48 protein-coding genes and 2 pseudogenes (2 of these 50 only partly in view) are annotated in these 57,671 nt (G+C 71.3%); 12 read left to right on the top strand and 38 right to left on the bottom strand.

From position 1 onward, the window contains the following. A protein-coding gene (locus EAS64_RS22570; RefSeq protein ID WP_145855776.1) for a hypothetical protein crosses the window boundary here: on the bottom strand, positions 1 to 161 show its 5' portion. The gene continues 22 nt to the left of window position 1, outside the view; only the first 161 of its 183 coding nucleotides appear in the window; it begins with the start codon at positions 159 to 161; its stop codon lies beyond the left edge, outside the window. A 147-nt stretch (positions 162 to 308) separates the two neighbouring features. On the opposite strand from EAS64_RS22570, the gene ppgK reads away from it, so the two are divergent. Next, positions 309 to 1,058, top strand: a complete 750-nt coding sequence (gene ppgK, locus EAS64_RS22565) for a polyphosphate--glucose phosphotransferase (protein ID WP_145855775.1) — start codon at positions 309 to 311, stop codon at positions 1,056 to 1,058. A gap of 99 nt (positions 1,059 to 1,157) precedes the next feature. On the opposite strand, the gene EAS64_RS46820 is transcribed toward ppgK, so the two are convergent. After that, positions 1,158 to 1,895 carry a LysM peptidoglycan-binding domain-containing protein gene (locus EAS64_RS46820; RefSeq protein ID WP_187366101.1) on the bottom strand — a complete coding sequence of 246 codons (738 nt, stop codon included), beginning with the start codon at positions 1,893 to 1,895 and terminating at the stop codon, positions 1,158 to 1,160. Between the two features lie 449 nt (positions 1,896 to 2,344). Here EAS64_RS46820 and EAS64_RS22555 point away from each other — a divergent pair, with 449 nt between their 5' ends. After that, a complete protein-coding gene (locus EAS64_RS22555) occupies positions 2,345 to 2,989 on the top strand; it encodes an FmdB family zinc ribbon protein (RefSeq protein WP_145855771.1) in 645 nt (214 codons plus the stop codon). 134 nt (positions 2,990 to 3,123) lie between these two features. Here the strand turns inward: EAS64_RS22555 and hisF are convergent, their stop codons facing one another. From hisF to EAS64_RS22505, 10 genes are all read right to left on the bottom strand, one after another. After that, a complete protein-coding gene (hisF, locus tag EAS64_RS22550; protein ID WP_145855769.1) occupies positions 3,124 to 3,897 on the bottom strand; it encodes an imidazole glycerol phosphate synthase subunit HisF in 774 nt (257 codons plus the stop codon). Then, a complete protein-coding gene (gene priA, locus EAS64_RS22545; RefSeq protein ID WP_145855767.1) occupies positions 3,894 to 4,619 on the bottom strand; it encodes a bifunctional 1-(5-phosphoribosyl)-5-((5-phosphoribosylamino)methylideneamino)imidazole-4-carboxamide isomerase/phosphoribosylanthranilate isomerase PriA in 726 nt (241 codons plus the stop codon). Before priA ends, hisF begins: the two co-directional genes overlap by 4 nt. Positions 4,620 to 4,883: 264 nt before the next feature. Then, positions 4,884 to 5,513 carry an imidazole glycerol phosphate synthase subunit HisH gene (gene hisH / locus EAS64_RS22540; protein ID WP_145855765.1) on the bottom strand — a complete coding sequence of 210 codons (630 nt, stop codon included), beginning with the start codon at positions 5,511 to 5,513 and terminating at the stop codon, positions 4,884 to 4,886. Between the two features lie 77 nt (positions 5,514 to 5,590). Next, a complete protein-coding gene (hisB, locus tag EAS64_RS22535) occupies positions 5,591 to 6,229 on the bottom strand; it encodes an imidazoleglycerol-phosphate dehydratase HisB (protein WP_145855763.1) in 639 nt (212 codons plus the stop codon). Then, positions 6,226 to 7,308, bottom strand: a complete 1,083-nt coding sequence (locus EAS64_RS22530) for a histidinol-phosphate transaminase (RefSeq protein WP_246115815.1) — start codon at positions 7,306 to 7,308, stop codon at positions 6,226 to 6,228. Before EAS64_RS22530 ends, hisB begins: the two co-directional genes overlap by 4 nt. Then, positions 7,305 to 8,669, bottom strand: a complete 1,365-nt coding sequence (gene hisD, locus EAS64_RS22525; RefSeq protein WP_439333615.1) for a histidinol dehydrogenase — start codon at positions 8,667 to 8,669, stop codon at positions 7,305 to 7,307. The genes EAS64_RS22530 and hisD overlap by 4 nt, the downstream gene beginning before the upstream one ends. 76 nt (positions 8,670 to 8,745) lie before the next feature. Further along, a complete protein-coding gene (locus EAS64_RS46815; protein WP_145855762.1) occupies positions 8,746 to 9,312 on the bottom strand; it encodes a hypothetical protein in 567 nt (188 codons plus the stop codon). Next, positions 9,312 to 9,839 carry a SigE family RNA polymerase sigma factor gene (locus EAS64_RS22515; protein WP_145855760.1) on the bottom strand — a complete coding sequence of 176 codons (528 nt, stop codon included), beginning with the start codon at positions 9,837 to 9,839 and terminating at the stop codon, positions 9,312 to 9,314. The genes EAS64_RS46815 and EAS64_RS22515 overlap by 1 nt, the downstream gene beginning before the upstream one ends. 333 nt (positions 9,840 to 10,172) lie before the next feature. Next, on the bottom strand, positions 10,173 to 10,502 hold the full coding sequence (locus tag EAS64_RS22510) for a hypothetical protein (protein WP_145855758.1): 330 nt from the start codon (positions 10,500 to 10,502) through the stop codon (positions 10,173 to 10,175). An 88-nt stretch (positions 10,503 to 10,590) separates the two neighbouring features. Further along, positions 10,591 to 11,130: a hypothetical protein gene (locus tag EAS64_RS22505; RefSeq protein WP_145855756.1), complete on the bottom strand. Its 540-nt coding sequence runs from the start codon at positions 11,128 to 11,130 to the stop codon at positions 10,591 to 10,593. A 200-nt stretch (positions 11,131 to 11,330) separates the two neighbouring features. On the opposite strand from EAS64_RS22505, the gene EAS64_RS22500 reads away from it, so the two are divergent. Next, the gene (locus EAS64_RS22500; RefSeq protein ID WP_145855754.1) at positions 11,331 to 12,158 is read left to right on the top strand and encodes a hypothetical protein; all 828 of its coding nucleotides are present in this window, start codon (positions 11,331 to 11,333) and stop codon (positions 12,156 to 12,158) included. A 20-nt stretch (positions 12,159 to 12,178) separates the two neighbouring features. Next, positions 12,179 to 13,240, top strand: a complete 1,062-nt coding sequence (locus tag EAS64_RS22495; protein WP_145855752.1) for a hypothetical protein — start codon at positions 12,179 to 12,181, stop codon at positions 13,238 to 13,240. A 17-nt stretch (positions 13,241 to 13,257) separates the two neighbouring features. Here the strand turns inward: EAS64_RS22495 and EAS64_RS22490 are convergent, their stop codons facing one another. The 8 genes from EAS64_RS22490 to EAS64_RS22455 form a co-directional block, all read right to left on the bottom strand. After that, entirely contained in the window at positions 13,258 to 13,689 is a 432-nt protein-coding gene (locus EAS64_RS22490; RefSeq protein ID WP_145855750.1) for a DUF1707 SHOCT-like domain-containing protein, read from the bottom strand. A 9-nt stretch (positions 13,690 to 13,698) separates the two neighbouring features. After that, positions 13,699 to 14,043, bottom strand: a complete 345-nt coding sequence (locus tag EAS64_RS22485) for a heavy metal-binding domain-containing protein (RefSeq protein ID WP_145855748.1) — start codon at positions 14,041 to 14,043, stop codon at positions 13,699 to 13,701. An 83-nt stretch (positions 14,044 to 14,126) separates the two neighbouring features. Next, the gene (locus EAS64_RS46000) at positions 14,127 to 14,528 is read right to left on the bottom strand and encodes a GNAT family N-acetyltransferase (protein WP_246115814.1); all 402 of its coding nucleotides are present in this window, start codon (positions 14,526 to 14,528) and stop codon (positions 14,127 to 14,129) included. 242 nt (positions 14,529 to 14,770) lie between these two features. After that, entirely contained in the window at positions 14,771 to 18,373 is a 3,603-nt protein-coding gene (dnaE, locus tag EAS64_RS22475) for a DNA polymerase III subunit alpha (protein ID WP_145855743.1), read from the bottom strand. A 175-nt stretch (positions 18,374 to 18,548) separates the two neighbouring features. Further along, on the bottom strand, positions 18,549 to 19,067 hold the full coding sequence (locus tag EAS64_RS22470) for a hypothetical protein (RefSeq protein WP_145855741.1): 519 nt from the start codon (positions 19,065 to 19,067) through the stop codon (positions 18,549 to 18,551). Between the two features lie 14 nt (positions 19,068 to 19,081). Further along, entirely contained in the window at positions 19,082 to 19,942 is an 861-nt protein-coding gene (locus tag EAS64_RS22465; RefSeq protein ID WP_145856668.1) for an RluA family pseudouridine synthase, read from the bottom strand. Between the two features lie 71 nt (positions 19,943 to 20,013). Beyond that, complete coding sequence (gene lspA, locus EAS64_RS22460) at positions 20,014 to 20,640, bottom strand: signal peptidase II (protein WP_246115813.1); 627 nt, start codon at positions 20,638 to 20,640, stop codon at positions 20,014 to 20,016. Continuing rightward, positions 20,613 to 21,029: a TraR/DksA family transcriptional regulator gene (locus tag EAS64_RS22455; protein WP_145855739.1), complete on the bottom strand. Its 417-nt coding sequence runs from the start codon at positions 21,027 to 21,029 to the stop codon at positions 20,613 to 20,615. Before EAS64_RS22455 ends, lspA begins: the two co-directional genes overlap by 28 nt. Positions 21,030 to 21,505: 476 nt before the next feature. Here EAS64_RS22455 and ileS point away from each other — a divergent pair, with 476 nt between their 5' ends. Then, positions 21,506 to 24,790 carry an isoleucine--tRNA ligase gene (ileS, locus tag EAS64_RS22450; protein WP_145856664.1) on the top strand — a complete coding sequence of 1,095 codons (3,285 nt, stop codon included), beginning with the start codon at positions 21,506 to 21,508 and terminating at the stop codon, positions 24,788 to 24,790. A gap of 49 nt (positions 24,791 to 24,839) precedes the next feature. On the opposite strand, the gene EAS64_RS22445 is transcribed toward ileS, so the two are convergent. The 10 genes and pseudogenes from EAS64_RS22445 to ftsW form a co-directional block, all read right to left on the bottom strand. After that, on the bottom strand, positions 24,840 to 26,597 hold the full coding sequence (locus EAS64_RS22445; protein WP_145855737.1) for a hypothetical protein: 1,758 nt from the start codon (positions 26,595 to 26,597) through the stop codon (positions 24,840 to 24,842). Between the two features lie 52 nt (positions 26,598 to 26,649). Beyond that, the gene (locus tag EAS64_RS22440; RefSeq protein ID WP_145855735.1) at positions 26,650 to 27,486 is read right to left on the bottom strand and encodes a DivIVA domain-containing protein; all 837 of its coding nucleotides are present in this window, start codon (positions 27,484 to 27,486) and stop codon (positions 26,650 to 26,652) included. 95 nt (positions 27,487 to 27,581) lie between these two features. Further along, a complete protein-coding gene (locus EAS64_RS22435) occupies positions 27,582 to 27,869 on the bottom strand; it encodes a YggT family protein (RefSeq protein ID WP_145855733.1) in 288 nt (95 codons plus the stop codon). A 53-nt stretch (positions 27,870 to 27,922) separates the two neighbouring features. Then, positions 27,923 to 28,402, bottom strand: coding sequence for a cell division protein SepF (locus EAS64_RS22430; protein WP_145855731.1), 480 nt, complete (start codon positions 28,400 to 28,402; stop codon positions 27,923 to 27,925). Between the two features lie 77 nt (positions 28,403 to 28,479). Next, positions 28,480 to 29,262 carry a YggS family pyridoxal phosphate-dependent enzyme gene (locus EAS64_RS22425; RefSeq protein WP_145856662.1) on the bottom strand — a complete coding sequence of 261 codons (783 nt, stop codon included), beginning with the start codon at positions 29,260 to 29,262 and terminating at the stop codon, positions 28,480 to 28,482. Then, positions 29,262 to 30,896 (bottom strand): cell division protein FtsZ, encoded by a 1,635-nt coding sequence (gene ftsZ / locus EAS64_RS22420; protein ID WP_145855729.1) that lies wholly within the window; start codon positions 30,894 to 30,896, stop codon positions 29,262 to 29,264. The genes EAS64_RS22425 and ftsZ overlap by 1 nt, the downstream gene beginning before the upstream one ends. 333 nt (positions 30,897 to 31,229) lie before the next feature. Then, positions 31,230 to 32,102, bottom strand: a complete 873-nt coding sequence (locus EAS64_RS22415; RefSeq protein ID WP_145855727.1) for a cell division protein FtsQ/DivIB — start codon at positions 32,100 to 32,102, stop codon at positions 31,230 to 31,232. Then, positions 32,099 to 33,583 carry a UDP-N-acetylmuramate--L-alanine ligase gene (gene murC / locus EAS64_RS22410; protein ID WP_145855725.1) on the bottom strand — a complete coding sequence of 495 codons (1,485 nt, stop codon included), beginning with the start codon at positions 33,581 to 33,583 and terminating at the stop codon, positions 32,099 to 32,101. The genes EAS64_RS22415 and murC overlap by 4 nt, the downstream gene beginning before the upstream one ends. Positions 33,584 to 34,028: 445 nt before the next feature. Continuing rightward, positions 34,029 to 35,123 (bottom strand): annotated as a pseudogene (murG, locus tag EAS64_RS22405) (undecaprenyldiphospho-muramoylpentapeptide beta-N-acetylglucosaminyltransferase); the annotation flags it as partial. A 52-nt stretch (positions 35,124 to 35,175) separates the two neighbouring features. After that, complete coding sequence (ftsW, locus tag EAS64_RS22400) at positions 35,176 to 36,549, bottom strand: putative lipid II flippase FtsW (RefSeq protein WP_246115812.1); 1,374 nt, start codon at positions 36,547 to 36,549, stop codon at positions 35,176 to 35,178. Between the two features lie 174 nt (positions 36,550 to 36,723). Here ftsW and EAS64_RS22395 point away from each other — a divergent pair, with 174 nt between their 5' ends. Both EAS64_RS22395 and EAS64_RS22390 read left to right on the top strand, forming a co-directional pair. Then, positions 36,724 to 37,686 carry an ATP-binding cassette domain-containing protein gene (locus tag EAS64_RS22395; protein ID WP_145855719.1) on the top strand — a complete coding sequence of 321 codons (963 nt, stop codon included), beginning with the start codon at positions 36,724 to 36,726 and terminating at the stop codon, positions 37,684 to 37,686. Further along, positions 37,683 to 38,450: an ABC transporter permease gene (locus EAS64_RS22390; RefSeq protein WP_145855718.1), complete on the top strand. Its 768-nt coding sequence runs from the start codon at positions 37,683 to 37,685 to the stop codon at positions 38,448 to 38,450. The genes EAS64_RS22395 and EAS64_RS22390 overlap by 4 nt, the downstream gene beginning before the upstream one ends. Before the next feature lie 4 nt (positions 38,451 to 38,454). Here EAS64_RS22390 and EAS64_RS22385 read toward each other — a convergent pair whose 3' ends face one another. Next, a complete protein-coding gene (locus EAS64_RS22385; protein WP_187366100.1) occupies positions 38,455 to 41,697 on the bottom strand; it encodes an ATP-binding protein in 3,243 nt (1,080 codons plus the stop codon). Between EAS64_RS22385 and EAS64_RS43735 the strand changes: the two are divergent. Beyond that, positions 41,609 to 43,106 (top strand): annotated as a pseudogene (locus EAS64_RS43735) (PLP-dependent transferase). The gene EAS64_RS22385 and the pseudogene EAS64_RS43735 overlap by 89 nt on opposite strands. A 116-nt stretch (positions 43,107 to 43,222) precedes the next feature. On the opposite strand, the gene mraY reads toward EAS64_RS43735, so the two are convergent. The 7 genes from mraY to mraZ all read right to left on the bottom strand — a co-directional run bounded on the left by mraY (position 43,223) and on the right by mraZ (position 52,641). Further along, entirely contained in the window at positions 43,223 to 44,278 is a 1,056-nt protein-coding gene (gene mraY, locus EAS64_RS22370; RefSeq protein WP_145855709.1) for a phospho-N-acetylmuramoyl-pentapeptide-transferase, read from the bottom strand. Further along, the gene (locus EAS64_RS22365) at positions 44,275 to 45,708 is read right to left on the bottom strand and encodes a UDP-N-acetylmuramoyl-tripeptide--D-alanyl-D-alanine ligase (RefSeq protein ID WP_145855707.1); all 1,434 of its coding nucleotides are present in this window, start codon (positions 45,706 to 45,708) and stop codon (positions 44,275 to 44,277) included. Before EAS64_RS22365 ends, mraY begins: the two co-directional genes overlap by 4 nt. After that, on the bottom strand, positions 45,705 to 47,309 hold the full coding sequence (locus EAS64_RS22360) for a UDP-N-acetylmuramoyl-L-alanyl-D-glutamate--2,6-diaminopimelate ligase (protein ID WP_246115844.1): 1,605 nt from the start codon (positions 47,307 to 47,309) through the stop codon (positions 45,705 to 45,707). The genes EAS64_RS22365 and EAS64_RS22360 overlap by 4 nt, the downstream gene beginning before the upstream one ends. A gap of 22 nt (positions 47,310 to 47,331) precedes the next feature. Continuing rightward, on the bottom strand, positions 47,332 to 49,362 hold the full coding sequence (locus EAS64_RS22355) for a peptidoglycan D,D-transpeptidase FtsI family protein (RefSeq protein ID WP_145855703.1): 2,031 nt from the start codon (positions 49,360 to 49,362) through the stop codon (positions 47,332 to 47,334). Positions 49,363 to 49,595: 233 nt separating this feature from the next. Continuing rightward, positions 49,596 to 50,702, bottom strand: coding sequence for a cell division protein FtsL (gene ftsL / locus EAS64_RS22350; protein WP_145855701.1), 1,107 nt, complete (start codon positions 50,700 to 50,702; stop codon positions 49,596 to 49,598). Positions 50,703 to 50,796: 94 nt separating this feature from the next. Continuing rightward, the gene (gene rsmH, locus EAS64_RS22345; protein WP_145855699.1) at positions 50,797 to 51,780 is read right to left on the bottom strand and encodes a 16S rRNA (cytosine(1402)-N(4))-methyltransferase RsmH; all 984 of its coding nucleotides are present in this window, start codon (positions 51,778 to 51,780) and stop codon (positions 50,797 to 50,799) included. Between the two features lie 429 nt (positions 51,781 to 52,209). After that, complete coding sequence (gene mraZ / locus EAS64_RS22340; RefSeq protein WP_145855697.1) at positions 52,210 to 52,641, bottom strand: division/cell wall cluster transcriptional repressor MraZ; 432 nt, start codon at positions 52,639 to 52,641, stop codon at positions 52,210 to 52,212. A 448-nt stretch (positions 52,642 to 53,089) separates the two neighbouring features. Between mraZ and EAS64_RS22335 the strand changes: the two genes are divergently transcribed. From EAS64_RS22335 to EAS64_RS22320, 4 genes are all read left to right on the top strand, one after another. Next, the gene (locus EAS64_RS22335) at positions 53,090 to 54,232 is read left to right on the top strand and encodes a YncE family protein (RefSeq protein ID WP_145855695.1); all 1,143 of its coding nucleotides are present in this window, start codon (positions 53,090 to 53,092) and stop codon (positions 54,230 to 54,232) included. Between the two features lie 251 nt (positions 54,233 to 54,483). Then, entirely contained in the window at positions 54,484 to 55,443 is a 960-nt protein-coding gene (locus EAS64_RS22330; RefSeq protein WP_145856660.1) for an AAA family ATPase, read from the top strand. A 13-nt stretch (positions 55,444 to 55,456) separates the two neighbouring features. Then, the gene (locus EAS64_RS22325) at positions 55,457 to 56,785 is read left to right on the top strand and encodes a DUF58 domain-containing protein (RefSeq protein ID WP_145855693.1); all 1,329 of its coding nucleotides are present in this window, start codon (positions 55,457 to 55,459) and stop codon (positions 56,783 to 56,785) included. After that, a protein-coding gene (locus EAS64_RS22320; RefSeq protein WP_145855691.1) for a transglutaminase TgpA family protein crosses the window boundary here: on the top strand, positions 56,778 to 57,671 show its 5' end (the start). The gene runs 1,542 nt beyond the window's last position; only the first 894 of its 2,436 coding nucleotides appear in the window; its start codon is at positions 56,778 to 56,780; the stop codon falls past the right edge of the window. The genes EAS64_RS22325 and EAS64_RS22320 overlap by 8 nt, the downstream gene beginning before the upstream one ends.

Here is a 57,671-nt window from a genome sequence, read left to right as displayed (position 1 = left end):
CCGCCGGACAGGAGCTTGTAGGCCACGTAGCCACCGCCCGCGACAATGGCGAGGAAGGCGATCGTGGTGACGAGCCCGATGAGGAAACTGACTACATGGCCGAGAACGACGAAAAGCACGATCCCGCCGACCACCACAGCGCCGATCTTGAGCCAGCTCATAGCGGCGTCCCCTTTCGTTTGAGGCAACACCGATAATAGTCGGGTTGGCCGCCAAGGGACCGGACGGCAGCACAGGGTCAGGGAAGACTCAGGGAAAACCCTGGGCGAACCGGGGGGCTTTCCTGGTGGAAAGGGAAGACGACACACATGCAGGCATTCGGGATCGACATCGGCGGCACCGGAATCAAGGGCGCGCCGGTTGACCTCGCCACAGGACAGCTCACCGCCCCGAGGAACAAGATCGCCACGCCGCAGCCGGCCACGCCGGACGCGGTCGCGGAGATTGTCCGCCAGGTGACGCAGTCCTTCAACTGGACCGGGCTGGCCGGCGCGACCTTCCCCGGCGTGGTGACGAGCGGCACCGTCCGCACCGCCGCGAACGTCGATAAGTCGTGGATCGACACCGACGCCGCGGCGCTGTTCAGCAAGGCGATCGGCTTCGGCGTGACGGTGCTCAACGACGCCGACGCGGCGGGGATCGCGGAGATGACCTTCGGTGCGGGCGTCGGCGTGAAGGGGTCCGTGCTGATGCTCACCTTCGGCACCGGGGTCGGGTCCGCGCTGTTCACCGACGGGCTACTCGTGCCGAACACCGAGTTCGGCCACATCGAGATCCGGGGGAAGGACGCCGAGAAGCGCGCGTCCGAGCGGGCCAAGGTCGAGCACGAATGGAGCTGGAAGGACTGGACCGAGCGGGTGTCCGAGTACCTACAGCACGTCGAGGCGCTGCTGTCGCCCGATCTGATCATCGTCGGCGGCGGCATCAGCAAGGAGTCGGAGAAGTGGGTGCCGCTGCTGACCGGCATCCGGGCGAAGATCGTGCCCGCCGCCCTGCACAACGACGCGGGCATTGTGGGCGCCGCGATGGCGGCGGCGGGCCTGGCAAAGCACGACTAGGCGCCGGCGGGACATATGGATGTGCCGTTGGGCCGGCAATAGCCGGCCCAACGGCACATTCAGCGTGCGCCCTGGTCCTAGCGCCGGTTAGTTAGCGATCTAGCAGCCGTCGTAGAGGGACCAGTTGGACTGGCCGCCCGCCGCGATGGCGTTGTTGAACACCTGGTTCTGCTCGGCCACGCTCGCGTTGCCGAAGTCCGCCGGGTTGCCGCCGTAGGCGGCCCAGGTGGACGCGCTGAACTGGTACAGGCCGTAGTGGCCGGACGCGTTCATGACCTGGGAGTTGCCGCCTGACTCACGCTGGATGACGCAGGCCTGGAACGAACTGTCGCCCGACGTGCTCACCGTCGACTGCGACGAGGAGCTCTGCGACGGGTAGCTCTGCACTGGCGCCTGCGCCGTCCCCGTGGTGACGTTCGCGGTGGCGACCGGGGCCGGGGCGGCGCCGAGGACCTTCGGGGCGGCCGGGGCCTTGGCGGGCTTGGCGGGGACGGTCAGCACCTGGCCCACCGTGATCTGGTTGGCGAACCGGAGGTGACGGTTGTTGGCCCAGTAGATCGCGGTCCAGAACCGGTCGTCGTGGTACACGCGCTTGGCGATGTCGCTGAGCGTGTCGCCCGGCTTGACGGTGTACCTCCTTGCCGTGGCCGTCCTGCTTGCCGCGGTGACCGGCTTGGCCGCCGGCCGGCTGGCCGACTTCGCGGCGGGCCGGGAGGTGGACGTGAGCCGGGTGGCAGCGGATGGGGTGCTTGCCGCCCGGGCAGCGGCTGCCCTGGCGGCCGTGGACAGGGCGACGCGGTGCGCGGTCGCCTGGTCGGGGGTGGCGGCGCCGGACACGCTTGTCAAAGCGAAGGCCGCGGCTACCCCCACAAAAGCGGGTGCGGCAGCGACCGGAAGCCAGCGGGTGATACGACGACGCACGGGTGTTGCTTCGGTGCCCAAAAGGGTCCTCTCCGAGGAGTTCGCGCTCACCAGGAAGGCGGCCCGCATCACGCGGGCAGGACGGCATGCGGGCGGTTCTCGGGTGCCGGCATCGCCGTCGTAGGCCTTCGGAGCGCCTAACAGCAGGGAATCGTAAATGCAAAGGCGCATATGCGCAACGATCGTGCAACAATGGGACGACTAGGTACACTGCGCGCCCCGTGCCGGAAGAGAGGCACGCGAGGCGGGTGCCTGAATGACGGTTCCCCGCGCGGCGAGGTTGCGCCGCCGCCGCCCTTTTGACCGGCCCGCGGCGGGGCATGACAACTGGTGAGAGGCATCGCGATCGGCGGTCGGAGGCCCGCGTGATTATCGAAAACTCTATCGAATCATACCTGTTCACGTGCACTGAATGTGGTACGCGGTGGACGGAGAGCTTCGAGGTTAGCCAAAGCGTCGACGAGGAGGGCGCCATCCGGGCGTTCTACCGTCACCATGGCACGCCGTGCGAGGCTCCGGCCGGCGAGAACGTCGAGTGCCCGCGCTGCCACTCCGTCCGCGCGCGGCGCGACCCGCTCTACGGCAGCGCCGAGGGCGCCGAGGTGGCCGATGTCACACGCGCGGTGCCCGGGCAGCGTGCCGAGGAGGACTGGCCGGGCCCGGTGCGCACCGCCGGGCACACCTGGCGCCGGTTCCGGTTCTCCGCCGTCGTCACGCTTGACGGCGCGGGACGGTTCAGGCGGCAGTACTTGAGCGACGCATCGGGCCTTGTGCTGCGCGTCGCGTCCTGCGAGCAGCCCACCCTGCGGCAGTACTTCCCCGCCCTGGTGCACACCGAGGAGGGGCGCGCGCTGCGCCCCGGCGACAAGGCTGTATCCGCGGTCGTCTCCGTGCCTGACGACGACGCGGGGAGCTTCTTCCAGCCGGGTCAGCACTTCACGGTGTGGGACGGCGCGGACATCGGCCATGGCACGGTCAAGATGCGGCTGTTCTTCGGCTGGTGGCCGTGATGCCCGTGGCCTGAGGGACGGGCCGGGTTAGCGGACGGGTTATTGGACTGGGCGGCGGGCCGTCAGCGGACCGGGGTGGCGGGCCGTCAGCGGACCGGGGTGGCGGGCCGTCAGCGGACCGGGGTGGCGGGCCGTCAGCGGACCGGGTGGCCGGCGGCGCGCAGCGCCTCCTTGACCTCACCGACGCGCAGCGCGCCGAAGTGGAAGACGCTGGCCGCCAGCACCGCGTCGGCGCCCGCGTCGACGGCCGGCGCGAAGTGCGCCAGTTTCCCCGCACCGCCGCTGGCGATGACGGGGACCGTGACGGCCGCGCGGACCAGGCGGATGAGCTCCAGGTCGAATCCGGCCTCGGTGCCGTCGGCGTCCATCGAGTTGAGCAGGATCTCCCCCGCGCCGAGTTCGGTGGCGCGGCGAGCCCAGTCGACCGCGTCGATGCCGGTGCCACGGCGGCCGCCGTGGGTGGTGACCTCGAATCCGCTCGGTGTCGGCGCCGTGTCCTGGCCGGTGCGCCTGGCGTCCACCGACAGCACCACGCACTGCGAGCCGAACTGGACGGCCGCCTCGCGGAGCAGTTCCTGGCGGGCGATCGCGGCGGTGTTCAGCGACACCTTGTCGGCGCCCGCGCGAAGCAGCGCGTCCACATCGGAGACCGAACGGACGCCGCCGCCGACGGTGAGCGGTATGAACACCTGCTCGGCGGTCCTGCGGACCACGTCGTACATGGTGTCGCGGCCGCCGCTCGACGCGGTGATGTCGAGGAACGTCAGCTCGTCGGCGCCCTCGGCGTCGTAACGGGCGGCCAGTTCCACCGGGTCGCCCGCGTCGCGCAGGTTCTCGAAGTTGACGCCCTTGACCACCCGTCCTGCGTCGACGTCGAGGCAGGGGATGACGCGGACGGCGACGGTCATCGCGACACCTCGGCCAGGGCTTCCTCGAGGGTGAACGCGCCCGCGTACAGGGCCTTGCCGACGATCGCCCCCTCGACGCCGATCGAGGTCAGGCCCGCAAGCGCGCGCAGGTCGTCGAGGGACGACACGCCGCCGCTCGCCACCACCGGGGCATCGGTCCGCGAGCAGACGTCGCGGTACAGGTCCAGGTTGGGACCGCGCAGCATGCCGTCCTTGAGCACGTCGGTGACCACGTACCTGGCGCAGCCCTCGGCGTCGAGGCGGTCAAGCGCCTCGTAGAGGTCGCCGCCCTCCTTGGTCCAGCCGCGGGCGGCCAGGGTCCGGCCGCGCACGTCGAGGCCGACGGCGATCGCCTCGCCGTGCCTGGCGATGATCTCGCGCACCCAGTCCGGATTCTCCATCGCGGCGGTGCCGATGTTGACCCGGGCGCAGCCGGTCGAGAGGGCCCGCTCGAGCGACGCGTCGTCGCGGATGCCGCCGGACATCTCGACCTTGACGTCGAGCTTGCCGACCACCTGCGCGAGGAGTTCCGCGTTGCTGCCGCGGCCGAAGGCCGCGTCCAGGTCGACGAGGTGGATCCACTCCGCTCCGGCGGACTGCCAGGCGAGCGCGGCCTCGAGCGGGTCGCCGTAGGAGGTCTCGGAGCCGGCCGCGCCCTGGACCAGGCGGACCGCCTGTCCCCCGGCCACGTCCACGGCGGGCAGCAGGACCAGTGAGCTCACAGTGTCTCCCGGTGAGTTAGTACGAGTGTTGCGCGAAGCGCTTGTTGCTGTTATCTGCTATGGACTGGCCCGGCTCACAGCTTTGCTTACTGGAGCGTGCCATATAACGGGCAAATCGGTCGTGATCATGGTCGCCGGTTAAGCAAAGACGTTGATTGTGGTCGCCAGTTAAGCAAAGACGGGGCAGGGCCGTCGGCTGGGCGCGGTCAGGGACCGTCGGCTGGGCGCGGTCAGGGATCTTCGGCTGGGTAGGGGAAGCCGGCATCACAGGGTCGCCAGCCAGTTGGACAGGACCGCCGCGCCCGCGTCGCCGGACTTTTCCGGGTGGAACTGGGTGGCGGCGACCAGGCCGCGCTCGACGGCGGCGGCGAAGGGTTCGCCGTGCTCGGTGACGCTTATCGTCGCGCCCGTCTCGGCGAGCGGGGCCGCGTCGCGCATCCGCAGGCCGTAGGAGTGCACGAAGTAGAAGCGGGTGCCGTCGGGGATGCCGGCGAACAGGACGGAGCCGTCGCCCGCGGCTACGGTGTTCCAGCCCATGTGCGGCAGCACCGGGGCATCGAGGCGGTCGACGGTGCCAGGGAACACACCGCAGCCCTCGGTGCGCAGGCCGTGCTCGACGCCGGCCGCGAACAGCACCTGCATGCCGACGCAGATGCCGAGGACCGGGCGGCCCGCCTCGACCCTGGCCGCGATCACCTTCTCGCCGCCGATGCCGCGCAGCCCCGCCATGCAGGCGGCGAACGCGCCGACGCCTGGCACGACAAGGCCGTCGCACTCGGCGGCGGCGGCGAGGTCGGCGGTCACCGTGACGTCGGCGCCGACCCGGGCAAGCGCCCGCTCGGCGGAGCGGAGGTTGCCCGACCCGTAGTCGAGGACCACGACCCGCGCGGTCACGGTGCGGCGTCCAGGATCAGCCGCAACGGTTCGGGATCACGGGTTTTCAAGCGTTGCGGATCACGGGTTTTCATGGGTCACAGCACACCCTTGGTGGAGGGGACGCCGGTCGCCCGCGGGTCGAAGGCCGCCGCGGTGCGCAGGGCGCGGGCGACGGCCTTGAACTGGGCCTCGACGATGTGGTGCGGGTTGCGCCCGTACAGCACGTGCACGTGCAGGCAGATGCCGGCCGAGAAGGCGAGCGACTCCCAGATGTGCCTGGTCAGCGTCGTGTCGTAGCCGGTGCCGATCATCGGGGACATGCCGTCGGGCTCGTCGTGGACCACGTAGGGGCGGCCCGACAGGTCGACGGCGGCACGGACCAGCGTCTCGTCGAGCGGCACCAGGGCGTCGCCGAAGCGCTGGATGCCCGACTTGTCGCCGAGCGCCTCCTTGAGCGCCTGGCCGAGCGCGATGGACGTGTCCTCGACGGTGTGGTGCGCGTCGATCTCGATGTCGCCCTTGGTGTGCACGGTGAGGCCGAGGCAGCCGTGCTTGCCGAGCTGGTTGAGCATGTGGTCGAAGAACGGGACGCCGGTCTCCACCTGGACCGGGCCTGGGCCGTCGAGGTCGAGCTCCACCAGGAGCTTGGTCTCCTTGGTCTCCCTGCTGACACGGCCGACGCGGGCGGGGGGATCGGAGGGGGCGGGCGGGCGGGAGGAGGGACTGAAACTCATAGGGTGCATACCTCCGTCAGGGCCTGCTTGAACGCGTCGTTCTCGGCGGGAGTGCCGACGCTGACGCGGAGCCAGCCCTCGGGGCCGGTGTTGCGGATGAGGACGCCGCGATCGAGGACGCCCTGCCAGACGGCGTCCCGGTCATCGAAGACGCCGAACAGGATGAAGTTGGCGTCGCTGTCGGCGGCGGTCAGGCCACGGCCGCGCAGCCACGCGACCAGGTCGTCGCGGTCCCTGCGCAGCGCCGCCACGGTCGCGAGCGGCTCGGCCCGGTGCGCGATGGCGGCGCGGGCGACCGCCTGGGTGACCGTGGACAGGTGGTACGGCAGCCGGACGGTGAGCAGCGCGTCGATCACGGCCGGGTCGGCGGCCAGGTAGCCGAGCCTGGTGCCCGCGGCGGCGAAGGCCTTGGACATGGTCCGGGAGACGACAAGCCGCGGCCTGCCTGGCAGCAGGGTGAGCGCGCTCGGCGTGCCCGCGCGAACGAACTCGGCGTACGCCTCGTCCACGACGACGAGGCCGGGCGCGGCGTCGTAGACCTCCTCGACGAGTGCGAGGGGGACGGAGGTGCCTGTCGGGTTGTTCGGCGAGGTGATGAAGGTGACGGCGGGCTTGTGCTGCCTTACCTGCCCCGCCGCGGTCGACATGCCGTAGTCGGCGTCGCGGCTGCCCGCGATCCACCCGGTGGCGGTGACCTGGGCGATCAGCGGGTGCATGGAGTAGGACGGCTCGAAGCCGAGCGCGATGCGCCCCGGGCCGCCGAACGCCTGCAGCAGCTGCTGAATGATCTCGTTGGACCCGTTCGCCGCCCAGACCTGACGTGCGGTCAGGCCGTGGCCGAGATAGTCGGCGAGATCCTTGCGCAGGTCGACCGCATCCCTGTCCGGGTAGCGGTTGAGCGTGCCCGCGACGCCGGCCACCGCGTCCGCGATCGCCTGGCGCAGCGCCTCGCTGGGCGCGTACGGGTTCTCGTTGGTGTTGAGCTGCACGGGGACGTCAAGCTGCGGCGCGCCGTAGGGGTGCAGGTGGCGCAGGTCGTCGCGGATGAGGGCCCTGATGGCGTCCTGCTGGCTCGTCACCGGGCCTGCGCCTCCTTCGGCACGCGGACACGGACCGCGGCCACGTGCGCGGCGAGGTCCTCGGCGCCGCCGAGCGCGTCCACCCGCGGCGCGACGGCGGCCAGCGAGTCGCGGTCGCACTCGATCACGTTTACGACCTTCAGGTAGGGGTAGACCGACAGGCCGCTGGTGTGCCTGGCGGTGCCGCCTGTCGGCAGCACGTGGTTGGAGCCGGCCAGGTAGTCGCCGAGGGAGACCGGGCTGTACGGGCCGACGAAGATCGCGCCCGCGTTGCGGATCTTGGACGCCACCTTGGCGGCGTCGTCGGTCTGGATCTCCAGGTGCTCGGGCGCCCACGCGTCGGAGACGGCCCGTGCCGCGTTGATGTCGTCGACGAGGACGTAGCCCGCGTTGTTGCCGAGCGCGGTGAGCACGCGCTCCTTGTGCTTGGTACGCGGTATCTGGCGGTGCAACTCCGCGTCGACCCGGGCCGGGGTGTCCTGGTCGGTGGTGATGAGCAGGCACGCGGCGAGTTCGTCATGCTCGGCCTGGCCGATCAGGTCGGCCGCCAGGTGGGCCGGGTCGGCGGAGTGGTCGGCGATGATGCCGATCTCGGTCGGCCCGTTTTCGCCGTCGATGCCGACGACGCCCTGCAGGACGCGCTTGGCCGCGGCCACGTAGACGTTGCCCGGACCGGTGATCACGTCGGCGGGCGCGCACTCGTCGGTGCCGTAGGCGAACATGGCCAGCGCCTGCGCGCCGCCGACAGCGTGCACCTCGGTGATGCCGAGCAGCGCGCACGCGGCAAGGACGGCGGGGTGTGGCAGGCCGCCGAACTCCTTTTGCGGCGGGGAGGCGACGGCGATCGAGTCGACACCGGCCGCCTGCGCGGGTACCACGTTCATCACCACGGACGACGGGTAGGCGACAAGGCCCCCGGGGACGTAGACCCCGGCCCGCTCGACGGGGACGAACCGGGTCGAGACGGTGAGGCCCTCGGCGGGCAGGCTGTCCCTGCGGTCGGGGAGCTGCGCCTCGTGCACCACGCGGGCGCGGCGGGCCGCCTCCTCGAGCGCGTCCCTGACGGCGGGGTCGATGGTGGCCAGGGCATGGGCGATGGCTTCAGCGGACACCCGGGTGTGCGCGAGGTCCACGCCGTCGAAGCGCCGGGTGTACTCGCGGACGGCCGCGCCGCCACGGACGCGGACGTCCTCGGTGATCGGCCGCACAAGCTCCACGGCGCGGTCGACGTCAAGGGCGGCGCGCGGCAGCACGCCGTCGAGCGCCCGGCGGGTGAGGCCCGCCGCGTCGCGACCCCGCAAGTCGATAAGGGGCAGGTCAATGCGGGTGATGCTGGGGCTTGGCCCGTTGTCCGAAGTCACCCGCCCAGTCTACGAACGTCGCAGGCGGCACGCAGGTCGGTCCACATGCTGGACAACGGTGGACGGCCTCGGGACCTCAGGATGGCGACAGGGTACCGACGGGGGTGGCGGGAGTCGCGGAGCCCGCCCGCATCGTGCTGCCGGCCCGCGTCGCCGTCGGCGTCGGCCTGGTGGTGGGGATGGCGGTGGCGGTCGGCGTCCCCAGACCAGGGCTGGGCGCCACCGGCGACGTGGCAGGCCCGGTCGCGGCGTTCGGTAGCCCGGTTGGCGACGGGCTCGGGGCACCGGCGGCCGACGGCCGCGCGGTGGGCACCCTGGGCACCGGCGTCGGGCTCGTGGGGTGGCGATGCGACGGGGACGGCGTGGGGGTGCCGTGCGTGGCGCGCCCCTGGTGCCCTGGGCCGACCGGCTGGCCCTGACCCGGCGGCGGCGTCGTGAGGCCGGCCACCGCGGTGGCGGCGCCGGTCAGCGCGGCGATCGCGCAGACGCCGCCGGCGACGGCGGCGAGACGGCGGCGCAGGCGCAGCCGCCTGCCGCGGTGGATGATCAGCGTCACGTCCAGTGCCGCACCCTCGTCGCTGCCAGCGCCGTCCATGCCCGAGCGAAGGGCGAGACGCAGGGTGTCGGTGTCGGGTCCTGTCATCACCGCTCGCCTCCGATCGGCTGTGCCTGTCCGATGCCCCAGGGGTCGAACTCGCCCGCCCTGGTACGCAGCTTGGCCAGCGCGCGGGAACTCGTGGACTTGACGGTGCCCTGGGTGATCCCCAGGTCCCGGGCCACGGCCGCCTCCGGCAGGTCGAACAGGTAACGCATAACGATCACCGCGCGCTCTCTGACGGTGAGCGTGGCGAGCGCGCCGGTGATCCAGTGCCGCAGCGCCACCTCGTCGGCCGGGTCGGGACTCGCGGCCCGGTCCGGAACCTCGCCGGCCGGGTACTCGCGCAGCTTGCGGCGCCAGCGGTCGGTGATGTGGTTGACGAGCACCTTGCGCGCGTAGGCGTAGGCGTCGTCGCGGCGAACCCGGGACCACGCCGCGTAGGTGCGCACCAGCGCGGTCTGCGCCGCGTCCTCCGCGGCGTGCCTGTCGCCGGTGAGCAACCAAGCGGCGTGCCGCAGGCCGCCGTAGCTGGCCTGGGCGAACTCTGCGAACTCATCGTCTGCTCGCCCCAACGCCGTCCTTTCCGCCTGCCCGTCCGCTGCCCGCCCAGTCCAGTCACCCGTCCCCTGCATGACTGCCGCGGTTCATGACTACTACGGCTGGGGCGGCAGAAAGGTTGCCTGCCGCCCGGCACAACTTTCCGGCATCCCGGACGTATTTCCCGCCGCAAGTGTCATCGCCGTAACGAACCCAGGGAGTATGCAGGTGCGCTCAATCAGCAAGACGCGACGGGTAACGATCGGCGCGGCGCTCGGCGTCGCCGCCGGGCTGGCGCTCACGGGATGCAGCGGCGGCGCCGCGGCGGGAACGGGTCACTCCGCTTCGCCTGCCACGACGAAAACGGCTCATGGCGGGAGTTCGGCGTCGTCCTCCGCGGCGAGCGCGGTGACCGCGGATAACGGGGCAAGCGCGGCCGCGACCGCGAGCCCGACGCCCAGGACGCCAACCGCGAGGCCGACCGCCACCGGCCAGGCCGCCCCGACGGCGATGCCCAGCCCGGTACCGACCAGCGCCATGGGGACGCCTACGCCGATGGCGCCGACCGCGGTGCCGACGGCCACCGTGTCGGCGGTCCCGGTGCCCACCACGCGGCCCACACCGGTCCCGTCGTCGACCAAGTCCGTACGGCCGAAGACGCCCACCGCACCGCCCTCGCCGGTCCCTATACCGAGCAAGACCGCGCGGCCAGCGGCGCCGAGCCCCTCGCCCTCGCCGCGGTAGCAGCCAACGCGCCGTCCCCGGCGGCCCGCCGCCGCCTCGGCGCTATTCGGCGGTGTCGCCGGGGCGGGTCCCCCATTCCGCGACGAGCATGACGATGGCGGTGAACAGCGGCCAGAAGGCCAGGACGCTCTTGGCACCGAGGGCCAGGGAGGCCGGGAACAGCGTGCCGTCGGGGCTTGAGGCGAGGTTCTTGTTGTAGGACGACAGGCCGATCCGCTCGCCAAGCCAGAGCATGACGAACGTGCCGGCGACCGCGCCGACGATGAGCGCCACCGCCACCGCGGGGCGGCCCGCGCCGGTGCGCGGCGCGAGGGCGAAGCGATAGCCGAGCACTCCGGACAGCAGGCCGGCGACAACGGCAATCACGCAGAACCAGACGTCGGCGCCGAAGAAGGCGCGGGTCTCCGCGTTGACCACTTGGGCGGTTCCCGCGCCGACCTCCTGAAGCGTCGCCCGCGGTGCGAACTCGCCCCAGATCAGGCCCCCGATGAGGCCGAGCACGACGCTGCCGATCAGCGCGGTGAGAAACCAGATGACCGCCGATCGCGCCGCTGTCCGCCGAGCCGGCGGCGGACCGGGCATTCCAGGTACCTCTGGTACCTCTGGACCCCATGTCATCGGTGACCTCCCACCTCACTTTCTTCCGGTGATCGTACGCGGACTTCCGGTGATCGTACGCGGACCGAGGCCAACCTAATGCGGCGGACCGCATAACGGGTGGTTTGACAACTTTCCGGGCGGGCAGTCGTGGGGCGGCAAGACCGACGCACCCGGAGGTCACAGTGTCCGCTGCCACCATTATCGTCATCGTGGTCGTCTTGGTGATCCTGGCCGTCGCGGCAGCCGCGGCGAGCTTCCGCATCAGGCGCAGCGCGATCGAACGCGACCAGTTCGGCCCGGAATACGAGCGGCTGGCGAAAGAGATCGGCCCGCGCAAGGCCAGCGCGGAATTCGCCCGGCGACGTCAGCGAGTGGACGGTCTCGGCATCACGTCGCTGAGCGACGAGAAGCGATCCGCCTACGCGCGCCGCTGGGACACCGCGCAGGATCGGTTCATCGACAGCCCGGCCCAGGCGGTGAACATGGCCGACTCGCTGGTCACCGCGGTGGCCGCGGAGCGCGGCTACCAGGCGGCCGACGAGGAGGTGCTCCTTGAGGACCTGTCGGTCTACCACGGGCGGCACCTCGACGGCTACCGCACCGCACGGCTGACGAACGGGCGGGCCGCCCAGGGCGTCACGACCGAGGGCAGGCGGCGGGCGCTGCTCGCCTACCGTGCCCTGTACTTCGACCTGCTCGAGATGCCGGGCGACAGCCTCACCCGGGCCGCGCTGCGGAGCGCACCGGACCGCACTGGCGTCGACCGCACCGGCGTCCGCCGGACTGGCGCCGACCGGGCGGCCGACCAGCGCGCGGCCGACCAGGCCGCCATCGACAGCGCCGTCGCGAACAGTGCCGCTAAGAACAGTGCCGCCGCGAACAGTGCCGCCGCGAACAGTGCCGCCGCTGCCGACCAGGCGCCCGCACGGCCCGCGTGGAAGGCGATCACGCAGGGACGGCACTGGAAGAGCCAGCGCGCCGACAGCGACGTGGCGGCGACCCGGCGTTAGCGAACAGAAGGGACACGGCGATGAGCCTGCTGCCAGCCCATCCACGCCGCAACGGCGGGGCGGACGACGAGCGGCCGACCGACGACGCGCGCGCGGACGGCGAGCGGCCGGCCACCGGAGCGGCGGCCGGCGAAAGCGGCCAGACCGGCCAGGCGGGCCAGACCGGCCAGACGGGCCAGACGGGCCAGCCGACGGCGGGCCGCAGCCCGGAGCGGCCCCGGTACGCCTTCGCGTACGCGCCCGCCGACGACACGCCTGACGACGACCCGCGCGACAGCGACCCGCGCGACAGCGACCCGCGCGACAGCGGCAGAGCCAGTAACGAGGCGCCGCGTCGCACCGTCGTGGCAGGCAACGTCGTGGCCGATGACCTGGCGGACGAGCCTGGTGACGACGACCCAGCCGTCACCAGGCCTAATCCCGTCCCCGGCCGCGCGGGTCCCGCGCCCATGGGGCCGCGCATAGGGTCTGCGCCCATGGGCGGACCGGCGACTCCCGCGTCCCCCCCGCCCACGGCACCCGCATCGACGGCACCCGCACCCATGGGACACGCGCCCGCTGCACCGGTGCCGCCGACGGTTCCGGTGCCGACGGCCGCCCCGCCCACGGTCGCCGCGCCGACGGCCGCCAGCCCGACAGTCGAGTCGCCCGCCACCGGGATGAACCGCTCCGCGGCCGGCGGCGCTAGCACCCCGGTTCCCGCGCCCCGGCCGGCGGCCGGGCGCGAGCCCGGCGCCGCGGGTGCCGAAGGCCTCGACGAGCCGCTGCTTGCGGACGCGGACGCGCTGCGCGCCCGGTGGCAACGGGCGCAGTCGGATTTCGTCGATGACCCGCGGGCCGCAGTGGCCGACGCCGCCACCCTGGTCTCGCAGACGGCGCAGGCGATGATCGACGCCCTTGAGCAGCGGCAGCGACTGCTCCGCCAGGAGTGGGAACGTGACAAGCAGCGAGAGCGGGGCCGGCGTGGCAGCCAGCCAGACGGCTCGGACCTTGGCGACCCAGGCGATCCAGGCGACACCGAGCGGCTGCGGCTGACGATGCGCGCCTACCGGGCGCTGTTCAACCAGATCTGCGCGAAGTAGCCCGCGATGGCGGGCCGCTAGGAGGCCGGCTCGTCGGGGACGTAGTGGCGGCTGCCGTCGGCCGGGTCGGTCCACACCCGCATGATCTGGCCGGTTGAGGGGTCACGAAAGCGCTCCGCGGTCCGCACCCAGCCAGGATCGGCGGTCGCCGCCTGCGCGTGGCCGCGACGGCCGAGCAGGGAGCGGCGCCGCTGCGCGGCCGCCGGTGCCTCCGGAGTGCCGACGGCCGGGGCGACCGCCGGCAGTTCGGCGAGCGCCAGGTTCGCCTCGTCCGCGTAGCTGGCGGTGAGTGCGACCTCGGTGCGGCGGCGCACCTCGTCCAGGGTGAGCCGGCCGGCCGCATAATGCTCGCGCAGCAGCGCGACGATGCGTTCCCGTTCCTGATCCCCGATGCGCACACGGGCCCGAGCCGGTGAATCGCCCGCCGGGGAACCGCTAGCGCCGTCCATGGGGCCAGGTTACCCGCGGGGCTCCACCGTGACGGCGGTGCCGTAGGCGACGATCTCCGTCAGCTGCTGGCCGATCTCCGAGGAGTCGAAGCGCATGGCGATGACCGCGTTTGCGCCGAGCAGCCGGGCGTTCTCGATCATCCGGTCAACGGCGTGCCTGCGGCTGTCCTCGAGGAGCTCGGTGTACTCCTTGACCTCGCCCTGTGCCAGTGACCTGAAGGCGGCGGTGAAGGTCTTGGCTACGCCCATGGAGCGCACCACCAGGCCGAAAGCCACTCCCAGGTCCTGCGTGACGGTCATGCCAGGCAGTTCGAAGCCAGTCGTTACCGGGAATCCCGCAGTCGGTTCTGTCATGGGGAAAGTACATGCCGCCGCACGCCTGGCGGTCAACAACCACCGGATGAATACGGAACGGGTGCGTGCCTTGACCCGACCGGTCAGGTGCGATCGAAGGGTTCGGCGTAGGCGAACGCGCCGCGCAGCACCGGATCGTAGGCGGCCAGGGTCCGGACCTGGAAGTGCGGTGCCCACTCCGGGCGCTGCGGCGTGATGCCGTACTCACCGGCCAGGCGGAAGCCGAACCGCGAGTAGTACTCGGTCGAGCCGAGCAGCACGACCAGCGGCTCGCCGAGGGCGTCGGCGGAGCCGAGCACCGCGTGCACCAGGGCGCTGCCGACGCCGCGGCGCTGCCAGTCCGGCCGCACGGACAGCGGGCCGAGCCCGAGCACCGGGGCGCCGGGGGTACCCGTGCCAGGGGTGACAGTGGCCCTGGTGCACAGGACGTGGCCGATAACGTCGCCCTCCGGGCCGCTGCTAGCCCGGGGGGACGACCCCCCCAAACCCCCCCGGTAAAAGGCGCTGGTAGCCCGGGGGGACGACCCCCCCAAACCCCCTCGGAAAGAGTCGGGGTGTACGGCAACCAGCGATAGCGCGGGGAGCCAGGCGGTACTCGCCCGCAGCCAGTCGACTAGGGGCGACTCCACGGGGACGTCCTCCCCCTGCCTGGCGAACGCGGCCGCGGTCACGGCGCGGATCTCCGCGACATCGGCCGGAGTCTCGCGGCGGATCAGCATTGAGCGGCTCAGCTGGCGATGCAGGACGGGCCGAGCAGCTGCTTGAGGTCGGCGTGCAGGGCCGGGCCTGGGGTGACGCGGAGCTTGTCGTCCAGCCGGACCACGGTAGTCTTCTGGTTGCCGCGCAGCCGCAGGTGGACCTCGGTGGTGCCGGGATGGGTGCGCAGCACGTCGCGAAGCTGCTCGACGACCGGGGGGACGCACTTGGTGACCGGAAGCTGCAGCACGATGGGCGCGCTGCCGTCGGCGCCCGTCGTGAGGTCGGGGATCGTCATGTCCATCGCGATCAGCTTCGGCACGTCCTCGCGCTTGTCGACCTTGCCCTTGACGATGACGATGGCGTCGTCGGCGATGGCCGTGGCGTACAGCTGGTAGCTGTTCGGGAAGAACAGCACCTCGATCGCGCCGCCGAGGTCTTCCAGGGTCGCGGCGGCCCAGGCGTCGCCCTTCTTGGTGACCTTGCGGGTGACGCCGGACAGGATGCCTCCGATCTTGACGATCTGGCCGTCGTTGCGGCCGCCCGATGTGCCCAGCGAACTCAGCGGCACCGCGGGGCGGTCGCCCTCCTCGTCATCGCCCTCCTCGCCGGTGGCCATCAGCTCGGCGACGGAGACGTCGGCGTCCTTGGCGATGATGTGCTCGACGCCGAGCAGCGGGTGGTCGGATACGTACAGGCCGAGCATCTCCCGCTCGAAGTTGAGCCGGGTCTTCTTGTCCCACTCGGTGTCGGGAATGGCCACCTCGAACGCGGCCTCGGCCTGCTCGTCGCCGCCGAACAGCGAGTCCTGGCCGATCGCCTCGTTGCGCTTGATGTCGATGACCGAGTCCACGGCCTGCTCGTGGATGAGCACCAGGCCCTTTCGCGGGTGGCCGAACGAGTCGAACGCGCCGGCCTTGACCAGCGACTCGATGACCCGCTTGTTGCAGACGACGGCGGGCACCTTGCGCAGGAAGTCGGCGAAGCTGGTGAAGTCGCCCTTGGACTTGCGGGTGGCGATGATCGCCTCGACCACGTTCGCGCCGACGTTGCGGATCGCGGCCATGCCGAAGCGAACGTCCGCGCCCACGGCGGTGAAGGTGGCGACGGACGCGTTGACGTCGGGCGGCAGCACCTTGACGCCCATCCGCCGCGACTCCGACAGGTACAGCGCGGACTTGTCCTTGTCGTCGCCCACCGAGGTGAGCACGGCGGCCATGTACTCGGCCGGGTAGTTGGCCTTGAGGTAGGCGGTCCAGTAGGAGACGAGGCCATAGGCGGCGGAGTGCGCCTTGTTGAACGCGTAGCCGGCGAACGGGACAAGCACGTCCCATACCGCCTGGATGGCCTTGTCGGAGTAACCGCGTTCCCGGCAGCCCGCGTGGAACGGCTTGAACTCCTTGTCCAGGATCTCCTTCTTCTTCTTGCCCATCGCGCGGCGCAGCAGGTCCGCCTGGCCAAGCGTGTATCCGGCCAGGATCTGCGCGGCGCGCTGCACCTGCTCCTGGTAGACGATCAGGCCGTAGGTGGGCTGGAGGATCTCCCGTAGCGGCTCTTCGAGCTCCGGGTGGATCGGGGTGATCTCCTGCTGGCCGTTCTTGCGCAGCGCGTAGTTGGTGTGGCTGTTGACGCCCATCGGGCCCGGCCGGTAGAGCGCGCCGAGCGCGGAGATGTCCTCGAAGTTGTCCGGCTTCATCAGCCGCAGCAGCGTCCGGTAGCCGGAGGAGTCGAACTGGAAGACGCCGAGCGTGTCGCCCCTGGACAGCAGTTCGTAGGTCGGCTTGTCATCGAGTGCCAGGCCGAGCAGGTCGATCGTGATGCCTCTGTTGGCCTCGATGGCCTTGACCGCGTCGGCCATGATCGTCAGGTTCCGCAGCCCGAGGAAGTCCATCTTGAGCAGGCCGAGGCCCTCGCAGGTCGGGTAGTCGAACTGCGTGATCACCGCGCCGTCGTTGGCCCTGGTCCACACCGGGATGTGGTCGGTGATCGGCTCGGCGGACATGATCACGCCCGCCGCGTGCACGCCCGGCTGCCTGATCAGGCCCTCGATGCCCTTCGCGGTATCGATGATCTGCTTGATCTCGGGCTCGGTGCCGTACAGATTGCGCAGGTCCCCGGCCTCGTGGTACCGGGGGTAGTCCTCGTCGAAGATGCCGGAGAGCGGAATGTCCTTACCCATCACCGCCGGCGGGAACGCCTTGGTGATCCGGTCACCAAGCGCGTAGGGGAAGCCGAGCACCCGGGTCGAGTCCTTGATCGCAGCCTTCGCCTTGATCGTTCCGTAGGTGATGATCTGGGCGACCTTGTCAGAACCCCACTTCTGCGTGACGTACCTGATGACGTCGGCGCGGCCGCGTTCATCGAAGTCGATGTCGATGTCCGGCATCGAGATCCGCTCCGGGTTGAGGAACCGCTCGAAGATCAGCCCGTGGTGGAGCGGGTCGAGGTCGGTGATGCCCATCGCGTAGGCGACGATGGAGCCGGCCGCGGAGCCGCGGCCGGGGCCGACCGCCACGCCGTTGTTCTTCGCCCAGTTGATGAAGTCCGCGACGACGAGGAAGTAGGCGGGAAAGCCCATCTGGACGATGATGCCGATCTCGTACTCGGCCTGCTTGCGCCTGGTGTCGTCGATTCCGTTCGGGTAGCGCTTGGCCATGCCCTCCCACACCACGTGGGAGAACAGCGCGTCCTCGGACTCGAACTCGGCCGGGATCGGGAACCGCGGCATCAGGTTGACGAACTCGAACATGCCGGCCGTGTCGACCCGGTCGGCGATGAGCAGCTGGGAGTTGCGGCAGCCCTCGGCCCAGATGTCGCTGTTGTTGACCGCGTACATCTCGGCAGGCGACTTGATGTAGTAGCCGGAGCCGTCGAACTTGAACCGGTCCGCGTCCGCCAGGGTCTTGCCGGTCTGGATGCACAGCAGCAGGTCGTGCGCCTGCGCGTCGGACTCCTTGCTGTAGTGCGAGTCGTTGGTGACGACAGGCGGGAGTCCGAGCTTCCTGCTGATCTCGATCAGGCCGTCGCGGACCCGGGTTTCGATGTCCAGGCCGTGATCCATCAGCTCGAGGAAGTAGTTCTCCTTGCCGAAGATGTCCTGGTACTCGGCGGCGGCCTTGAGCGCCTCCGCCTCCTGGCCAAGGCGCAGCCGGGTCTGCACGTCGCCCGACGGGCAGCCGGTGGTGGCCATCAGGCCGGCGGCGTGCTCGGCGATGATCTCCTTGTCCATCCTGGCGTACTTGATCAGCCAGCCCTCGGCGTAGGACCGCGACGTGAGCTTGAACAGGTTGTGCAGTCCCTCGCGGTTCCGCGCCCAGATCGTCTTGTGCAGGTAGGCGCCGGAGGCGGACACGTCGTCGCTCTTCTGGTGCGGCTGGCCCCACAGGATGCGGTTCTTGTTGGCGCGGTGCTCGGGGGCGACGTAGGCCTCGATGCCGATGACCGGGGTGACGCCCGCGTCCTTGGCCTGCCGGTGAAATTCGGCGGCGCCGAACATGTTGCCGTGGTCGGTCATCGCCACGTGCGTCATGCCGTGCCTGGTGACCTCCTTGAACAGCTCCTTCAGCCGGGCGGCGCCGTCAAGCATCGAGTACTCGGTGTGCACGTGCAGGTGGGCGTAGGGGGTGTCAGCCATGCGCGTTCATCGCCTCCTGCTTATGCCTGAAGTTGTGCCCGGCCCCGCGCACGCTCCGCGCCGCTGTTTTCCCTACTGTCAGGGGTCAGCGGTCGGGGATGGCTCGGCCGGCGTGGGTTCTAACGATAGCGGGTCGCGGGCTGCGGGTGGGGGTCCCGCGCCGGCCGGTCCTCATTCAGGCGCCGGGTGGCACCGGCGCGTCGACGCGCACCTCCCAGCGGGCGCCAGGGGTGGCGGTGACCAGGACAAGGACCTTGCGCCCGGTGGCGATTCCCGTGGTGGGGCTGAAGTTGATGGACTGCGGGTCAAGCCGCGTGCCGCAGGGGATGCTCCAGTCGAGCCCGAGGCTCGGGCTCTTGAGCCTGGCGCGGCCCGTGCCCAGGCAGGCGAGCCAGAACACCAGGTCGGGCCCGGCCGTGATGTGCAGGTTGCGCGGCTTCTTGCCGGTCACCGCCTTCTGGATCTCCCGGTAGACGGTGTTGCGGTAGCCGCTCCAGGTCGCGGGCACCTGAAAGGTCGGGAAGTTGGTCGGCGACGCGGCCCGGGTGGGGCCGATCGCGGGCGAGTCGTTCGTGGCGCCGGCGGGCGCCGCCGAACAGCCCGCGGCGAGGAGCGGCACGGCCAGGCCAAGGCAGACGGCGGAGAAGGCACGGTTCGTACGGGTGCGCGGTGAGGCGGATGTCGCCACGTTCATGCCCTCCGTAGGAGCTAGCTTTCCGTTGCGAGGACTTCCAGTGCGTGCGCGAGGTCGTCGGGGTACGGCGACTCGAAGGTAACCTCCCGGCCGGTGGCCGGATGCTCGAATGACAGGCGAACCGCGTGTAGCCACTGGCGCGTCAGGCCCAGGTGGGCCGCGAGCACCGGATCGGCGCCGTACAGCAGGTCGCCGCAGCACGGGTGGCGCAGCGCAGCCATATGCACCCGGATCTGGTGGGTACGGCCGGTCTCCAGGCCCACGCTGACCAGCGACGCGGCACGGAACGCTTCTAGGGTGTCATAGTGCGTGACGGATGGCCGCCCATCCGCGACAACCGCGAAGCGGCCGTCGCCCGACGGATGACGGCCGATCGGCGCGTCGATCGTGCCGCGCAGCGGGTCGGGGTGGCCCTGGATGAGCGCGTGATAGGTCTTGGACACGGTGCGGTCCCTGAAGGCCTGCTTCAGCGCGCTGTAGGCGGGCTCGCTCTTGGCGACGACCATGACGCCCGTGGTGTTCGCGTCAAGCCGGTGCACGATGCCCTGCCGCTCGGCCGCACCGCTGGTGGCAACCCGGTGCCCGGCACCGAGCAGTCCGCCGATCACCGTCGGCCCGGTCCAGCCGGGTGTCGGGTGCGCCGCCACGCCGCGGGGCTTGTCGACCACCACGATGTCGTCGTCCTCGTAGACGATTCCCATGCCGGGGACCGGCTCGGCGATGACCGCCGGCTCGGCGCCCGGCGGGGGCGGCAGGACGACCGACAGCTCGGCGCCCGCCGTCACCCGGTCGGATTTCATCGCCTGCCTGCCGTCGAGGAGCACGTCGCCCGCGGCGATCAGGTCGGCCGCGCCGGTGCGCGAGAAGCCGAACATCCGGGCGATGGCGGCGTCAAGGCGTTCCCCGTCGAGTCCCTCAGGGACGAAGACGAGCCGCTCGCCCGCGCTCACCGGCCCGCCGACTCCGCGCCCGTGTCCGCCTGATTGCCTGTTTGCGTGCCGGAATCCCGCGACCCGGAAGACAGTTCGCCGCGCGTGCCGTCCAGGTGGTAGCCGCGCATCGCGAGGATGACCGTCAGGATGCCGCCGCAGACGATGGCGGAGTCGGCCAGGTTGAAGATCGGGTAGTACTTGGTCACCGCGATCCAGTCCACCACGTTGCCGCGGAACAGGCCGGGCGCGCGGAAGATGCGGTCGCCCAGATTGCCCATCGCGCCGCCGAGCAGCAGCCCGAGGGCGACCGCCCAGCCCACTGAGTAAAGCTTTCGCGCGGTCCGCGCGATGTAGACGACGACCGCGAGCGCGATCGCCGTGAACACGATCGTCTCGCCGGTGCCGACGCTGAACGCCGCGCCCGGGTTCCTTGTCAGCCACAGCATCAGCACATCGCCGAGCAGGTGGACCGGCTGGTCGGGCCGCAGGTGCGCGACCACGAGCGCCTTGCTCACGACGTCGGCGGCGAGCACGAACGCGGCGACGGCGGCAAGCACGGCCACCCGCCGCGTCTTGGTACGCGCCGGCTCGCCCTCGGGCGTACCCGCGGAGGTCAGCGGCGTTCCTGGCGCTGCTTGCACGTCACGCAGAGGGTCGCGCGCGGAAACGCCTGCAGCCGCGCCTTCCCTATCGGCTTGCCGCACGATTCGCACACTCCATATGTTCCGGCCTCGATCCGCACCAGGGCGTGCTCGGTCTGCTCGAGCAGCTCGCGCGTGTTGTTGCTGAGCGCGAGCTCATGCTCCCGCTCGAACAGCTTAGAGCTAGCGTCGGCCTCATCGTCCCCGGCTTCGGTCGCCGCGTCGCCCAGGCGGGCGGCGATCTGCGCCTGCGACTCGCCAAGCTCGGCGCGCAGCGCGACCGCTTCCTTCTCAAGCTCGACGCGGAGCTGGCCGAGCTCGGCATCGGACCACGGCTCCTCGCCCGGCCGCACCGGCAGATCGGCGGCGCTGTAAGGCGCAGCGGTCATATTCGGTTCCTCGGATCGTAGATTCGGACAGACAACGGAGGATACGGCTCGGCAGGCTTACCCGCAAACTCGTTCGGTAATAGCTGAACGGCGCGTGCAAGCGGTGCCGTCGCCGGCATCCACGAGAGGCAAACATTCCAGGGCGCGTCAGACATTCCACGATTCGCCCCTGGCAGAGAACCACCCCGGGGAATATCAGTGCGTCCGGCGGGGGCCAGCGGCAACCGCCGCAGCACGGCGGCCCGATACGATGGCGCTTTCTGCCATCGGGCCGCCGGGCGAGGACCCCCGGGGGGTACGGGGGGTCGTCCCCCCGGAGGAGGGCCGGGTTGCGCGCCCGATACGATGGCGCTTTTTGCCATCGGGCGCGCAACCCGGCGGGGTACGGGGGGGTCGTCCCCCCGGGAGATAGATCGGGGGCGTACCGAGTGTCGGATCTGAAGGACCAGGCCGCGCAGCGCCAGCCAGGCGGGCCGATGCCCGCGCTGCCTGCCCAGCCTGACCTGCCCGCGATCGAGCACGAGATGCTCGCCAGGTGGAACAAGGACCGCACGTTCGACGACTCGCTGCGGCAGACAGAAGGCGCGCCACGGTGGACGTTCTATGAGGGCCCGCCGACCGCGAACGGCATGCCGGGCGTGCACCACATCGAGGCCCGCGTGTTCAAGGACCTGTTCCCGCGGTTCAAGACCATGCAGGGCTTCCACGTCGTCCGCAAGGCCGGCTGGGACTGCCACGGGCTGCCCGTCGAGGTCGCCGTCGAGAAGGAACTGGGCCTTTCCGGCAAGAAGGACATCGAGGCCTACGGCGTCGCCGAGTTCAACGAGCGGTGCCGCGAGTCGGTGCTGCGGCACGTGGACGCGTTCTCCGCGCTCACCACCCGGATGGGCTACTGGATCGACCTGTCGACCGCCTACCGCACCATGGACGCGTCCTACGTCGAGTCGGTCTGGTGGGCGCTGAAGAGCATCTACGACAAGGGCCTGCTGGTGCGGGATTTCCGGATCAGCCCGTACTGCCCGCGGTGCGGCACGCCGCTTTCCGACCACGAGATGGGCCAGCCCGACGTGTACCGCGAGGTCGCCGACCCATCGGTCACGGTGCGGTTCCGTATTACCGACGTCCCCGATGGCGCGAACTCGCACCTCGTCGGCGCCGACCTGCTGGTCTGGACGACGACGCCGTGGACGCTTGTGTCCAACACCGCGATCGCCGTGCACCCGGACGTCGAGTACGTCGTCGCCCGCAAGTCTGGTGACGGTGACAAGGTGGTGGTCGCCGAGGCGCTCTGGCCGCGCGTGCTCGGCGACGGCTGGCATGTGCTCACCACGCTCCGGGGCGCGGAGTTGCTTGGGGCGAAATACACTCCACCGTTCCGGATCGTCGATATTCCCGGTGCCCACCGGGTGGTGAGCGGCACCTTCGTGACAACGGAGGACGGGACGGGCCTGGTGCACATGGCGCCGGCATTCGGCGCCGACGACCTGGCGGCCATCCGCGCCAACGCGATGCCGGTGGTGAATCCCGTGCGTCCGGACGGACGGTTCACGGAGGGGCTGCCGCTTGTCGGCGGGCTGTTCTTCAAGGACGCCGACGAGCCGCTGACCGCGGACCTCGCCGAGCGCGGCCTGCTGTTCGCCGCCGAGCGGCACGTGCACAGCTACCCGCACTGCTGGCGGTGCGGCACCACGCTGCTGTATTACGCGCTGCCCTCGTGGTACATCAGGACGACGGCGGTCAAGGACCAGCTGCTCGCGGAGAACGAGAAGACCAACTGGCAGCCGCCCGCGATCAAGGACGGCAGGTACGGCGAGTGGCTGCGCAACAACGTGGACTGGTCGCTGTCGCGGACCAGGTACTGGGGCACCCCGCTGCCGCTGTGGGAGTGCCCGTCGGAGCACGTGACCTGCGTCGGGTCGCTCGCCGAGCTCGGCGGGCTCGCCGGGCGCGACCTGTCGGGGCTCGACCCGCACCGGCCCTACGTGGACGACGTGACGTTCCCCTGCCCTGCCTGCGGGCTTGCCGCCGTGCGGGTGCCCGAGGTGACCGACGTCTGGTTCGACTCGGGATCGATGCCGTTCGCGCAGTGGGGTGCGCCGCACCGGAACGCCGAGTCGTTCTCCTCTGCCTACCCTGCCCAGTTCATCTGCGAGGCGATCGACCAGACGCGCGGCTGGTTCTACTCGCTGATGGCCGTCGGGACGCTGGTGTTCGGGCGGTCCGCGTACGAGAACGTCGTCTGCCTCGGGCTCGTCATGGACGAGCAGGGACGAAAGATGTCCAAGCATCTCGGCAACGTCATCGAGCCGATGGGACTGATGGACTCCCACGGGGCGGACGCGGTGCGCTGGTTCTTCGCCGCGTCCGGGTCGCCGTGGGGGCAGCGGCGGATCGGGCCTGGCGTGCTCGACGAGATCGTGCGGAAGGTGCTGCTCACCTACTGGAACACCGCGTCGTTCCTCGTGCTGTACGCGAATGCGGCCGGCACTGCTGAGTCCGGCGCTGCTGAGTCCGGCGGGCCGTGGACGCCGGAGGCGGCGGGGCGCGCGCCCACGCCGGCCGATCGGCCGCTGCTCGACCGCTGGCTGCTGTCGGAGGTGCACGCCTGCGTCAGGGACGTGACCGCGCTGCTTGAGACGTTCGACACGGCCGCCGCCGGACGGCGGCTCGCCGCGCTGATCGACGACCTGTCCAACTGGTACGTGCGGCGATCGCGTCGGCGATTCTGGGACGGGCCCGCGAGCGCCGACGGCGCGTCGGCGTTCGCCACCCTGCACGCCGCGCTGACGGCGGTCACCAAGCTGCTCGCGCCGGTGACGCCGTTCCTTTCCGACTACCTGTGGGGCGTGCTGCGGCCCGACGATGAGCCCGGCTCCGTGCACCTCGCGTCGTGGCCGACGTTCGACGCCGCGCTGATCGACCCGTCGCTGTCTTCGCAGATGGCGCTGGTCCGGCGGCTCGCCGAGCTTGGCAGGTCGGCGCGGTCCGCGGCGTCTGTGCGGACCAGGCAGCCGCTGTCGCGTGCCCTGGTGGGCGCCGCGGGATTCGGCTCACTCGCGCCCGCGCTGCGCGACCTTATCGCCGACGAGCTCAACGTCCGCGCGATCTCCTCGATCGACGAGGAAGGGCGTGAACTCGTCAGTCACACGGTCAAGCCGGAATTCCGCTCGCTCGGGCGCCGGTTCGGGTCGTCGACCCCTGCCGTGGCAGCCGCGATCCGCGCCGCCGACCCCGCTTCGCTCGCGCACGCGATCGCATCCGACGGCGGGACCGCCACCGTCGAGGTGCCGTCGCTCGGGTCGGTCACGCTGTCCGCGGAAGACCTGGTGGTGACGCAGACGCCGCTGGAGGGCTGGGGCGTGGCCACGGCGGGCGGCGAGACGGTGGCCCTGGACCTAGCGGTAACCGGCGAGCTGCGCGCGGAGGGATACGCCCGCGAGGTGGTGCGGCTCATCCAGGACGCGCGCAAGTCCGCCGGGCTCAAGGTCAGCGACCGGATCATGGTGCGCTGGTCGACTTCGGCTTCGACTTCGGCTTCGCCGGAGGGCGAGGTCGAGGCGGCGCTCGAGGCGCACGGCGCGCTGATCGCCGGTGAGGTGCTCGCGGTGTCGTTCGGACGCGGGTCGGATCCGGACGGTGATGCGGGCCCGGGCGATGGTGGTGGTTCCCGCGGCGGCGCTGGTTCCGGCGGGGGGTGGCACGCGTTCGCGGACGACGGGCTTGGCCTGCGGTTCTGGCTGGCAGTTGCCGCCGGCGGCTGACCGATCAGCGGGGATCGGGCGTTCGGCGGCGACGGCAAGCTTCTTGCTGTTATCCCTCGGGCTGGCAGGCGGCGCAGGGGGTGCAGCCGGCGTCCTTGGCCTCGGGGATCGTCATCTTCTGCACGTCGTCGTCGGGCATGAAGCGGATAAGGATGCAGTTCGGCTCGTGATACCTGGGCACGCCAGGGACCACGGTGACCTGGCCGGTCCCGGGCTTCGCGTCGGACGTGCCGACGTCGTCGGCCGTGTCGCTTGATGGCGACGCGTGCTCGGCATCCTCGGGGTGGTCGGCATCGTCGGCATCGTCGGCGTCCTCATCGGCGCTCTTGTCATCGACGCGAGCGTCATCAGCGCGAGCGTCATCCGCGCGCGCATCGTCGCCCGGGGCGTCGTCGTCCTCGTCCGCGGCGCTGCCCGCACCGGCCGCCGCGGCCTTGGCCGCGGAGGTGACCGCGGGGGTGATGACGGTTGACGGCTCGGGGTCGCGTGCTGGCTCGTCGGCGTCCGCTTGCTCATCGTCATCGAGCCAGGAATAGCGGGTGGGCCAGTCGTCGTCCGCGTCGCCGGTGCTCGCATCGCTCGCGCTTGAGTCGTCTGCCGTCGAGTCGCTCGTGCTCGAGTCACGCGCGCTAGAGGTGCCCGTGCTCTTCGCGGCGGCGGCTGGGCTCTTCGCGGCGGTGGCTGGCGAGACTGCCGCCTCGTCGTCGGCCGACTTGGGCGCGTCGCCCGACGGGCGGTCGTCGCCGCCGCGGCCATCCGCGGCCTGCTCGCCTGGGCGCTTGCCGCCGAGAGCGGGTTCGGCGCGAGTCGGTTCGGCGCGGGTCGGTTCGGCCCTGGTCGCGCCAGGAACGGGCTCGGCGCGGGTCGCGTCAAGCGCGGGCTCGGCTCGGGTCGCGTCGAGCACGGGCTGGGCACGGGTCGGCGCATCGCCTGGCGCGCCTGAGGCCTTGCCGGACGCGGAGTCCTTGCGGCTGTCGGCGGAGTCCCGGTTCGACCAGGACCAGCCACCGTCGGACGATCCCGATCCCGATCCCGCCCTAGCGGGACGGGAAGAACCCGCGCCGGTCGGCGGTTCCGCCGGCCGGTCGAACCAGCTAGGCGGGGCCGTCCCCGCGCCGGAACGCGTTCCGGCGCCAGAACTCGCTCCGGCACCGGGATTCGTTCCGGCCGCGGAATTCGCTCCCGCGCCGGGGGTGGCGGCGTGCCATCCCTGGGCTTGCCGCGCGCGGGCGGCATCGTCGGCCTCGGGGGCGTTCCAGCCGCCGCGGACACCGGATGACGACCCGGACGCAGACGCACCCGCGGCCGCGGGCCGGCGAGGGTCCTGCGCGGCCGGCGGCCACGGCTGACGGCTGTCCCGGTCGGCGGCCTGCCAGCCTGCCTGGGCCGGCTGAGGCTGCTGGCGCGCCCACGGGTCTTGCGCGGGCTTGCTTTCCCAGGGTGGCGCCGGGTCGGACGAGCGCCCGCCTGACGTGCTCGGCTGTGCGCTGGGCGCGGGCACCGGCTCAGGGAATGGAGCGGCAGGCCGTGCCTCACGCACGCCCTGCGGTGCCTGCTCCTGGCCGTCGCCGCCCCTATCGCCGGCGACGGCAGGCAGAACGGGGCTGGCGCCCGCGTTAGCGGGCACAAACCCCCGTTCCTCCCCGAAAAGCTCCTCGCGCTTAAGCACGACCCCGATCGCGAGGGCGACGAGCGCCACCGCGCTCACCACAATCGCGATGTAGACGAGCAGCAGCTTGCTGGTGGCGATGCCACCAATAAGCACCCCGATAGCAACCGCGACCAGTGCGGCGCTGAACCGGATCACCTGTTGTCTCCTTGTGTCCGGACGCGCCGGGGTTACTGCCTATCCCGTGCGGTTAGCGGCCGTCTGGGCGGAAGCCGCCCGCGTGCTCGGGAACCGCGTACTGAGCCGTCGTCGGTGCGGAGCCAGACACTCCGGTGCGCAGCGCAGGCTGGCCGAGGCCGGCCGGAAGCTGCGGCGGGGTGGGCGCCGCCGAGGGCGGCATCGCCGGGAACGTGCCACTGTCGGTGACACCGGCCTCAAGGTCGCGGAGCTGACCCTCCAGGTACGCCTTGAGCCTGCTGCGGTACTCACGCTCGAAGGCACGCAGGTCGTCCACCCGGCGCTCGAGCTCCTCGCGCTGGGTCACCAGCGAACCCATCGCCTGGCGGTGCCGCTCCTGCGCGTCCCGCTCCAGAGACTCGGCGCGGGCCCTGGCGTCACCGGTGATCTGCTCTGCCTGGCGGCGAGCCTTGGTGAGCACCTCGTCAGCCTCGCGGCGCGCCCTGCCGAGAGTCTCGTCCGCTTCGCGGCGAGCGTCGGCAATGGCCTGGTCGGCCGTCTGCTGCGCCAGTGAGAGCACGCGGGCTGCCGTATCCATGTTGTCCTCGACCGGGTGGTGCATCCGGTCCATCATCATGGGCTCGGGCCGACGCGACTCCATCGGCGGCTCGGACATCATCATGTCCGGCTTCGGGTCGGACAGCGGAGAGCTCAGCGCCATGGCTGGCTTCCCTCCGCCGCGCAGGACCTCGGCCAGCTTCGCCCGGAGCTCTTCGTTCTCCTGGATCAACCGGTCAAGCTCAGCCTCGACCTCGTCGAGGAAGGCGTCAACTTCTTCCTCGTCGTATCCAGGCCGGAGCCTGGTCGTACTGAACTGCTTGTTCCGCACATCCGCGGGCGTCAGCGGCATCTTGTCTCCTCGGCGCGCTTGGTTGTGTTCCTTAGCACCGTGTTCCTGAAGCACCGTGTTCCTCAGCACCGTACCTGCACAGCACGGTACAGGGTTCAAAGTCGCGGCACAGCCACCTGCAGCAAAATCAGTACCACGATGAACAGGACCATGAAGCTAAGGTCCAGAGATACTGTACCTAGCCGGAGGGGCGGGATGTAGCGACGTAGCAATTTCAGCGGCGGATCAGTAAGTGTGAAAATCCCCTCAGCCACTAGCTTGACGAAACGCGGCGGGTACCAAGGGCGCACGAATACGTTGATCCAGCTCAGGATCATGCACCCGATCAGCACCACGAGGTAGAGCGTCAGCAGGTAGGTAAGGACGACCTTGAGGATATCCATCACATCACCCGTTATCGGGCACGCCTGTACCCGCCCTTCGGCCTCCGCGCCCGCTAGCTCTGGTTGAAGAAGCCACGCTCTGCGATGCGCGCCTTGTCCTCCGCGGTCACCTCGACATTGGCCGGGGAGAGCAGGAAGACCTTGTTCGTCACCTTATCGATGGACCCGCGCAGGCCGAAGATCAGTCCTGCCGCGAAGTCGACGAGCCTGCGTGCGTCGCTGTCGACCATCTCGGTCAGGTTCATGATCACCGGGGTGCCCTCACGGAAGTGCTCACCGATGGTACGGGCTTCATTGTAGGTGCGCGGATGAAGTGTTGTGATCCGGGCGAGCTCGACCTGCCGAGGCGGAACGGCCACAACGTGGTCACTCACGTACTCACCGTATTCGGCGCGGACAACGGCCGCCTCCATGACCTCGGCGGGCTCGTCGTAGTCGTCGTATTCGTCATACGCTTCGTAGCCGTCCTGATACCGGCGATCGTCCTCCACGAGGCCAAGGTAGACCGCCATCTTGCGCATCGCGCTGGCCATCCTTCAGTCCTCCGTCGGTCCATAGCAACGCGTCGCCGCGTATCCAACACCCGTCAAATTGCCTTACGCGACGGACATTACCGGACCGGAACGCTTCTGTTGCCGAGCAACGCCGTACCAATTCTCAAGTGTGTCGCGCCGGCCGCGATCGCCGCCTCGAGGTCGCCGCTCATGCCCGCGGAGATGACAGAAGCGGCATTCCGGATAGAACGGACCACCTCGCTGAGGTCACGCAGCGGAGCGAACGCCGCCACCGGGTCCATGTCGAGCGGTGCCACCGCCATCAGTCCGCCGAGGATTAGCCCGGGCTCGGCCTCGACCGCCGCCGCGACCTCGGCGAGCCGGGCGGGCGGCACGCCGCCGCGCGCCGGGTCGCCTTCGGAGTCGACGAGCCTCTCGCCGCCGGCGTCCGCCGGGTCGAGGCTGACCTGCACAAGACACGTCAGGTCGCGGCCCGCGGCGCGGGCGGCCGTGCCGAGCGCGTGCACGAGACGTAGCCGGTCCACCGACTGCACCACATCCGCGTACTTGGCCACCCGGTGCGCCTTGTTCGTCTGCAGCTGCCCGATGAAGTGCCAGCGGATCGCCGGGCCATCGCTCGCGGCCACCTCGGCCGCCTTGGGCGCTGCCTCCTGGTCCCGGTTCTCGCCGAAGTCGTAAAGCCCGAGACCGGCCAGTGCCACGACGTCGGAGGCGGGGTAGGTCTTCGTGACGGCGATCAGCGTGAGCTCGCCCTCGTCCCGTCCCGCCGCCGCGCAGGCGGCGGCTATCCGCGACCTGACCCGTTCCAGGCGGCCGGCGAGTTCGGCACGCCGGGACAGCGGGTCGGTCCCGGAGGACCCGCCGCCGTCCGACGCCATCACTTGAGAAAGTCGGGGACGTCCAGGTCGTCTTCCTCTTCAAAGACCACGGGACGGCGACGGCCCGCGGTCACGTCGAAGACCTTGTCCTGCTTGGCGCGGCCGGAGTCCTTCCAGGACGGCGCGGAGCCCGGGGCGGAACCGCCCGCCGCCGCGTCCGTGCGGCCGGAGTCATAGCTTCCGTAGTCCTCGTCCTCATCGGGCGACACGAACGAGACCGGAGCGGGCACGTACCCGGCGGCCGCCTCGCCGGCGGGCTGCGCGGGCACCTCATTGTCCTGCCGGGCGCCGCTGGCCCCGTGCCCGGCGGCGCCGTTACCCGAGCCTGGCGCCTTGCCCGTGCCGCTGCCCGCGTTACCGGAGACGGGCGCCACGGAGACAGGCGAGCTCGACGCAGTCGAACCCGACACTGGCGGTGCCGCCACGGACGGGGCGTGCGCGGGTGCCTGAGCGGGCACCGCGGCGGCCGCGGCCGGGGCATGCCCTGGCGTGCCGGTCCCGGCGTGGCCGTGTCCCGCGGGAGAGGTCCCCGTGCCGCCCCAGGTGGCGGACGATCCGCCGGACGCGCCGTTCCCCGCGGCTGGACCCGCGCTTGCGCCGTTGCCCCCGGCCGAGCCGTTGCCCGGCGCCGCCGTCGGCCGGCCGTCGGACAGCGAGAACGCGGTTGCCGAAGGCGGCCGGGACGGGCGCTGCTCGTCGAACCCGGCCGCGATAACGGTCACTCGGACCTCGTCGCCGAGCGCGTCGTCGATCACCGCGCCGAAGATGATGTTGGCGTCGACCGCCGCCGAGTTCGCGACGAGCTGCGCCGCCTCGTTGATCTCAAACAGGCCCAGGTCGGAGCCGCCCTGAATGGAGAGAAGGACCCCGTGCGCGCCGTCGATCGAGGCCTCGAGCAGCGGCGAGGAGATCGCCATCTCCGCGGCCGCGACCGCCCGGTCATCGCCGCGCGAGGAGCCGATGCCCATCAGGGCGGACCCGGCACCCGACATGACGGACTTCACGTCCGCGAAGTCGAGGTTGATCAGGCCGGGCGTGGTGATCAGGTCGGTGATGCCCTGAACACCGGAGAGCAGCACCTGGTCGGCGGCCTTGAACGCGTCGAGGACGGAGACGTGCCGGTCGGAGATGGAAAGCAGCCGGTCGTTCGGAATGACGATCAGCGTGTCGACCTCGGCGCGCAGCCGCTCGATCCCGGTCTCCGCCTGGACGGCGCGGCGCTTGCCCTCGAACCCGAACGGGCGGGTCACCACGCCGATGGTGAGCGCGCCGAGCGAGCGGGCGACGCTCGCAACCACCGGCGCGCCGCCGGTGCCCGTGCCGCCACCCTCACCCGCGGTGACGAAGACCATGTCGGCGCCCTTGAGCACCTCTTCGATCTCCTCGCGGTGGTCCTCGGCCGCCCTCATGCCGACGTCCGGGTTGGCACCGGCGCCAAGACCGCGGGTCAGTTCCCTGCCGACGTCGAGCTTGACGTCGGCGTCGCTCATCAGCAGAGCCTGCGCGTCGGTATTGATCGCGATGAACTCGACGCCCTTGAGTCCCTCTTCGATCATGCGATTAACGGCGTTAACGCCGCCGCCGCCGATACCGACGACCTTGATGACCGCCAGATAGTTCTGCGGTGCTGCCACGAGGAGGGTACCTTTCCGCTCGCTTCTCCCTGCCCGGGTCTTGCGCCTTTCGCGCCTGCCCCAGCCCCGGCCCTGCTGGCTGTCCTGACCGTTCACGCCGTCCGCGCCCCTCATGGCGACTAGCCCACGGAATTCGCGGCCGAATGCCCCGGCCTGCCGCCGAACGCCAATTGCGTAACCGCAACTCGGCGGCCTCAGGTTTCACCTTCAGGTTGAGATTTAGAGTTTTGTCTTCCTAACGATTGATAGGGACAGTAGGGTGGTGAGCCGGCGTGGTCAACTAGCCACGCTCGAACGGCATGCGCGCGTGTCGCGGGCCACATTTCCTTGGCGTTACCTGGTGACGACGGTGCCCGGAGCACTCACGTCAACGTAGCGCGCCTTGCCCGGCAGCAGGATGGCGAGCTCGCGGTTCTTCTGTCCCGCGAGGCCAGGGCCGCCCCAGAGCACGGTCTTGCCGGTCCTCAGGTGCAGGGTCACCTGCTGGCTCGCCGGGTCGCCGCTTCCCGTCGGCTGGGTCACGCTCATCTGCACCACCTGGCCCGCCAGCCAGCGTTGAAGCTCGGCGAGCACGGCCGCGGCGGCGGAGACGCTCGGCGCCCCGGCCAGGGCGCTGCCCGGTAGCGACGTCAGCAGCTGCGGCAGGGCGACCGGACGGTTTTTCGCCCACCGCACGGGCACCCCGGTGGGGTCGACAAGGTCATAGCCGCCGCCCGCCATCTTGACCGCGAGCACGGGGACCCGCTCGGTGACCGCGATGACCAGGTGGTCGGGCCAGTCCTTCGTCACCCGCGCGGACGCGACCTGCGGTATGGCCTCAACCCGGCGGGCTACCGCCCCGGTGTCGACGCGCAGCAGCGGCGTGCCGGGCGGCACGTCGGCGGCGGCGATCACCCGCGAGGAGCCGACCAGGTGCGTCCCGGTCACCGTCACCGAGCGCACCACGAGCAGCCGGTCGCCGAGCAGGGCCCAGCCCACCCCGGCCACGATCGCGAACGCGGCGAGTGCGAAGAAGGCCACCCGCCACCGGCGGCCGCGTCTGCGCGCTCCCCGCCGCGGCCCCGGTGCCCGGCTACCGCCAGCGCCGGGAACCCCGGCGGAGTTCAGCCGCGGCACGCCGCCCGCCGCGGCGGTCGCGGTGGCCGCGGACGCCGGGGACGGCGTGCGGCCGGCGTCGCTTCCGACGCCCGGCGTGGCGTCGCTCATGGCCGGCCGGACTCTGGTGCGCCCGCCGCCCCGGCGATCTCGGCGAGGATGAGCGGGCCGGTCTTGGTGATGTCGCCCGCGCCCATGGTCAGCACCAGGTCACCGGGCGCGGCCAGCGCGGCGACGAACTTGGGAACGTCGGCGGAGTCCGCGAGGTAGTGAGCGGCGCCGCCCGGCACGGCGTCCGCGACGAGCCGGCCGCTGACCCCCGGCTCCGGGTCCTCGCGGGCCGCGTACACGTCGAGCACCACGGCCTCGTCGGCAAGCGCGAGAGCGGCGCCGAACTCGGCGGCGAAGATGCGCGTCCTGCTGTACAGGTGCGGCTGGAAGACGGCGATGACCCGCCCGGCGCCGCCGGTGATCTGCCGCGCGGCGCGCAGGTCGGCGGCGAGCTCGGTCGGATGGTGCGCGTAGCTGTCGAGCACCCGGACGCCGCCCGCCTCGCCCTTCGGCTCGAGCCGGCGCGCGGCACCCCGGTAGCCGGCCAGGGCGCGCGCCGCGACGTCCGGCGTGACCCCGAGTTCGACGGCGGCGGCAAGCGCCGCGGCCGCGTTCAGCGCGTTGTGCAGTCCAGGCACGCCGATTTCGCAATTAATCGGCCCGAACGGGTTCGGCTGACCCTGATCGGCACCGCTCGTCCCCGACAGGCGCGGCGGCACGGTCAGCGAGAACCTGGTGCGCATGCCGTCCGCCGCCACGTCCGTCACCAGGTAATCGGCATCGGGTGACAGGCCGTAGGTGACGACCCGCAGGCCAAGGTCGCGCGCGTGGGCGGCGAGCTCGGCGGTTCCCTGGTCGTCGGCCGAGGTGACAAGCAGGCCGCCGGGTTCGACGCGGTCGATGAAGGCGCGGAACGAGGCCCGGTAGGCATCTTCTGTGCCGTAGTTGTCGAGATGGTCGGCCTCGACGTTGGTGACGACGGCGACATCCGGCGCGTACATGAGGAACGACCCGTCGCTCTCGTCCGCCTCGGCGACGAAGTCCCCGCCGGGCCCGTCGGCCGCGCCGGTGCCCGTCGCGCCCAGTACGCCGCCGATCGAGTAGCTGGGTCCGGCGCCGGTCTCGAGCAGGATCGTGGTGATCATCGACGTGGTGGTCGTCTTGCCGTGCGTCCCGGTGACGGCGGTCACCCGGCGGCCCGTCATGAGCGAGGCGAGCGCGGCGGCCCGGTGCAGCACCCGCAGGCCGCGCCGCCTGGCTTCCGCGAGCTCGGGGTTGCTGTCCCTGATCGCGCTCGACACGACAACGGTGTCCACGTCGCCGAGCTGGCCGGCCGCGTGGCCGACATGCACTCGCGCGCCAAGGACGGCGAGCTCGTCAAGGGCGGCGGAGGCGGCCGAGTCGCTGCCGGACACCGCGGTGCCGCGGGCAAGCATGATGCGGGCGATACCGGACATGCCGGCGCCGCCGATGCCAACGAAGTGAACGCGCCCAAGCTCACCGAGCGGTACCGGCTCGGTAGGAGTCACCAGCCCGCTCATACAGCCACCTCGCTGGCGCTCGGAGTCCGCATTCGCGGACGCACAGTACTTACCGATTCGCTCGCAAGCTCGCTCATCGGGCCTGCCGGTGGCGGCCACCGCCCTGGCCCGAGGGCCGCTGCTGACCGTCGCTCTGCGGCGGTCTTGCCTGGTACTGCTGCCCCTGGCCGCCTGACGGCTGCTGTCTCGCGCTGTGCGGGGTGAACAGGCTCCCCGGCTCCGGCGCTGACGGCGCGACCGGCGGCACGGGCCTGGCTGACTGGGCGGGCCGGTCCGGCGGGACGGGCCGCGCCGGCTGGGCGGGCCTGCCTGGCTGGGACGGCCAGTCTGGCTGGGCGGGCGAGGCGGGCTTGGCGGGCCAGTCCGGCTGGGCGGATGGGGCGGGCTGGGCGGCAGCGGGCCGGCCCTGGCCGCCGCCTGGCTTCGCCCCGGTGCGGCCCGCGGTCTCCGCTGCCACGATCTCGATGACCGCCTTCGCCAGCCAGCGGTCCGCGTCCCTGCGGCCGAGCGCGGCCGCCGCCTCTGACATGCCCGCTACCTGGTCGATGTTGGTCAGCACGGGAAGTAGCGAGGTCTTGATCCAGTCCGCGGTCAGCTCCGCGTCCTCGACGAGCAGGCCGCCGCCGCGCTGCACGATCGGCAGCGCGTTGAGCCGCTGCTCACCGTTGCCGATCGGCAGCGGCACGTACGCGGCGGGCAGCCCGACGGCGGTGAGCTCCGCACAGGTCATCGCCCCTGCCCGGCACAGCGCGAAGTCCGCGGCCGCGTACGCGAGGTCCATCCGGTCCACGTAAGGGACCATCACGTAGGGCACGGTGCCGCCGGCCGCCTGGCCCGCCTCGCGCTGCACCTCGTCGGCGTTCTTCGGCCCCGTCACCTGCAGGATCTGCACCCCGGCGCTCCTGATCGCGCCGACCGCGCCGGCCAGCGCCCTGTTGATCGACTTGGCACCCTGGGAGCCACCGGTGACGAGCAGCACCGGCAGGTCGGGGCGGAGCCCGAAGTGCGCGCGCGCCTTGTCGCCGAGCGCGAACCGGTCGAGTTCCGCGATCTGCCGCCTGATCGGCAGCCCCAGGTACCTTGCGTTGCGCAGCTTGGTGTCCGGATTCCCGGTGAACACGTGCGTGGTGAGGTGGGCGCCGAGCCGGTTGGCGATGCCCGGCGAGGGATTCGCCTCGTGCACCACGATCGGCACCTTGTGCCGCTTGGCGGCCAGGTAGGCGGGCGTGGCGACGTAGCCGCCGAAGCCGACGAGCACGTCGGCGCCGACCCGGTCGAGAATGGCGCCCGTGGCGTGGATGGCCCCGGCCAGCCGTCCCGGTACGGTGAGCAGCTTGGGCGTCACCGACCTGGGCAGCGGCACCGCGGGTATCAGCTCGAGCGGGTAGCCGCGCAGCGGCACCAGCCGGGTTTCGAGGCCGCGCTGGGTGCCGAGACAGATCACCTCGATGCTGCTGTCGGCCTCACGAAGCGCGTCGGCGAGCGCCAGAGCGGGCTCGATATGTCCGGCTGACCCACCGCCAGCTAGCACCACCCTCATCGAAACGCTCCTCGCTCCTCACCCGGCATCATCGGCCCGCGGGGCTGACTACCTACGTCCCGCGCCGCGTCCCCTGGCGTAGCCAGCTTAGAGCGCGTCTGGCCGGGAAGGGACCGCGTGCGGCCAAAGCCTGGGTTGCTCCGGGTACCCGCCGCGCGAACGACATGAGCATACCTAGCCCCACCATCGTCACCAGCACGGACGACAAGCCCTTGGACACCAGCGGCAGCGGCACGCCGGTGATCGGGAACACCCCGATCACCGCGCCGATGTTCACCACGGCCTGAACCACGATCCACGTGGTGATCGCGGCGGACAACAGCCGGCTGAACGTGTCGGCCGACTGCCGCGCCACCCGCAGCCCGGCGTACGCGAGGCCGCCGAACAGCGCGGTCACGCAGAGCGTGCCCACCAGGCCCAGTTCCTCGCCGATGATCGCGAAGATGAAGTCGGTCGTCGACTCGGGCACGTAGCCCCACTTCTCGCTGCTCGCGCCGAGCCCCACGCCGAACAGGCCGCCAGAACCGAGCGCGTACTTCCCCTGGATCGGCTGCTGGTTGGGGCCCATCGCATCGGTGCTCGACGGGTTCCAGAACTCCATCAGCCGCTCCGCCCGGTAGCCCTTGGCCACCACGAGCAGCACGAGTACCAGGCCCATCAGGATCAGCATGCCGGTGAAGACCCGCCCGGGCGTGCCGACGATCCAGAGCAGCGCGAGGAAGATCATCAGCAGGATGTACGTGGTGCCGAGGTCGTCACCCGCCATCACGAGCAGGGCGAGCACGCCAGTGCCGGGAAGCAGCGGCACGAGCATGTGCCGCCAGTCCGTGAGCATGCCCAGCTTTTCCTTGCGGGCCAGCAGGTCGGCGCCCCATACGGCGAGCGCGAGCTTCGCGAGTTCCGACGGCTGGAAGGTGAGCGAGCCGCCCAGGTCGATCCACCGGGTCGCGCCGCCGATCGACTTGCCCACCCCGGGAATGAGGGTCAGCCCGAGCCCGATGATGGAGACCGCGAGCAGCGGGTACGCGGCGGCGCGGAACAGCCGGGGTGACGAGCGCGCCGCCACCCACAGGACGGGAACCCCGATGAGCACGCCCCCAAGCTGCAGCTCGAAGTCGTGGTAGGGCGACTCACCCTGCGTCAGGTCCGCCACCGACGCCGTGGAGAGCACCATCACAAGGCCCAGGCAGAGCAGCAGTGTGGTGATTCCCACGATCAGGTAGTACGGCGTCAGCGGCCGGGCGAGTAGCGCGCGCGCACCGTGCACCCGCAGGGCGACGCCGTCGACGCCAATGCGGTCGCGCCAGGCCGGCCTGACCGGACCCTCAGCGCCGGCCGGCACGGGAGAGCCGTCAAGGCCGGCAGTGCCTGCGGTGCCAGATGTGCTTGCGGTGCCGGCGGGGCCGGAGTCTGCGGTGCTCGCCACGCGGACATACATGTCCTCTAGTTTCTGTGCTCCGGTCGCCGATGCCCGGAACATCCGCCCGCGTGTCGCCCGGCATTTGCCGCTGACATCGCTGACAGCGGGCTGTGCGCGGCGGCGAGGCCGTAACAGCGCGGTGTGCGGCGCGTGTCAGCGAGGGCTGGCAGTGTCTGGAGCATGACAGATCTAGCGATTGAAGCCACGGGGCTGCTGAAGACCTTCGGCGACACGAAGGCACTTGCCGGGGTGGACCTCGCCGCGCGCAAGGGCAGCGTGCTCGCCGTGCTCGGGCCGAACGGCGCGGGCAAGACCACCGCCGTCCGCATTCTCGCCACTTTGCTGCGCGCGGACGGCGGCACCGCCCGTGTCAACGGTTTCGACGTGCGCAAGCAGCCGGAGAAGGTGCGCGAGAGCATCGGACTCACCGGCCAGTTCGCCTCGGTCGACGACGACCTGACGGGTATGCAGAACCTGGTCATGATCGGCCAGCTCCTCGACTTGTCCAAGAAGGCCGCGCGGCAGCGCGCCGAGGAGCTGCTCGCCTGGTTCGACCTTTCCGAGTCCGCTAACAAGGTGGCCAAGAACTACTCAGGCGGCATGCGCCGCCGCCTCGACCTCGCCGCGTCCCTGGTGGGCAGGCCGCAGGTGATCTTCCTTGACGAGCCGACCACCGGCCTCGACCCGGCCAAGCGCGAGGACATGTGGGATGTGGTCCGCAGCCTGGTAAGCGACGGGTCGACGGTGCTGCTCACCACGCAGTACCTGGAGGAGGCCGACGCGCTCGCCGACGAGATCACCGTGATCGACCACGGCCGGGTGATCGCGCACGACACACCGAACGGGCTCAAGCGCGTGATCGGCGGCCAGCGGCTCACCGTCCGCCCCGCCGACCCGGCCAGGCACGACGAATTGCTCGAGGTGCTGCGCGCCATCAACGGCCGCTCGCCAGAGAACGACGGGCGAGGCACCCTGACCGTCCAGGTTGACGGCGACGACGTGCTGCCCGACGTGGTGGGGCGGCTGCGCGCGGCGGGGATCGCGGTGGACGAGTTCTCGCTGCACCTGCCCAGCCTTGACGAGGTTTTCTTCACCCTTACCCGGACCCGGTCCCGCGACCATGACGAGGAGGCCCTGGTATGAAAAAGCGTTTCTCGCTGCGGCATGCCTTCGTGCTCGCCAAGCGCAACATCATCAAGCTCACCCGCACCCCCGAGCAGCTCATCGACGTGACGCTGCAGCCGATCATCTTCCTAGTGCTGTTTCTCTATGTGTTCGGCGGCGCGATCAGCCACGGCAACCAGCATGACTACCTGCAGTACCTGCTCCCCGGCCTGATCGGCCAGACGATCGCGATGAGCAGCATCTCCATCGGGCAGAACATGAACGCCGACATCGAGAAGGGCGTGTTCGACCGGTTCAGGTCGCTGCCGATCGCCCGCTCGGTCCCGCTGGTCGGCGCGGTGTTCGCGGACTTCTTCCGCTACCTGGTGCTGTGCGTGATCCTTGTCGGCTTCGGCTACATACTCGGGTTCCGCATCGCCACCAACCCACTCGACCTGCTCGCCGCGCTCGGCATCGCGATCTGCTTCGCCTTGGCGTTCGCCTGGGTCTCGCTGTTCGTCGGCATGACGGTGCGCACCTCGGGTGCGGTGCAGGGCGTGATGTTCCTGCTCATCTTCCCGCTGTCGTTCGGCAGCAACACGTTCGTCCAGACCACCACGATGCCCGGCTGGCTGCAGGCGTTCGTGAACGTCAACCCACTGTCGCACCTGGTCAGCGCGGTGCGCGGGCTCCTGCTCGGCGGCCCGGTCGGCGCGCAGATCGGCTGGACGTTCGTGTGGATCGTCGGGCTGATCGCGGTGTTCTTCCCGTTGGCGATGCGCGGTTACATTCGCAGGACGTGACCCCCTACAGGCTGGCCGGGTCCAGGCGCTCGATCGCCTTGGCCCGGCCGAGTGCTTTGCCCGCCGCGTAGGCGGACTCGTAGCGGTCGTGGCCGATGGCGGCGCGCAGCAGCGGTGCGAGCTTCGCCGTCATGGGGTCGGTCGGGTCGTCGGTGCCGCGCACGGCGGTGCTCGCCCCGAGCAGTTCCGCGGCCCGCTCCGGCTGGCCGAGCGCCAGGGCGAGCTCGGCCGCGGTGCCCGAGGCCGCCGCCAGCAGCGGCATGTCGTCCGCGCTCACCGCCTCCTGATAGGAGCGGACGGCCTGCTCGCGCGCGGCGCCCAGGTCGCCGTCGGCGATGGCGATCCGCGCGCTGGTGGACGCCACCATGGCCGCCAGGTGATCGCGCGCCGGATGTGCGGGGCTGAACCGCGCGAGGAACCGCTCCGCATCCGCCTGTGCCGGGCGCGCCGCCTCGACGTCTCCCAGCCCCACCTCGAATGCCGCCGACCACGCCGCGGCGATGCCGCGGTCGATGATCGAGCCGTCCGCCTCGACCGCCGCCCTGGCGTCCTGCGACAGCTTGCGCGCCTGCTCCACGTTGCCCTGACGGGCGGCGATCTCGGCGAGCCGCAGCTTCACCTGAGACACGTCTTCGCGCGACCCGAGCTCAGCGAGCAGGCGGCCCGCCTCGTTGTACGCGTCGGTCGCACCGTCCAGGTCGCCGTCGAGCATCCGGATGTTGCCGATGATCTGCACCGTGGCCGACAGCCCCCAGCGTTCGCCGAGCGCGCGGAACCGTTCGGCTGCCTCGGCGGCGGCCGGGCGCATCGCGTCGAGATCCCCCTGGTTGTCAGCCAGGCCCGCGGTCATCATCAGGCTGGCCGCGGCGAGCCACGGGTCCCGGCTTTCTCGTGCCTCGGCAAGGTAGCGGCGCATCCGTTCCTCGTCCTTGACGAACACCGCGTACACGGGCCGCAGCAGGCCAGCGACCGGGTACTCGCCGACGTCGAGCGTGTCGATCCGCTCGATCAGGCCCGGGTAGCGGGAGCCCATGCCCTCCGGGCCAGCGCCGGCGGCGTCCACCCCGACCGAGCCCGCACCGGCGGAGCCCGGGGCGGCCGGCCCGTCCACCGCGCGCCTGTCCACCGGTGGCGCGGTGCCCTGCGCTGGGGCGGCGCCCGCCGACAGGTCGAGCGCGCTCGTCACCACGTGCATGGCCTCGGCCATGGTCCGCAGGTTCGATTCCGCCTCGCCGGGTACCGCGAGGGCGTCGCGAACCCACTCCGCCATGTCCGTGTCGTTGCCGAGCAGCAGCGCCATGATGCTCAGCGACACCGCCAGCCGCAGCGCCTCTTCCGCCTCCTCGGCGTCGCACCAGTAGCGCAGCGCGGCGACGATGTTGTCCCTGTCGGCTCGCAGCACGTCGAGCCAGCGCAGCTGGTCGCGGGTGAACAGCCGGGGCGCCGCCTCGGCCATCAGCGCGGAGTAATAGGCGGCGTGCCGCCGCCGCAGCTCGCCGACCTCACCCCGCCCGGCGAGCCGCTCCGCGCCGTACTCGCGGATCGTTTCCAGCATCCGCAGCCGCCGCCCGTCGGCGAGCGGCTGCAGCAGGGACTTGTCGACAAGGGACGACAGCAGCTCGTCGGTCTCGCCCGCGGCGATCTGGCCCTCGGCGCACACCGCGGCGACCGCGTCGGGCGTCGCGCCCGCGGGGAAGACGGAGAACCGCTCGGCGAGCAGCCGTTCGGCGGGGGTGAGCAGCTCCCAGCTCCACTCCACCACGGCGCGCAGCGTGCGGTGCCGCGGCAGCGCGGTCCTGCTGCCGCCGGTCAGCAGCCGGAACCGGTCGGTCAGCCGCTGAGAGATCTCAGGGAGCGGCAGCGTCCGCAACCGTGCGGCGGCCAGCTCGATCGCCAGCGGCAGGCCATCGAGCCGCCGGACGATGTCCGTGACGAGCGGGCGGGTCCGCGCGTCGAGCGCGAAGCCAGGGCTGACCGCCGCCGCCCGGTCGGCGAACAGCCGCACGGCAGGGTCGGTGTCCAGCGGCGGCACCACGAACAGCGACTCGCCCGTGATGCCGAGCGGTTCCCTGCTCGTCGCCACGATCCGCAGCCGCGGGCTGTGCGCGAGCAGCGCGTCCGCCAGGTACGCGCACGCGTCGATGAGATGCTCGCAGTTGTCGAGCACGAGCAGGGCACGGGCGTCGGCGAGCCCCTCGAGCAGCCGGGTGCGCGCGTCGCGGCTGGTGATCCGTTGCGAGCCGTCGGGAAGCAGCCGCGCCTCGCGCAGGCCGACCGAGCCGAGCACCGCCTGCGGCACGTCGGCGGCGTCGGTGACCGACGCGAGCTCGGCCAGCCAGATCCCGTCGGTAACCTCGCCGTTCGCGTGGTCCCGCACTCCGGCGGCCACTTCGGCGGCGAGCCGCGTCTTGCCAGCGCCACCGGGGCCGACAAGCGTGACGAGCCGATAGGTCTCGAGCGCCTCGCGCACCCTGGCGACCTCTGCCGTGCGGCCGACGAAGCTGGTGAGCTGCGCCCGCAGGTTTGTCCTCGCGGGCCCGGCCTGGGCCGGCGCCGCGGCGATCTCGCCGCGCAGCACCTTCAGGTGCACCTCGCGCAGCTGCGGGCCGGGGTCGATGCCGAGCTCGTCGGCGAGCCTGGCGCGCAGCGCCTCGTACGCGGCGAGGGCGTCGGCCTGCCGCCCCGCGGCAGCGAGCGCCCGCATGAGCAGCCCGGTGAGCTTCTCGTGCAGCGGGTGCTTGACGGCAAGCGACTCAAGCTCGCCGACCCTGGCGGCGGCCCTGCCCGCCTCGATCTCCTTGGTGAGCAGAGAGACGGTCGCCTCAAGACGCAACTCCTCGAGCCGGCGCGCGAACGGCCCGGCGAAGTCGCCGGCGTCGGCGAGCGCCGGCCCGCGCCACAGCGCCAGGGCCTCGGCAACGGCGCCCTCGGCGACGAGCCGCTCGAAGCGCAGCGCGTCCACGTCGTCCGGCCGGACCGCGAGCCGGTAGCCGGCCGCCGACTGCTCCACAACCCCAGGTCCGCCCAGCGTCTTGCGTGCCCGCGAGACCAGGGTCTGCAGCGCGTTCGCCATGTCGGCGGGCGGGTCGAGGTCCCAGACGGCCTCGGCGAGCGCGCCGGTGCTCACCGGCTGCCCGCCCGCGAGGGCCAGCCGAGCGATGAGTCCGCGCAGCCGCGCCCCGGCCACGGGGACCGCCGCGCCGTCGTCGTCGTGGACCTCGAGCAGCCCCAGGATCGCGATCCGCACAGCTCTATTGTGCCCGTGCCGCACGGCATCGGCGGCCAGCGCCGCTTCTTGCTGTTATCAGGAATGGCGACGGTGTACGCGACGCGTGCGCGGCGGGATAGCCGGTTCTTGCTGTTATCACGACACGGAGTGGGCGTGCCGCCGGAAGTCGATCGACTCGCCACTCGACGAAGATCGTTTAGCAAATGCCCTTGCTGTTACCGGGACTATCACCCCGGTAACAGCAAGGCCATTTTCACCAGTATGCCGCTTCTTGCTGTTATCAATGGAGGAGATTGGGCGCTCCGTGATGTTGGCGAGGGGACGGGTGGAGCCCGGCGCTTCGTGCCGGGGGCATCGGGACGGGTGGCGGCCGGCTCGCACGGCGGGTCATTGGGGTGGATGGCGGAGGCACGGACCCGTTCGGGATTATGGGGTGGTGGAATTTGATCTTGGGTTTTCCGCGGAGTCGCGGGTGATTCACGGCGGGACCTCGCGGGAGCAGGGGGCACCCGTCGGGCCGCCGCTGCTGCCGACCAGCGTGTACGTGTCGGCGGGGGAGCCTGATCCCGATCGCGGTTACGGGCGGATGAGCAATCCCGGCTGGGATGATGTGGAGGCGGGGCTCGCGGCGCTGGAGGGGCCGGGCGCGATCGCGGTCAGCTTCGCGTCTGGACAGGCGGCGTCGATGGCGCTGATGCTGTCGCTCGCGCAGGGCCGGGAGCGGATCGTGTTCCCCACCGACGGCTACTACAACACGCGGGCGCTTGCCGCGAAGCTGCGGCCGCACGGGGCGGCGGCCGCGGCGGTTGACCTGCTCGACCTGGCCGCGGTTGGCGAGGCGCTCGCCGCGGGCCCCGCCGTGCTCTGGGCAGAGACGCCGACCAACCCGCTGCTGCGGGTCGCCGACCTCGAGGCGCTCGCCTCGCTCGCCCTGACGGCTTCCGCGCCGCTCGTGGTGGACAACACGGTGGCGACGGGGCTGCTGCAGCGGCCGCTCGAGTTCGGCGCGGTGGCGTCGGTGTACTCGCTGACCAAATCGCTTTCCGGGCACTCCGACGCTGCGGATCGAGCGCGCGTCATCGAACGCGCTCGCCATCGCGGCCTTCCTCGCCGCCCATCCGCGGGTGACCGCCGTGCACTACCCGGGCCTGTCGCCGTCCGCCGTCGCGGCCAGGCAGATGCCGCGCGGCTTCGGCCCGCTGCTCTCCTTCGAGATCGCGGGGTCGGCGGCCGACGCCGACGCCGTGGTTGCCGCGGCGCGGCTGATCGTTCCCGCCACTAGCTTCGGCGGCGTGGAGTCCTGCTGGGAGCGGCGCGCCCGGTGGGCGGCGGAGACCGCGCCGCCGACGCTGATCAGGATGTCGTGCGGCGTCGAGCCAGCCGAGGACCTGCTTGCCGACCTCGGCGCGGCGCTCGCGGCCGACTGAGGCCGCCGGCCCTGGCCGCCTGGGGACCAGCCAGCGCTCACGGCGGCGCAGGCCCGCCGCGCTGCCCTCTTGGATCCAGCCAGCCCTCACGGGCCGGCCGAGGCCGCCGGCGCTGCCTACTTGGGGAACCAGCCGACGTAGAAGATGCCGAGGCCAAGGGCCACGAACATGGCGGCGATCAGCCAGAAGCGGACCACGATCGTGGTCTCCGCCCAGCCGACAAGCTCGAAGTGATGCTGTAGCGGCGCCATCTTGAACACCCGTTTGCGGCGCAGCTTGTAGGAGCCGACCTGGATCACCACCGACATCGTGATGATCACGAACAGCCCGCCGAGCAGGAGCAGCAGCAGGTCGGTCCTGGTGACGATGGCCAGGCCAGCCAGCGCGCCGCCGAGTGCGAGCGAGCCAGTGTCGCCCATGAAGATCTTCGCGGGCGGCGCGTTCCACCACAGGAAGCCGAAGCAGGCGCCCATCACCACGGCGGCCACCACCGCCGCGTCCAGCGGGTCCCTGACGTCGTAGCAGTTCGGCGCTAGCGCGGTGGTGCAGTCGTTGCGCAGCTGCCAGTTCCCGATGATCACGTAGGCGGCTAGCACCATGATCGAGGCGCCTGATGCCAGGCCGTCGAGTCCGTCGGTCAGGTTCACCCCGTTCGAGGTGGCCGTGACCATGATGATCACCCAGATCACAAACAGGATCGCGCCAAGTGAGATGCCGAAGTCGGCGAGGAACGACAGGTGCGCCGACGCCGGGGTGAGGTCATAGCCGTCAGGAAAGTGCAGCGCGAGCACCGCGAAGATCGCGCCGACGAGCGCCTGCCCGAGCAGCTTGGCGCCGCTGCGCAGGCCGAGGCTGCGCCGCATGAACAGCTTGATGAAGTCGTCGAGGAAGCCGACGAAGCCGAGGCCGGTCATCAGGAACAGCACCAGGATGCCGGAGGCGGTCATCGGGTCGCCGGTGAGCCAGTGCCCGGCCGCGTAGCCGAGCAGTGAGGCGATGATGATGACGATCCCGCCCATGGTCGGCGTGCCGCTCTTGCCCAGGTGGGCCTGCGGTCCGTCGTCCCTGATCTGCTGGCCGAGCTTGCGCTTGCGCAGCACGTTGATCGTCGGCCGGGTCCCGAGCAGCGCGACGATCATCGAGATTGCGCCCGAGAGCAGGATCGTCTTCACTGGGTTTCCTCCGCGAGCAGGCCGTCCGCGACTTCCCACAGGCCCGCGGATTTCGACGCCTTCACTAGTACGACGTCCCCGGGACGCAACCGGTTCTGCAGTTCCGCGACCGCGCTCTTCGGGTCGGGCGCCGCGACGGCCTCGCCCTGCCAGCCCTCGACGGCGCGCGCGCCATCGAGCACCGGCGCGGCGTCCGCGCCGACCGCGACGACCACCGCCGCGCCGGCCAGCGCGGCGCGCCTGCCTGCCTCCGCGTGGCTGTCGGCGGCGATGTCGCCGAGCTCGGCCATGTAGCCGAGCACGGCCAGGCCCCGCCTGCTTGTGCCGTTGGCTGTCAGGTGCGCGAGCGCCGCGATCGCGGCACGGGTCGAGTCGGGGTTGGCGTTGTAGGCGTCGTTCACCACGAGCACGCCGTCCGGGCGCTCATGCAGTTCCATCCGCTTCTTGCTGCGCGCGGTCGCCGCGGTCAGCGCGTCGGCGATCGCGGTGACGTCCATGCCTAGCTCGGCGGCGATCGCCGACGCGGCGAGCGCGTTGGCGACGTGGTGGCCGCCGTGCAGTGTCAGCGTGACCGGGGCCGAGCCCGCATTGGTGTGCAGCGTGAACGAGGCGCGGCCCAGGTCGTCGAGGGTGAGTCCGGTGGCACGCACGTCGGCGTCGCTGTCTGGTTCCACGCTGGTGGTGACCACACGGGCCTCGGTGCGGGCCGCCATCGCGATGACGTTGGGGTCGTCGGCGTTGAGCACCGCCACGCCGCCCGCCGGGCCGGCAGGCCCCGTTGTCCACGGAGGCAGGGCTTCGACAAGCTCGCCCTTGGCCTTGGCCACCGCGTCGATGGAGCCGAACTCGCCCGCATGCGCCCGGCCCACGTTGAGCACGGCGCCGATCCTTGGCGGCGCGATGCCAGTGAGGTAGGCGATGTGGCCGATGCCGCGCGCGGACATCTCGAGTATCAGGTAGCGCGTCGTCTCGTCGGCGCGCAGCACGGTCAGCGGCAGGCCGATCTCGTTATTGAGCGAGCCCTCAGGCGCGACCGTCGGGCCGAGGCGCTCCACGACCTGGGCGGTGAGGTCCTTGGTCGAGGTCTTGCCCGACGACCCGGTGATGCCGACGACAGTGGCGCCCGGCAGCCGGTCAAGCACGGCCCTGGCCAGCAGGCCGAGGGCGAGGGTGACGTCGGAGACTACGATCACCGGCGCCGCGACGTCGAGCAGCGGCCGGGCGGCGAGCACCGCGGCGGCGCCGTTCGCGGCGGCCGTGCCCGCGTAGTCGTGACCGTCCACTCGCTCGCCAGGCAGCGCGGCGAACAGCGCGCCGGGCACCGCCTGGCGGGAGTCGATCACGACCGGGCCCGCCACCATCGCGGCGGGGTCGCCGTAGACGTCGCCGGAGGTGAGGGCGGCGATCTCGGCGACGGACAGCGGGATCATGCGATGCCTCCCCGCTCCGCGCCCAGTTCGGCATGGCGGGCAAGGGCCGCGGCGGTGACCTCCACGTCGTCGAACGGCAGCACGGCCGCCCCGACGTACTGGCCGGTCTCGTGCCCCTTGCCGGCGACGAGCACCACGTCCCCCTTCCCGGCCCTGGCGACGGCGAGATCGATCGCCGCGGCCCGGTCCGGCTCGATGATCAGCCTGGCCCGCTCCCCCTGCGGAACCCCGAGCACTCCGTTCAGCATCTCGGCGAGGATAGCGAGCGGATCCTCAGAGCGCGGGTTGTCGTTTGTGAGTATCGCCACATCAGCGAGCCGCGCGGCGGCGGCCCCCATCAGCGGCCGCTTACCGCGGTCCCTGTCGCCGCCGCAGCCGAGCACCACAATGAGTTCCCCGCTCGTCACCGGTCGAAGCGCGGTTAGCACCGCCTCTACCGCACCGGGCTTGTGCGAGTAGTCGACGAACGCGTCGGGCAGGCCGTCGCGCGGCGCGCGCTGGCCCAGCAGCCCGTAGGCAGTCAATCCTGCAGGCTGCGGAACCCGCTGGAGCCGGCCGGGGACGCCGGGGCAGGTGGCCACGCCCTGCACCGCGTCGGCGAGGTCGACACCCGCCTCGACCAGGGCCACGATCGCGCCGAGCGCGTTGGCCACGTTGAAGGGTCCTGGCAGCGTGACCGAGGCGTCGGCCTCGACGCCGCCGGGGCCGACGACGCGGAAGGTCGACCCGTCCGCGCCGCAACGCACGTCGGCAGCGCGCCACTCCGCCTGCGCGTACGCGCCCGATGACGGGTCGGCGCAGAAGGTGACGATCGGCACCGACGCCTCGGCGATGAGGCGGCGGCCGTACCGGTCGGCAACGTTCACCACGCCCACAGCCGAATACGCGGGAGTGAACAGCTTCGCCTTGGCCCGGAAATAGTCTTCGAACCCGGCGTGAAAGTCCAGGTGGTCCTGCGACAGGTTGGTGAACACCCCGACGCTGTACCGGGTGCCCGCCACCCGGCCGAGTGCCAGCGAATGGCTGGAGACCTCCATGGCGACCGCCGACACCCTGCGCTCGGCCATGACGGCGAGCAGCGCCTGCAGGTCGGGCGCCTCCGGCGTCGTCAGCGACGCCTTGACGAGCTCGCTGCCGATCTTGATCTCGACGCCGCCGACCAGGCCCGTGCTGTGGCCGGCGGCGCGCAGTCCCGCCTCGCACAGATAACTGGTCGTGGTCTTCCCGCTGGTGCCGGTGACGCCGATCATCGTCATCCGCTGCGACGGGTCGCCGTAGATCCAGCAGGAAACGTCGCCGAGCCGGTCGCGCGGGTTCGACACGACGAAGACAGGGACGCCGGTCCGCGCGGCACGGTCGCGGCCGTCGGGGTCGGTGAGGATCGCGACCGCGCCCGCCGCCACCGCCTGATCGGAGTAGGCGGCGCCGTGCGTGCGGGCTCCAGGCAGCGCGGCATACAGGTCGCCAGGACGGACCGCACGCGAGTCAAGGGTGACGCCCGAGAGGCGGCCTGCCTCGCTGCCAATGCTCCCTGACCTGGCTACGCCGAGTAGTTCGGCGAGCCCGGACAGTGGGCGCGGAGCGAGGCGGGCGGGTCGGATCACGCCCAGAGGGTATCCAAAATCAGCGAGCATTGAGCCGAACATGCGGTGCGACCAGTCCTGGTTGCGGCTGAATCTGCAATGTCTGCAGCGCGAACTTCATCACGTTGTAGAACACCGGGCCGGCTACCATGTCGCCGAAGTAGTCAGTTTTCGTCTTGGGATCCTGCACGTTCACCGCGACCACCACCCCCGGGTCGTTGCCCGGCGCCATGCCGATGTAGCTCGATCCGTGGATGCACAGCGGGTTGCCCTTCGGGCACGGCTTCTTGGGGTTGCTCGACCCCTCGCTCGAGGTGCCCGTCTTGGCCGCGATCGCGTAGCCCTGGATCTCGCCCCAGTACTGCTGCGCCGCATCGTCCACCCCTGGCACCTGCTGCAGGATCTGGATAAGCTGCCTGGCCGTCTTGGCCTGGATGACGCGCCGTGACGGTGACGCGTTGGCCTTGGTGTAGTCGCCTGCCGCGTCGTAGGTGCCGGCGACGAGCGAGGGCTGGACCCGGACACCGCCGTTGGCGATCGTCGCATACACGCTGGCCATCTGGACGGCGTTGACCGCGATGCCCTGACCGTAGGACAGGGTGTACCGCAGGTCATCCGGCCAGTCCTTGACCGGGAGCAGGAGGCCCTGCGACTCGCCTGGCAGGTTCAGGCCCGTAGGCTCGTCGAGCCCGAAGTTGTGCAGGTAGTCGTCCTGGAGCTGCGGCGAGACGCTCTCGGCGACCTGGGACATGCCGACATTCGATGAGTTGGCGATGATGCCGGCGATCGTGTAATGCTCGCCTGGCGACCACTCGGCGTCTTGAATCGACTGCCCGCCCCGGTAGATCCTGTACGGGATGTTGTAGGCGCTCATCGGGGTCTTGCCGCCGTGCTCGAGCGCGGCCGCGGCGGTGATCACCTTGGCGGTGGAGCCGGGCTCGAAGACGTGCTGTACGGCGATGTCGCTGCCGTCCGCCTTGTTCGGCCACTGGGCCATGGCGAGGATGGCGCCGGTCTTCGGCTGCATGACGACCACCGAGCAGTCCTGCGCCTTCATCTTGCTGACCTCCTGCTGGCAGGCCTGCTGCGCGGCGTACTGCAGTGCGGGAATGATCGTCAGCCTGATCGAATCGCCGTCCTTGGCGGGCGTGACCTGCGTGCCAGCGAGCGGGATCGGCTCGTTCTGCGTGCCGATCATGACCTGCTCGCTGCCGGCGGTGCCGGTAAGCAGCTTGTTGTACTCCTCCTCGATGCCCGCGTAGGCGCCGATCACGCCGGTCGTCGGGCTGGTGTTGGTGAGGCCGACGACGTTGGCGGTCGCGTCGCCGTTGGGGTACGCGCGGACGAAGGACGGTGGGTCAGCGTAAATGCCTGCCAGGTTCAGCGATGCGAGGGTGTTCTCGTTCTGGCTCGACACGTGCCTGGCGAGCACGACGTACTGGGGCGAGTGAGCCGGGGGGTGCTCCAGAAGATAGAGCACCTGGGCAGCGGTCATGCCGAGCGGTCCCGCGGCCTTGGCGGCCACCGTCGTGAGCTTGTCCTTGTGGATCTGCGTCGGGTCCGACCAGATGGTAAAGGTCTCTGTCGTCATCGCCAGGACCTGGCCGTCCGCGCCGTAGATCGCGCCGCGCAGTGCGGGCAGGCTGATCTTTGTCAGCTTCTCCTGGTTGGCGAGCTTCTTGTAATAGCCGGACTCCATGCCCTGGATCTGCACGAGGCGCCCCGCGAACAGGGTCAGCACGACCGCGATGGCCAGCAGTGTGATGCCGACGCGCCTGCCGGGCTCGGCCCGCTTGAGTGTCAGCCAGCGAGGCGGGCGGCGCGGCGGCCTCGTGCCGCCGCGTCCTGGACCGCGGCCTGGACCTCGGCCGGCGGGGCCGCCCGGGCCCTTGGGCCTTGCGGGCCCGGGCGCACGCGGTCCGCCCGGCACGCGGACGTTGGGCGGTGGCGGAACGTTGCCTGGCAGCCGGGGATTGGGGCCGGTGGCGGCCCGGTCCGGGTCGCGCGGCATGCGGCGGCCCGGCTCCGCGGCGGACGGCGGATCTGCCTGCGCGGGGTCGCGGCCTGGCATCCGCCGCCAAGGCGAGCCGGCGCCCCTCCGGCCCGGCTCACGAGCCGGCGGCGTGCCGCCCGGCAGCCGGGGTCCGGGCGGCGGCCCTAGGCCGTCCCTGCGGCCGCGCGGGCCGCCGGGCCCGCCCGTGCCGTTCGGCCCGCCGGGACCATGCTGGCCGGCCGGGCTGTTCGGGCCGTTCGGGCCCGCGGGACTGCCACGCCCGGGGCCGCCCCTCCCCGGGCCCCGCCCGGTCACGGGGTGTATCCGGGGTAATGAACGTGGGCGAGGTACCCGATGTTGTGATCGTCGAGCGTCTTGCCCGTCTTGAGGTCGATGAACTGGATCAGGCCGGCCGGCTGCATGCCGAGCTTGCTCGCGCGCTCCGCGATCACCTCGGGCGACTTCGCCTGCGCGACCTGCTGCTCAAGCGCCTGCCGCTGCTTGGCGAGGGCGGATGTTGAATCCTGCAGCCTGGTGATCTCGAAGGAACCGGCGGCGAGCGTGGTGCTGATGACGAGCGCCGAGACGAGCGCGCCGCCGAGCAGGCCGCACAGCAGCAGGACGAACGGCATCCGGTGCGACCCGACGAGCGACTGGACTGCCGACGCCTGGGATGCCGCCTGGGGTGCCGACTGCGGCGGCTGGGGTGCCGACGGCGGCACCTGGTCGGGCTGACCGGCCGGGCGCGGTACGGTGCGCGCGGGCGCACCCTGCCGCTCAAACACGGCCGCGTTCCGTGGCGCACGCGCGCGCGGATCGGCACGGCGCGGATCGGCACTGAGCGCATCGGCACTGCGCCGGTCTGCACGCCGGGGATCGGCACTGCGCCGGTCCGTACGCCGCGGATCCGCGCTACGCGGATCGGTACGGCGCGGATCGGTCCCCGGCTGCTCCGCGCGCCGCGGATCGACAGTACGCGGATCGTTACCAGGCTGGTCCGCACGGCGCGGATCGGCACCGGGCTGGCGCCTGCCGCGCCAGCCGCCACGGCGCGGATCGGCACCGGACTGGCCGGGGGCTGGACGGCGGGCGGTGCGCCCCTCGCCGCGCCTGTCCCCAGTGCGCGGATCGGCAATGCGCTGATCGGCGGGGTGCGGTTCGGCGGGCGGCCGTCTGACCGGGGTGGCCTGCTGACCGTCGAAGGCCCGCTGCGGCGGGACTCCCCTGGCCTGACGGCCGCGACGCGGCGCGGGCGCCGCCACGTCCGCCGCCGCCTGCACCTGGTCCTGGCGGGAGCGCGGGTCCTGGCCGGGCCGGGACCGCGTCATCGTGCCGATGCCGCCGCGCTCGTCGTCGCCGCGCCGGTCGTTCCTTGCCATCGGCCAGCTCCTGTCGCTCGTGTTCCGCTCGTCGCTCACGCCGTTCCCCCGCCCTCTCCACCGCCACCGCGGAGGCCAGTGCCCCGGAGCCCCCGCTTCTTGCTGTTATCAGGTCGATTGGTGCTGCCCTCGGTCATGCCGTCTCCCGCAGGCGCTCGACGGCGCGCAGCCGCGCGGACGCCGATCGCGGGTTGGCGGCGAGCTCGTCGTCGTCCGGGCGTTCCGCGCCCCTGATAAGCAGGCGGAAGTCCGGCCTGCCCGCGAGCGGGTCGTCGGCGCGTACTGGGAGCCCTGGCGGCGTGGTGTCCGCGGTGCGGGCCGCGAGCTCCCTCTTGACCAGGCGGTCCTCGAGTGAGTGGTAGGCAAGGGCGGCCAGCCTGCCGCCGGGGGCGAGCAGGTCGAGCGCGGCGGGCAGCGCCCGGCGCAGCACGCCGAGCTCGTCGTTCACCTCGATGCGCAGCGCCTGGAAGGTCCGCTTCGCCGGGTTGCCCCCTGTCCGCCTGGCGGGCGCGGGTATGGCGTCCTTCACGATCGCGCTCAGCCGCAGCGTGGTGGTGATCGGATCCTTCGCCCGCTCCCTGGCGACCGCCTCGGCGATCCGCCTGGCGAACCGCTCCTCGCCGTACTCGTAGAGCACGCGGGCAAGCTCGGGCACCGGGTACTCGTTGACGACCCGGGCGGCGGACAGCTCGGCGGTGGTGTCCATCCGCATGTCGAGCGGCGCGTCCTGGGAGTAGGAGAAGCCGCGGCCGGCGTCGTCGAGCTGCGGCGAGGAAACGCCGAGGTCGAACAGGACGCCCTGCACCCGGCGGTGCCCCGCGTCGGTGACGACCTCGGCGATGTGGTCGTAGAACGCGTGCGCCACGGTGACCCGTCCCTGGTACCGCTCGGCAAGGGCGCGCCCGGCCTCGATCGCCTCCGGGTCGGCGTCGATGCCGATCACCCGCAGTTCCGGCACCGCGTCGAGAAGAATCCTGGTGTGGCCGGCCCGGCCGAGCGTCGCGTCGACGAGCACGGGCGGCCTGCCGCCCGGCGTGGGTCCGGTGAGCGCGGGAAGCAGGAGGGCGGCGATACGGCCGGCCATCACCGGCACGTGCGCGTAGGCATGCTCGCCCATGGACCCCTCCGCTGCGCTGAACTGGTACCGCCGTGTGTCTGGTACCGCTGTGTCGCGACCGCTGGTGTCGCGGTGGGCGGCCGGTTCTCAGGTGAACCGGCGCCGTGTCATCCCTGATGCGCCGCCCCGTCGTGGCGCCGTTTCCCTCGAGTGCCCGATGTGATCGGGCTGTGTCTGATGCGATCGGGCGTTCGCCTCCCCGCCCGCCCTGGCGGGCCCGATTCGATGGCGGTCTGCGCCATCGGGCCCGCCGGGGCGGACAGCGGGGGTCCGGGGGTTTGCCCCGGGCGATGTCACGGCGGGAGATTCGGCTCGTCGCACGTCGCCGATCCCTGCCTGGCGCCGGGGAAGTGGTGCCAGCCGGTGATCGAGTGCGGCGTCGCCGCCCGCCGGACAGCCGGCGGTCTGCCGGGCGTTCCCGGCGACCGGTCAGAGAATTCCTGGCAGCACCTCCTCAGCGGCCTCAGAGAACGAGTCCTCCTGGGCAGCCAGGTAGGTCTCCCATGCCTGGGCATCCCAGATCTCAAGTCGTGTGTTGGCGCCGATCACCACGCAGTCCCGCTCCAGGCCCGCGTAGGTGCGCAGCGCGGCGGGAACCGTGATCCGTCCCTGCTTGTCAGGAACCTCATCGGAGGCGCTGGCGAAGAACACCCGGCTGTAGTCGCGAACCGCCTTGGCGGTCACCGGCGCCGCACGCAGCGACTCGGTGATCCTGCCGAACTCTTCCTGCGGGAAGACGTACAGGCAGCGCTCCTGCCCCTTCGTGATCACGACTCCCCCAGAGAGCTCGTCACGGTACTTGGCGGGAAGGAACAGGCGTCCCTTCTCGTCAAGCCGGGGCGCGTGAGTGCCGAGAAACATCCGCTCCTCACCTCCACCCCCAAGCGAGCCGGTAGCCGAGTATCGGTAGCTATCTCACTCCACCGCGCCCCACTGTACTCCACATTCCTCCACCGGTACTAGTCCAAACATCGTTGTCAATACTCGGCGCACCGCAAACGCGCAGGTCATCGTGGGTGGGGCGAAGTGGGGGAAGAACCGGCGGCCGGCGCGCCGCGACGCCTTCCCCCACCCGCTCTCCACCACCCGCGAACGGCAGTGACGCATGGGGCGCAAGTGGCGAGTCGACCCGGCCGCGCGCGAGGTGTCCTGGCGACGGTGGAGCGATGTGGAGGGCCGCGGCCGCGGCCCGGATACGACGCAGGACCAGATAGTGGACATTTGGGCACATCCCGGTGTATCCAAATGTCCAGCATGGTGCTCTCAACCGGGGCCGATTGCAGTCAGGTGGGTCGTGAGGAGGGCGCGGGTGCTCCAGCAGATCCGCCGTCTGTCGAACGAGGGCCTGGGGGCCGGCCGCTGGGCGTGGCTGATCGCCGTGCGACTCGCCATCGTGGCCTGCCTGCTCGCGGCGGCGGTCGTCGGCATCAGGGGGTTCCTCTACGGAGACACCCCGGTCCTGCGGGTCGGCCTGTCACCGAGCGCGGTCGTCGTGTCGCCGGACGGGCAGACGATCTACCTGGCGAATTCGGATGACAGCATCACCCGGGTGTCCGCCGCAACGGGCAAGGCCCGCCGGCGCATCGCGATCAGCAACGGCAGTCCCGGCATGAACGCGGGCACCGACAGCATGGCCATCACTCCCGACGGCCGGACATTGTTCACCACCGTCACGGACGCCGTGACCCAGGCGTCGCTGGCGCTCGCGCGCGTCGACCTGCGGGCCGGCCGGGAGGTGGGGCGGGTGCCCGTGCCTGGGGGCGTCGACCAGTTCGTGATGACCAAGGACGGCCGCACCCTCTACGTCCTGTCGGGCGACAGCGCGCTCTACCCCGTGGACGTCGCCACCGGGCGCGTCGGGACCGCGATTCCCGCTCCTGATTACATGCTGGAGAGCGCGGTGAGCATGGTGCTCTCGCCGGACGACGCCACCCTCTATATCGCGACGAACGAGGACGGCCCCGACGGTTCCGACGTGCTCAGCGGCGCGGTCACGCCGGTCAGCCTGCGGACCGGCGCGGCCGGAAACTCGATCAAGCTCGGCTGGATGCCGTCATCGCTAGCCATCACGCCCGACGGCCGCACGCTCTACGCCGCCATCGACGGGCTGAGCGGAATCGGGCAGCTGGCTCCCAACGCCGTCGATGTCATCGACACCGCCACCGGCCGGCTGCGCGCGACACTGCGCTGGCAGGCCGCGCCCTTGTACCTGCAGATGGCGCCGGACGGCAAGACAGTCTGGGTGACGTCGGTCGTCGACCACAGGGTCGGCACCGCCGACGACACCGTCACGGGCATCGACGTGGCGACCGGCCGGCCCGGCCCGTCGTTCTCCACCTCCGGCTGGCTCAATGCCTATACCGACGGCCCCGCTGGCGTGGCGATGAGCCCGGACGGACAGACCCTCTACGTGACCATGCCGTCCGGGCTCGAACGGTTCCGGCTGTCCTGACGGAGGCAGCCGCAACCGTTCCGTGGTGGTGATGGTTTTGAACTTTTGCGCGGAAGAAGCGGACGTATGAGCGAAAACCGAAGACCGGTGGGACAGGATTCGATAAGTTCCCGATGCGCGGACCCGGTGTGACGTGGCACACCCCGGGCATGACGACATACTGTTCAATAGGACTACGCGTTCTCCGGCGCCGGGGCGGCCGGCCTTTTCGAGGAGGGGTCTTGGTACTCGACACGGGGCGCGGCACCGGTATGCCGAATAGCGCACAGGCCCTTGAGGATCTGGTGGCCACCGCACGGCAGATCGGGACCGCTGTTGAGTCGGTCATCGACGGGAAGGCCGAGGCGGTCAGGCTGGCGCTCATCGTCCTCCTCGCCGAAGGGCACCTGCTCATCGAGGATGTGCCTGGTGTCGGCAAGACCATGCTCGCCAAGGCGCTTGCCCGGTCCATCGACGGCACCGTGCGCCGCATCCAGTTCACCCCCGACCTGCTGCCGAGCGACATCACCGGAGTGAGCGCCTACAACCAGGAGCGGCGCGAGTTCGAGTTCAAGCCTGGTCCGGTGTTCGCCAACATCGTCGTCGGCGACGAGATCAACAGGGCCTCGCCCAAGACCCAGTCCGCCATGCTTGAGTGCATGGAGGAGCGGCACGTCACCGTCGATGGCACGACGTACCAGCTTGAGGCCCCGTTCATGGTGATCGCGACACAGAACCCGGTCGAGATGGAGGGGACCTATCCGCTGCCCGAGGCGCAGCGCGACCGGTTCACCGCGCGCATCTCCATCGGATACCCCACCGCCTCGGCCGAGCTCGAGATGCTCGACACCCACGGCTCGTCCTCACCGCTCGACCACCTCAAGCCGGTGGCCACCGCCACCGACGTGCGCGCGCTCATCGAGGCGGTGCGCGGCGTGCTCGTCGCGGGACAGGTGAAGCAGTACATCATCGCGCTCTGCGCCGCGACGCGATCCGCGCCTGAGCTGCGGCTCGGCGCCTCGCCGCGCGCGGCGCTGCACCTGTTGCGCGCCGCGCGGGCGCGGGCGGCGCTCGACGGGCGGGACTACGTCATCCCCGACGACATCCAGGCGCTCGCGGGCCCGGTGCTCGCGCACCGGCTGCTGCCGACCGCCGAGGCCCTCGTGGAGCGGAAGCTGCCCGAGCAGGTGGTCACGCGCCTCATCGAGCAGACCCCGCTGCCACGGCCCTGAGAGGGCGGGACCGATGCGGGGGCTGCTTGGCGCGCTGACGGTGCGGGGCCGGTCGTTCGTCGCGGCCGGGATAGCGGCGATGGCCTGCGGTCTGCTGCTTCCCGAGCCCGACCTGCTGCGGATCGGCGTGGTGCTGATGCTGCTTCCGCTGCTTTCCGCGTTCGGCGCCGGCCGGGCCAGGTACCGGCTGTCGTGCCTGCGCACGGTGTCGCCGGCCCGGCTGCCCGCCGGGCAGAGCGCGTCGCTGACCGTCAAGCTGACCAACGTCTCACGGCTGCGCACCGGGCTGCTGCTCGCCGAGGACACGGTGCCCTACGCGCTCGGCTCCCGGCCCAGGTTCATCTTCGAGGGCATCGGCGGCGGCGGCTCGCGCTCGTACACCTACCATCTCGGTTCCGAGACCAGGGGCAGGTACACGGTGGGGCCGCTGCGGGTGCGCGTCGCCGACTCGTTCGGCCTCGTCTCGATCACCCGGGCGTTCACGTCCACCTCGGTGGTGACGGTCACGCCGCGCATCGTGCCGCTCGCGCGGCCGCCGTTCGGCGGCTACTGGCTCGGCGACAGCGAGCACGGCAAGCGGTCCATCGCCGCATCCGGCGAGGACGACGTCGCGCCGCGCGCCTACCAGAACGGTGACAGCCTGCAACGGGTGCACTGGCGGTCCACCGCGCGCTACGGCGAGCTGATGGTGCGCCGCGAGGAGCAGTACTGGCGCAATACCGCGTCGCTGTTCCTCGACACGCGGCGCAACGCCTACACCACCGCCATGTTCGAGCTCGCGGTCACCGCGGCCGCGTCCATCGGGGTGCACCTGGCGGGCGAGGGTTTCGAGGCGCGGTTCGTGACCGCGGAGGGCGAGGTGCCGGGGCAGGGGTCGTTCCGCGACACGCTGCTTGACACGCTCGCCGTGCTGCGACCGTCGCGCGCGGTGACTCTGGAGACCGGGGTGGCCGCGCTCGGCAGCGCGGGCGGCCAGGTCATCGCGGTGATCGGGGAGGCGACACCCGCGCAGGCCAGGGAGCTCGCGGCGGCCAGACGCGGGGCGGCGCCCGGGGTGGCGCTGCTGCTCGCGGAGGACGTGCGCGCGGCGAACGTGGCGGGATGCGTCCAGGCCCTCGCCGGCTGCGGGTGGCGGGTCGCGGTGGTGTCCGACGCCGCACGGCTCCCGGTGGCGTGGCAGGAGGTCAACCGCGCCTCGGGGCGGCAGGCCGGCGGCTCCGGCGGGCTGTCGTGGACGACGGGGCCAAGCGAGTCAACCGGGTCTAACGGCTCAACCGGGTCTAACGGCTCGGCAGGCACGGGCGGGCCCGACGACCCGGCGAGGGAGGCGGCCCATGGCTAGCCACCGGCGGACCCTGGCGGCAGCGGCCGCCGTCCTACTCGCCTCGCTGTCCCTGTACCCCGTCTTCATCGGGACCGGCTGGTTCTTCGCCGGGATCGGCTCGGCCATCGTGGTGGGGCTCGCCGGGACGCTGGCCAGGCTGCGCAGGCTGCCGCTCGCGGCGGACCTGGCGATCGGCGTGATCGCGCTGCTGCTCTACCTCAACGTGACGTTCTCCAACGCCAGGTCCTACGGCCACCTGCTGCCGACACCCGCCTCGCTCGCCGCGCTCTGGCACATCGCGGGGCAGGGATTCGACGAGGCGGCCAAGTACGCTCCCCCGGTTCCTGAACTGCGCGGCATGGTGCTGCTCGCCGCCGCGGGCATCGGGATCGCCGCCCTGCTCACCGACCTGATCGCGGTCCGGTTCGGCAGCGCGGCGCTTGCCGGGCTGCCGCTGCTGCTGCTGTTCACCGAGCCGTTCACGCTGAGCGTCTCGCGCGGCTTCGTCGGGACCACGGTCGCGTTCATCGCCGGAGTCGCCGGCTACCTGGGGCTGCTGTCCAGCGAGGCCAGGGACCGGATCAGGGAATGGGAGCACCAGGACCCGTCGGACACCGACGCGCCCGACACGCGGGCGCTGGCGGCGACGGGCCGCCGGGTGGGGTTCGCCGCTGTCGCGCTCGCGCTGTTCATCCCGCTGTTCGTCCCCGGCCTGCACATGACCAGGCTGTTCGGCCAGGGCCAGCCGGGCATCGGCGGAAACACCGGAAACGGCGCAGCGGTCGCCGGGTTCCCCGACCCGAACACGCACCTGTCGCAGCAGCTGACGGAAGCGCAGGCGGTGACCGAACTCGCCTACACGACGACCGATGCCACCCCCGGCTACCTGCAGCTCTACGTGCTC

It is taken from the genome of Trebonia kvetii (genome assembly GCF_007827045.1).
GTDB lineage: Bacteria > Actinomycetota > Actinomycetes > Streptosporangiales > Streptosporangiaceae > Trebonia > Trebonia kvetii.
Note: the sequence above shows the minus strand (reverse complement) of the source record. Positions and strands in the feature narration are given on the sequence as shown.

What these genes read in the sequence shown, in the direction of transcription:
- ppgK (WP_145855775.1), top strand. Translation starts at nt 309, where the DNA reads ATGCAGGCATTCGGGATCGACATCGGCGGCACCGGAATCAAGGGCGCG.
- hisF (WP_145855769.1), bottom strand. Translation starts at nt 3,897, where the DNA reads ATGACCGTCGCCGTCCGCGTCATCCCCTGCCTCGACGTCGACGCAGGA.
- hisB (WP_145855763.1), bottom strand. Translation starts at nt 6,229, where the DNA reads ATGAGTTTCAGTCCCTCCTCCCGCCCGCCCGCCCCCTCCGATCCCCCC.
- EAS64_RS46815 (WP_145855762.1), bottom strand. Translation starts at nt 9,312, where the DNA reads ATGACAGGACCCGACACCGACACCCTGCGTCTCGCCCTTCGCTCGGGC.
- EAS64_RS22505 (WP_145855756.1), bottom strand. Translation starts at nt 11,130, where the DNA reads ATGCCCGGTCCGCCGCCGGCTCGGCGGACAGCGGCGCGATCGGCGGTC.
- EAS64_RS22495 (WP_145855752.1), top strand. Translation starts at nt 12,179, where the DNA reads ATGAGCCTGCTGCCAGCCCATCCACGCCGCAACGGCGGGGCGGACGAC.
- EAS64_RS22490 (WP_145855750.1), bottom strand. Translation starts at nt 13,689, where the DNA reads ATGGACGGCGCTAGCGGTTCCCCGGCGGGCGATTCACCGGCTCGGGCC.
- EAS64_RS22485 (WP_145855748.1), bottom strand. Translation starts at nt 14,043, where the DNA reads ATGACAGAACCGACTGCGGGATTCCCGGTAACGACTGGCTTCGAACTG.
- dnaE (WP_145855743.1), bottom strand. Translation starts at nt 18,373, where the DNA reads ATGGCTGACACCCCCTACGCCCACCTGCACGTGCACACCGAGTACTCG.
- EAS64_RS22470 (WP_145855741.1), bottom strand. Translation starts at nt 19,067, where the DNA reads ATGAACGTGGCGACATCCGCCTCACCGCGCACCCGTACGAACCGTGCC.
- EAS64_RS22465 (WP_145856668.1), bottom strand. Translation starts at nt 19,942, where the DNA reads ATGTTCGGCTTCTCGCGCACCGGCGCGGCCGACCTGATCGCCGCGGGC.
- EAS64_RS22455 (WP_145855739.1), bottom strand. Translation starts at nt 21,029, where the DNA reads ATGACCGCTGCGCCTTACAGCGCCGCCGATCTGCCGGTGCGGCCGGGC.
- ileS (WP_145856664.1), top strand. Translation starts at nt 21,506, where the DNA reads ATGCCCGCGCTGCCTGCCCAGCCTGACCTGCCCGCGATCGAGCACGAG.
- EAS64_RS22440 (WP_145855735.1), bottom strand. Translation starts at nt 27,486, where the DNA reads ATGCCGCTGACGCCCGCGGATGTGCGGAACAAGCAGTTCAGTACGACC.
- EAS64_RS22435 (WP_145855733.1), bottom strand. Translation starts at nt 27,869, where the DNA reads ATGGATATCCTCAAGGTCGTCCTTACCTACCTGCTGACGCTCTACCTC.
- EAS64_RS22430 (WP_145855731.1), bottom strand. Translation starts at nt 28,402, where the DNA reads ATGGCCAGCGCGATGCGCAAGATGGCGGTCTACCTTGGCCTCGTGGAG.
- EAS64_RS22425 (WP_145856662.1), bottom strand. Translation starts at nt 29,262, where the DNA reads ATGGCGTCGGACGGCGGCGGGTCCTCCGGGACCGACCCGCTGTCCCGG.
- EAS64_RS22415 (WP_145855727.1), bottom strand. Translation starts at nt 32,102, where the DNA reads ATGAGCGACGCCACGCCGGGCGTCGGAAGCGACGCCGGCCGCACGCCG.
- murC (WP_145855725.1), bottom strand. Translation starts at nt 33,583, where the DNA reads ATGAGCGGGCTGGTGACTCCTACCGAGCCGGTACCGCTCGGTGAGCTT.
- EAS64_RS22395 (WP_145855719.1), top strand. Translation starts at nt 36,724, where the DNA reads ATGACAGATCTAGCGATTGAAGCCACGGGGCTGCTGAAGACCTTCGGC.
- EAS64_RS22390 (WP_145855718.1), top strand. Translation starts at nt 37,683, where the DNA reads ATGAAAAAGCGTTTCTCGCTGCGGCATGCCTTCGTGCTCGCCAAGCGC.
- EAS64_RS22365 (WP_145855707.1), bottom strand. Translation starts at nt 45,708, where the DNA reads ATGATCCCGCTGTCCGTCGCCGAGATCGCCGCCCTCACCTCCGGCGAC.
- EAS64_RS22355 (WP_145855703.1), bottom strand. Translation starts at nt 49,362, where the DNA reads ATGCCAGGCCGCGACCCCGCGCAGGCAGATCCGCCGTCCGCCGCGGAG.
- rsmH (WP_145855699.1), bottom strand. Translation starts at nt 51,780, where the DNA reads ATGGGCGAGCATGCCTACGCGCACGTGCCGGTGATGGCCGGCCGTATC.
- mraZ (WP_145855697.1), bottom strand. Translation starts at nt 52,641, where the DNA reads ATGTTTCTCGGCACTCACGCGCCCCGGCTTGACGAGAAGGGACGCCTG.
- EAS64_RS22330 (WP_145856660.1), top strand. Translation starts at nt 54,484, where the DNA reads ATGCCGAATAGCGCACAGGCCCTTGAGGATCTGGTGGCCACCGCACGG.
- EAS64_RS22325 (WP_145855693.1), top strand. Translation starts at nt 55,457, where the DNA reads ATGCGGGGGCTGCTTGGCGCGCTGACGGTGCGGGGCCGGTCGTTCGTC.